This is a genomic window from Enterobacter sp. BRE11, from assembly GCF_031844285.1.
In the GTDB taxonomy this organism is placed as follows: Bacteria; Pseudomonadota; Gammaproteobacteria; order Enterobacterales; family Enterobacteriaceae; genus Pantoea.
Genome location: NZ_JAUZUX010000017.1, coordinates 56,739 through 114,409 on the forward strand (window position 1 = coordinate 56,739; position 57,671 = coordinate 114,409).

General features: G+C 55.8%; 47 protein-coding genes (2 of these 47 cut by a window edge). 10 read left to right on the forward strand and 37 right to left on the reverse strand.

Features of this window, described 5'->3' with window-relative positions; genetic code table 11:
- From silP to silC, 6 genes are all read right to left on the reverse strand, one after another.
- On the reverse strand, positions 1–1,413 hold the 5' portion of the coding sequence (silP, locus tag Q9R34_RS17525) for an Ag(+)-translocating P-type ATPase SilP (RefSeq protein WP_485895351.1). The gene continues 1,059 nt to the left of window position 1, outside the view; the window shows 1,413 of its 2,472 coding nt (coding positions 1–1,413); it begins with the start codon at positions 1,411–1,413; its stop codon lies beyond the left edge, outside the window.
- Between the two features lie 97 nt (positions 1,414–1,510).
- Entirely contained in the window at positions 1,511–1,951 is a 441-nt protein-coding gene (locus Q9R34_RS17530) for a DUF411 domain-containing protein (RefSeq protein ID WP_002436620.1), read from the reverse strand.
- Between the two features lie 86 nt (positions 1,952–2,037).
- On the reverse strand, positions 2,038–5,184 hold the full coding sequence (gene silA / locus Q9R34_RS17535) for a Cu(+)/Ag(+) efflux RND transporter permease subunit SilA (protein WP_485895353.1): 3,147 nt from the start codon (positions 5,182–5,184) through the stop codon (positions 2,038–2,040).
- A gap of 10 nt (positions 5,185–5,194) precedes the next feature.
- The gene (gene silB, locus Q9R34_RS17540) at positions 5,195–6,487 is read right to left on the reverse strand and encodes a Cu(+)/Ag(+) efflux RND transporter periplasmic adaptor subunit SilB (protein ID WP_485895355.1); all 1,293 of its coding nucleotides are present in this window, start codon (positions 6,485–6,487) and stop codon (positions 5,195–5,197) included.
- A gap of 113 nt (positions 6,488–6,600) precedes the next feature.
- Complete coding sequence (cusF, locus tag Q9R34_RS17545) at positions 6,601–6,954, reverse strand: cation efflux system protein CusF (protein ID WP_001246153.1); 354 nt, start codon at positions 6,952–6,954, stop codon at positions 6,601–6,603.
- Positions 6,955–6,982: 28 nt separating this feature from the next.
- Positions 6,983–8,368, reverse strand: coding sequence for a Cu(+)/Ag(+) efflux RND transporter outer membrane channel SilC (gene silC / locus Q9R34_RS17550; protein WP_485895361.1), 1,386 nt, complete (start codon positions 8,366–8,368; stop codon positions 6,983–6,985).
- 189 nt (positions 8,369–8,557) lie between these two features.
- On the opposite strand from silC, the gene silR reads away from it, so the two are divergent.
- From silR to copM, 4 genes are all read left to right on the forward strand, one after another.
- On the forward strand, positions 8,558–9,238 hold the full coding sequence (gene silR / locus Q9R34_RS17555) for a copper/silver response regulator transcription factor SilR (RefSeq protein WP_033755785.1): 681 nt from the start codon (positions 8,558–8,560) through the stop codon (positions 9,236–9,238).
- Positions 9,231–10,706: a copper/silver sensor histidine kinase SilS gene (silS, locus tag Q9R34_RS17560; protein WP_485895363.1), complete on the forward strand. Its 1,476-nt coding sequence runs from the start codon at positions 9,231–9,233 to the stop codon at positions 10,704–10,706. The genes silR and silS overlap by 8 nt, the downstream gene beginning before the upstream one ends.
- Before the next feature lie 245 nt (positions 10,707–10,951).
- Positions 10,952–11,383 (forward strand): silver-binding protein SilE, encoded by a 432-nt coding sequence (silE, locus tag Q9R34_RS17565; RefSeq protein ID WP_033755783.1) that lies wholly within the window; start codon positions 10,952–10,954, stop codon positions 11,381–11,383.
- Between the two features lie 145 nt (positions 11,384–11,528).
- Positions 11,529–11,879 (forward strand): CopM family metallochaperone, encoded by a 351-nt coding sequence (copM, locus tag Q9R34_RS17570; protein WP_007871800.1) that lies wholly within the window; start codon positions 11,529–11,531, stop codon positions 11,877–11,879.
- 407 nt (positions 11,880–12,286) lie between these two features.
- Here the strand turns inward: copM and Q9R34_RS17575 are convergent, their stop codons facing one another.
- Positions 12,287–13,195, reverse strand: a complete 909-nt coding sequence (locus tag Q9R34_RS17575) for an HNH endonuclease (RefSeq protein WP_007374408.1) — start codon at positions 13,193–13,195, stop codon at positions 12,287–12,289.
- An 882-nt stretch (positions 13,196–14,077) separates the two neighbouring features.
- On the opposite strand from Q9R34_RS17575, the gene Q9R34_RS17580 reads away from it, so the two are divergent.
- Both Q9R34_RS17580 and Q9R34_RS17585 read left to right on the forward strand, forming a co-directional pair.
- A complete protein-coding gene (locus Q9R34_RS17580; protein ID WP_485895366.1) occupies positions 14,078–15,037 on the forward strand; it encodes a FitA-like ribbon-helix-helix domain-containing protein in 960 nt (319 codons plus the stop codon).
- Positions 15,034–15,819: a site-specific integrase gene (locus tag Q9R34_RS17585; protein WP_485895368.1), complete on the forward strand. Its 786-nt coding sequence runs from the start codon at positions 15,034–15,036 to the stop codon at positions 15,817–15,819. Before Q9R34_RS17580 ends, Q9R34_RS17585 begins: the two co-directional genes overlap by 4 nt.
- Positions 15,820–16,030: 211 nt before the next feature.
- Here Q9R34_RS17585 and Q9R34_RS17590 read toward each other — a convergent pair whose 3' ends face one another.
- The 24 genes from Q9R34_RS17590 to Q9R34_RS17705 all read right to left on the reverse strand — a co-directional run bounded on the left by Q9R34_RS17590 (position 16,031) and on the right by Q9R34_RS17705 (position 43,322).
- Positions 16,031–16,543: a hypothetical protein gene (locus Q9R34_RS17590; RefSeq protein ID WP_485895370.1), complete on the reverse strand. Its 513-nt coding sequence runs from the start codon at positions 16,541–16,543 to the stop codon at positions 16,031–16,033.
- A gap of 5 nt (positions 16,544–16,548) precedes the next feature.
- Positions 16,549–21,666, reverse strand: a complete 5,118-nt coding sequence (gene traI / locus Q9R34_RS17595) for a conjugative transfer relaxase/helicase TraI (RefSeq protein ID WP_485895372.1) — start codon at positions 21,664–21,666, stop codon at positions 16,549–16,551.
- 8 nt (positions 21,667–21,674) lie between these two features.
- Positions 21,675–23,834, reverse strand: coding sequence for a type IV conjugative transfer system coupling protein TraD (traD, locus tag Q9R34_RS17600; protein WP_485895374.1), 2,160 nt, complete (start codon positions 23,832–23,834; stop codon positions 21,675–21,677).
- Between the two features lie 173 nt (positions 23,835–24,007).
- Entirely contained in the window at positions 24,008–24,919 is a 912-nt protein-coding gene (locus Q9R34_RS17605) for a DUF6012 family protein (protein WP_485895376.1), read from the reverse strand.
- A 60-nt stretch (positions 24,920–24,979) separates the two neighbouring features.
- On the reverse strand, positions 24,980–25,513 hold the full coding sequence (locus Q9R34_RS17610) for a hypothetical protein (RefSeq protein ID WP_485895378.1): 534 nt from the start codon (positions 25,511–25,513) through the stop codon (positions 24,980–24,982).
- A 9-nt stretch (positions 25,514–25,522) separates the two neighbouring features.
- Positions 25,523–28,390, reverse strand: coding sequence for a conjugal transfer mating-pair stabilization protein TraG (traG, locus tag Q9R34_RS17615; protein ID WP_485895380.1), 2,868 nt, complete (start codon positions 28,388–28,390; stop codon positions 25,523–25,525).
- Between the two features lie 2 nt (positions 28,391–28,392).
- On the reverse strand, positions 28,393–29,757 hold the full coding sequence (locus Q9R34_RS17620; protein ID WP_485895437.1) for a conjugal transfer protein TraH: 1,365 nt from the start codon (positions 29,755–29,757) through the stop codon (positions 28,393–28,395).
- Positions 29,757–30,329 carry a type-F conjugative transfer system pilin assembly thiol-disulfide isomerase TrbB gene (gene trbB / locus Q9R34_RS17625; RefSeq protein ID WP_485895382.1) on the reverse strand — a complete coding sequence of 191 codons (573 nt, stop codon included), beginning with the start codon at positions 30,327–30,329 and terminating at the stop codon, positions 29,757–29,759. Before trbB ends, Q9R34_RS17620 begins: the two co-directional genes overlap by 1 nt.
- Before the next feature lie 2 nt (positions 30,330–30,331).
- A complete protein-coding gene (traF, locus tag Q9R34_RS17630; protein ID WP_485895384.1) occupies positions 30,332–31,108 on the reverse strand; it encodes a type-F conjugative transfer system pilin assembly protein TraF in 777 nt (258 codons plus the stop codon).
- 2 nt (positions 31,109–31,110) lie between these two features.
- On the reverse strand, positions 31,111–32,955 hold the full coding sequence (locus tag Q9R34_RS17635; RefSeq protein ID WP_485895386.1) for a conjugal transfer protein TraN: 1,845 nt from the start codon (positions 32,953–32,955) through the stop codon (positions 31,111–31,113).
- A gap of 53 nt (positions 32,956–33,008) precedes the next feature.
- Positions 33,009–33,449, reverse strand: coding sequence for a type-F conjugative transfer system pilin assembly protein TrbC (trbC, locus tag Q9R34_RS17640; RefSeq protein ID WP_485895388.1), 441 nt, complete (start codon positions 33,447–33,449; stop codon positions 33,009–33,011).
- A 10-nt stretch (positions 33,450–33,459) separates the two neighbouring features.
- Positions 33,460–34,464 carry a conjugal transfer pilus assembly protein TraU gene (gene traU, locus Q9R34_RS17645; protein WP_485895390.1) on the reverse strand — a complete coding sequence of 335 codons (1,005 nt, stop codon included), beginning with the start codon at positions 34,462–34,464 and terminating at the stop codon, positions 33,460–33,462.
- 1 nt (position 34,465) lies between these two features.
- Positions 34,466–35,284 (reverse strand): DsbA family protein, encoded by an 819-nt coding sequence (locus Q9R34_RS17650; protein WP_485895392.1) that lies wholly within the window; start codon positions 35,282–35,284, stop codon positions 34,466–34,468.
- An 11-nt stretch (positions 35,285–35,295) separates the two neighbouring features.
- Positions 35,296–35,946, reverse strand: coding sequence for a type-F conjugative transfer system protein TraW (gene traW, locus Q9R34_RS17655; RefSeq protein WP_485895394.1), 651 nt, complete (start codon positions 35,944–35,946; stop codon positions 35,296–35,298).
- Between the two features lie 32 nt (positions 35,947–35,978).
- Entirely contained in the window at positions 35,979–36,335 is a 357-nt protein-coding gene (locus Q9R34_RS17660) for a TrbI F-type domain-containing protein (RefSeq protein ID WP_485895396.1), read from the reverse strand.
- Complete coding sequence (gene traC / locus Q9R34_RS17665; protein WP_485895398.1) at positions 36,332–38,938, reverse strand: type IV secretion system protein TraC; 2,607 nt, start codon at positions 38,936–38,938, stop codon at positions 36,332–36,334. Before traC ends, Q9R34_RS17660 begins: the two co-directional genes overlap by 4 nt.
- Before the next feature lie 7 nt (positions 38,939–38,945).
- Positions 38,946–39,497 (reverse strand): type IV conjugative transfer system lipoprotein TraV, encoded by a 552-nt coding sequence (gene traV / locus Q9R34_RS17670; protein ID WP_485895400.1) that lies wholly within the window; start codon positions 39,495–39,497, stop codon positions 38,946–38,948.
- A complete protein-coding gene (locus Q9R34_RS17675; RefSeq protein WP_271153569.1) occupies positions 39,490–39,654 on the reverse strand; it encodes a hypothetical protein in 165 nt (54 codons plus the stop codon). The genes traV and Q9R34_RS17675 overlap by 8 nt, the downstream gene beginning before the upstream one ends.
- On the reverse strand, positions 39,647–40,003 hold the full coding sequence (locus Q9R34_RS17680; RefSeq protein ID WP_203025693.1) for a hypothetical protein: 357 nt from the start codon (positions 40,001–40,003) through the stop codon (positions 39,647–39,649). The genes Q9R34_RS17675 and Q9R34_RS17680 overlap by 8 nt, the downstream gene beginning before the upstream one ends.
- Positions 40,000–41,388 carry a TrbI/VirB10 family protein gene (locus Q9R34_RS17685; protein WP_485895403.1) on the reverse strand — a complete coding sequence of 463 codons (1,389 nt, stop codon included), beginning with the start codon at positions 41,386–41,388 and terminating at the stop codon, positions 40,000–40,002. Before Q9R34_RS17685 ends, Q9R34_RS17680 begins: the two co-directional genes overlap by 4 nt.
- Positions 41,378–42,103 carry a TraK domain-containing protein gene (locus Q9R34_RS17690; protein ID WP_485895405.1) on the reverse strand — a complete coding sequence of 242 codons (726 nt, stop codon included), beginning with the start codon at positions 42,101–42,103 and terminating at the stop codon, positions 41,378–41,380. The genes Q9R34_RS17685 and Q9R34_RS17690 overlap by 11 nt, the downstream gene beginning before the upstream one ends.
- Positions 42,096–42,668 carry a TraE/TraK family type IV conjugative transfer system protein gene (locus tag Q9R34_RS17695; RefSeq protein WP_039390119.1) on the reverse strand — a complete coding sequence of 191 codons (573 nt, stop codon included), beginning with the start codon at positions 42,666–42,668 and terminating at the stop codon, positions 42,096–42,098. Before Q9R34_RS17695 ends, Q9R34_RS17690 begins: the two co-directional genes overlap by 8 nt.
- Positions 42,669–42,686: 18 nt before the next feature.
- Positions 42,687–42,983, reverse strand: coding sequence for a type IV conjugative transfer system protein TraL (gene traL / locus Q9R34_RS17700; protein ID WP_039390120.1), 297 nt, complete (start codon positions 42,981–42,983; stop codon positions 42,687–42,689).
- Positions 42,984–42,992: 9 nt separating this feature from the next.
- Entirely contained in the window at positions 42,993–43,322 is a 330-nt protein-coding gene (locus Q9R34_RS17705) for a type IV conjugative transfer system pilin TraA (protein WP_039390122.1), read from the reverse strand.
- Positions 43,323–43,605: 283 nt separating this feature from the next.
- Here Q9R34_RS17705 and Q9R34_RS17710 point away from each other — a divergent pair, with 283 nt between their 5' ends.
- Positions 43,606–44,931, forward strand: a complete 1,326-nt coding sequence (locus tag Q9R34_RS17710; RefSeq protein WP_485895408.1) for a hypothetical protein — start codon at positions 43,606–43,608, stop codon at positions 44,929–44,931.
- Positions 44,932–44,980: 49 nt separating this feature from the next.
- Here Q9R34_RS17710 and Q9R34_RS17715 read toward each other — a convergent pair whose 3' ends face one another.
- On the reverse strand, positions 44,981–45,382 hold the full coding sequence (locus tag Q9R34_RS17715; protein WP_485895410.1) for a relaxosome protein TraM: 402 nt from the start codon (positions 45,380–45,382) through the stop codon (positions 44,981–44,983).
- 394 nt (positions 45,383–45,776) lie between these two features.
- Between Q9R34_RS17715 and Q9R34_RS17720 the strand changes: the two genes are divergently transcribed.
- Complete coding sequence (locus Q9R34_RS17720; protein ID WP_485895412.1) at positions 45,777–46,277, forward strand: lytic transglycosylase domain-containing protein; 501 nt, start codon at positions 45,777–45,779, stop codon at positions 46,275–46,277.
- A gap of 256 nt (positions 46,278–46,533) precedes the next feature.
- Here Q9R34_RS17720 and Q9R34_RS17725 read toward each other — a convergent pair whose 3' ends face one another.
- The 5 genes from Q9R34_RS17725 to Q9R34_RS17745 form a co-directional block, all read right to left on the reverse strand.
- Entirely contained in the window at positions 46,534–47,388 is an 855-nt protein-coding gene (locus Q9R34_RS17725) for an LPD29 domain-containing protein (protein WP_485895414.1), read from the reverse strand.
- A 64-nt stretch (positions 47,389–47,452) separates the two neighbouring features.
- On the reverse strand, positions 47,453–48,049 hold the full coding sequence (locus Q9R34_RS17730; protein ID WP_485895416.1) for a hypothetical protein: 597 nt from the start codon (positions 48,047–48,049) through the stop codon (positions 47,453–47,455).
- A 689-nt stretch (positions 48,050–48,738) separates the two neighbouring features.
- Positions 48,739–50,010: a hypothetical protein gene (locus Q9R34_RS17735; protein WP_485895418.1), complete on the reverse strand. Its 1,272-nt coding sequence runs from the start codon at positions 50,008–50,010 to the stop codon at positions 48,739–48,741.
- A gap of 678 nt (positions 50,011–50,688) precedes the next feature.
- Positions 50,689–51,054, reverse strand: coding sequence for a hypothetical protein (locus Q9R34_RS17740; protein WP_485895420.1), 366 nt, complete (start codon positions 51,052–51,054; stop codon positions 50,689–50,691).
- A 105-nt stretch (positions 51,055–51,159) separates the two neighbouring features.
- Positions 51,160–52,860: a DUF4942 domain-containing protein gene (locus tag Q9R34_RS17745; protein ID WP_485895422.1), complete on the reverse strand. Its 1,701-nt coding sequence runs from the start codon at positions 52,858–52,860 to the stop codon at positions 51,160–51,162.
- A 705-nt stretch (positions 52,861–53,565) separates the two neighbouring features.
- Between Q9R34_RS17745 and Q9R34_RS17750 the strand changes: the two genes are divergently transcribed.
- Both Q9R34_RS17750 and Q9R34_RS17755 read left to right on the forward strand, forming a co-directional pair.
- On the forward strand, positions 53,566–56,253 hold the full coding sequence (locus tag Q9R34_RS17750) for a DNA methyltransferase (protein ID WP_485895424.1): 2,688 nt from the start codon (positions 53,566–53,568) through the stop codon (positions 56,251–56,253).
- Positions 56,253–57,671: the 5' portion of a DEAD/DEAH box helicase gene (locus tag Q9R34_RS17755; RefSeq protein WP_485895426.1), read on the forward strand. The gene runs 633 nt beyond the window's last position; only the first 1,419 of its 2,052 coding nucleotides appear in the window; the start codon lies at positions 56,253–56,255; the stop codon falls past the right edge of the window. Before Q9R34_RS17750 ends, Q9R34_RS17755 begins: the two co-directional genes overlap by 1 nt.

Genomic DNA, 57,671 nt, shown 5'->3' on the forward strand with positions numbered 1-57,671 from the left:
CCCCAGCGCGCAGGGACAGGCAATAATCAGGACCGACACAGCCGCAATGAGACCGTGCGCCATCCTGGGCTCGGGCCCCCAGACAGACCAGATCATGAAAGCAACAACCGCGATAAGTATCACCAGAGGAACAAACCAGCCTGAAACGCTGTCAGCCATTCTCTGGATGGGGGCCCGCGAACGCTGTGCATCAGCGACCATCTGAACAATTCGTGAGAGCATCGTTTCATCACCGACTTTCTCTGCACGGATGATAAGACTACCTGTCTGATTAATGGTCCCCCCGATGACAGGGTCACCCTCCGTTTTGGTAACAGGCATAGATTCCCCGGTCACCATCGATTCATCAACGGTTGTTTTGCCTTCGACCACGATACCGTCGACCGGAATACTCTCTCCAGGTCTGATGCGGAGCTTATCGCCAGGCAGGACATCTTCCGCATTAATATCCGTTTCATGACCGTCTTGATCCAGCCGCCTGGCGGTTTTGGGGGCAAGGTTAAGAAGCGCAGTAATGGCACCTGAGGTTTGTTCCCTTGCCCGCAATTCAAGGACCTGTCCCAGCAGAACAAGCACCGTAATAACAGCTGCGGCTTCAAAATAAATGGCCACCAGGCCATCCATGTTTCTGAACGATGCAGGAAACCAGGAGGGGAAGACGGTTGCAATGACGCTGTAAACCCAGGCTACGCCGGTCCCCATTGCAACAAGGGTAAACATATTCAGGGAGCGGTTACGTAACGACATTCCGGCCCGGGCGAAGAATGGCCAGCCACACCACAAAACGACAGGAGAGGCCAGAAGTAACTGCAGCCATGTGTTGTACTGTGGCGGTACTGTATTCCTCAAAGCGGGAAACAGATGAGAACCCATTTCGAGTATCAGAACCGGAAACGCCAGCAACAACCCCAGCCAGAAGCGTCTTGTCATGTCGCGAAGTTCATCACTCGTCCCCGTGGATGCCGTAGCTACGAGCGGCTCCAGTGCCATTCCACAGACAGGACAGCTTCCGGGACCACTACGGCGTATCTCCGGATGCATCGGACATGTCCACACACCTTCAGAAATCTCTTTCTCCGCCTGGCGGTGAGACTGTTTTATCTCATCAGGGCTGACTTCATGGTGGTCGTGGTGATGGTGATGTTCACTGGCATCTTCGGTAAAATAATGATCGGGATGGGCTTTAAATTTGCTCTCACAGCTGGCGGAGCAGAAATAAAGCTGATGGTCCTGGTATCGAATGCTGCTGTGCGCCTTGTCAGGCAGGATGACCATCCCGCACACGGAATCTCTCACCTTATGCAATGCGTGACTCTCGTCCGGGGATGATGTCTGCTCAGAAGCAGTCTGGTTGTTATGTTCCACTGCATTGTCATTTTTCACAGTAACTCTCCTTATGCATATCTGAAGCATTTTCTGTCTTCAGGATATGTCATGGATGCGATTACCACGAATGCCGCCGGCATAAGAGTGCCTGCTGCCGGCGTCCCGTTATCAGCCGTTCCGCTGACTATTCGATTCGCTGGAAGACTTTTTTACTGCCCTCCGGTGAGAATGCGATAACATCGTAAGCCTCTTTTCGGGCCCCCATCTCCATTCCCGGACTTCCTGCTGGCATACCGGGGGTGGCGAGACCGTATATACCCGAACCAGACTGCATGGCCTTATGTATCGTTGCCGCAGGCACATGGCCTTCAATGATCAAATTACCTACAACCGCGGTATGACAACTTCGTAGTCCAGCAGGAACAGCATGCTTTTCTTTCAGGGCTGACAGCGCCTGATCATTCATGACGTGAGTTCGCACTTCGAACCCGTCTTTTTCCATCGCTTTGCCCCACAGGGAACAACAGCCACAGTTTTCAGATTTGTACATATCAATGACTTTTTCACTCGCCATTGCAGGCAGTGACAGGCCGAGAGCCAGGGCCATTAGAACCACTTTTTTCATACTCACCTCTGTATATTATCGATATAAACCCTGACGTCAGGGTGAATCAGTGCAGAAGGACGCCTACTGGGGGCGCCCTTTCAGGGTTATGACACGCTTTTTTTATGTCTGCGCAGCCAGATTAATTTGTAGGCGGCAGGAATAATGAACAGGGACAGCAGCGGAGCCGTGATCATCCCACCAATCATTGGCGCAGCAATACGGCTCATGACTTCTGAACCTGCGCCGGTTCCCCAGAGTATTGGCAGCAGACCCGCAATGATCACCGCCACGGTCATGACTTTCGGCCGGACACGCAGTACGGCACCATGATAGAGGGCTTCATCAAGACCTTCCGGTGTGAACGTCTCTTTACGGGACAATTCCGGGTGCGCTTCAATGGCATGACGCAGATACATCAGCATGACCACGCCAAACTCTGCTGCCACCCCGGCCAGGGCGATAAACCCGGTTCCGGTCGCCACTGACATATGGAAGCCCTGCCAGTACAGGAACCATATTCCGCCAACCAGGGCGAACGGCAGGCTCATCAGGATCAGCAGGGCTTCGTCAACCCGGCGGAATGCCAGATACAACAGGATGAAAATGATCATCACCGTCATCGGCACCATCAGCTTCAGTTTCTTGTTGGCATGCTCAAGCAGTTCAAACTGTCCGGAGAATGCCACACTGGTTCCCGGTCTCAGTTTCACTTTCTCGCTGATGGCCGTCTTAATGTCGTTAACCACCGACACCATGTCCCTGCCGCGGGCATCAACATAAATCCAGCTGGCTGGCCGGGCATTTTCGGTTTTCAGCATGGTTGGTCCAGAAACGACGTTAATATCCGCGACATCGCCCAGCGTGATCTGCTGCTTCATCGGGGTCAGGATCGGCATCTGTTTCAGCGCCTGCGGACTGTTCCGGTAATCCTGCGGGTAGCGAATGTTAATAGGGTACCGGGCCACCCCTTCAACCGTCTCACCCACCATAGCACCTCCGATTGCTGAAGAGACGAACAGCTGGACATCACCTACCGTCATCCCGTAGCGGGAGGCTTTCTCCCGGTTGATATCGATATCGATGTAGCGCCCGCCCTCAAGTCGCTCAGCCAGGACAGACACCACGCCAGGCACGGTTTTGGCTACCGCCTCGATACTCTGCGCCGTCGCGTCGATATCGGACAGAACAGTCCCGGACACTTTGATACCTATCGGGCTTTTGATCCCGGTTGAGAGCATATCAATACGGTTACGGATAGGCGGCACCCAGAGGTTTGCCAGACCCGGTAAACGGACTGTCCTGTCGAGTTCATCAATAATCTTGTCAATTGTCATGCCGGGACGCCACTGATCCTCAGGTTTGAGCTGGATCGTGGTTTCCACCATTTCGAGCGGCGCGGAATCCGTTGCGGTCTCTGCTTTACCGGTCTTGCCAAATACAGAAGCCACTTCAGGAACGCTTTTGATTAACTTGTCTGTTGTCTGCAGGAGCGCTGCAGCTTCTGCCGGAGAGACGCCAGGCAAGGTCGACGGCATATACAGCAGATCGCCCTCGTTAATCTTCGGCAGAAATTCACCGCCCACCTGACTCAGTGGCCAGATAACCGTGAAAATGGACAAGGCCGCAACCAGCAGGGTTGTTTTTGGCCAGTGGAGGACCCGCAGCAGCAAAGGATGATACGCTTTGATCAGCACCCGGTTCAGGGGGTTACTTGTCTCGGCAGGAATTTTCCCCCGGATCCAGAATCCCATCAGAATAGGAATGACGATGATGGCCAGTGCGGCCGCTCCCGCCATGGAGTACGTTTTCGTGAATGCCAGCGGGCCAAACAGACGACCTTCCTGCCCTTCCAGGGTAAAGATAGGAATAAAGGACAGGGTGATGATCAGCAGGCTAATGAACAACGCGGGTCCCACTTCCACGGAGGCGTCGGTAATCACCTTCCAGCGGGTGGCGTTGTCAATCTGCTCACCCGGATGCTGATGATCCCACTCCTCAAGCCGTTTGTGCGCATTTTCAATCATCACAATGGCGGCATCCACCATCGCACCGACGGCAATCGCTATCCCTCCCAGCGACATGATATTGGCGTTCAGTCCCTGGAAGTGCATGACGATAAAGGCGATACACAGGCCAAGCGGCAGAGAGATAATCGCCACCAGGGCAGAACGTACGTGCCACAGGAACAGAGCACAGACGATGGCCACCACGATAAACTCTTCCAGAAGTTTGGAACTGAGGTTATCAATCGCCCGGTCGATTAACTGGCTGCGATCGTAGGTGGTCACGATTTCAACGCCTTCCGGCAGGCTGGCCTTCAGCGTCTCCAGTTTATCCCTCACTGCCGTGATAACGTCGCGCGCATTTTTACCCGACCGCAGGATCACCACGCCGCCAGCGACTTCTCCCTGGCCGTTCAGCTCGGTAATACCACGCCTCATTTCGGGCCCGGTCTGCACGCGGGCAACATCCCGCAGATAAACCGGCACGCCGTTCTCACCTGTTTTCAGGACGATGTTATTAAAATCATCAATGCTCTGAAGATAACCGCTGGCACGGACCATATACTCCGCTTCGGCCATTTCAACGGATGAGCCACCGGCCTCCTGGTTAGACGATTCAAGTGCCTGTTTCACTTCGGGCAGGCTGATACCGTACTGGGACAGTTTTACCGGATTGACCTGAATCTGGTACTGTTTCACCACGCCGCCAACCGAAGCGACCTCAGCCACGTTCGGGATGGTTTTCAGCTCAAATTTCAGGAACCAGTCCTGCAGAGAGCGCAGTTCTGAAAGGTCGTGTTTTCCGTTGCGATCGACAAGGGCATATTCAAATATCCAGCCCACTCCCGTGGCGTCCGGGCCGATTTCAGAGCTCACACCCGCAGGCAGTTTGCCCTGAACCTGATTCAGGTATTCCAGCACGCGCGAACGGGCCCAGTACAGATCGGTGCCGTCTTCAAAAATGACATACACATACGAATCACCGAACTGTGAAAAGCCACGCACGGTTTTTGCGCCAGGTACGGACAGCATGGTGGTGGTAAGCGGATAGGTGACCTGGTTTTCTACAATCTGCGGGGCCTGTCCGGGATAGCTGGTTTTAATAATGACCTGCACATCTGACAGGTCAGGCAGCGCATCGACCGGCGTGTTAATTATCGTCCATGTGCCCCAGATGCTGAGAAACAGTGCGCCCATCATGACCAGGAAACGGTTGGCGACAGAGCGCCGGATAATCCATTCAATCATCGTCGTCTCCTCAGTGCCCTGAATGCATATTTACAGGCTGCTCAGACATTGCTGGCATACTGTTTTCTGTTTTTTCAGGGTGGCGCATACGTTCCAGCGCGCCCGTAATATTGGCTTCGGAGTCAATGAGGAACAGGCCACTGACCACCACGGTATCGCCTTCATTCAGGCCGGAGCCAATGCCGGACTGTTGCTGTGATTCATGCAGAACGTGGATCTGTTTCGGCACAAACTTGCCTTCATCATCAACAGTAATCACGCGCTGTTCTTTGCCGGTATCGATAACGGCCTGGCTTGGTATCAGCAGCATCTCCTGGCTCTTGGTATTCAGTTTCAGATAGGCATTCATGCCCGGCTTGAGAAACTCATCCTTATTAGAAACCTGGAGACGGACCTGAAGCGTACGGGTTGTCTGATCCACGCTGGGAAGAATGTTCCATTTTTCGACATGGAATGTTTTATCCGGATAAGCCGGTACCGAAATTTCAAACTGCGACGTATCTTTCAGCAGATATGTGATAGATTCTGGCACTGCAGCGCTGATCCAGACCGGGTCCATCCCCTGAATCTGAGCCACTACTTTATCTTTCGAAATATTCATTCCGGTGCGCAGGTCAAACGCAGTAATGACACCATCAATAGGTGCTTTAATGGTAAAACGGGTCTGGATTGTGCGGGTTGAACGCAGCCTTTGAATATCCTCTTCCGGCATACCAGCTAGACGAAGTCGCTCCAGAACCCCTTTTATCTGGGTTGACGTACCGCCTGTACCGGATAACAGCAGGAACTCACTTTGTGCCTCAACCCATTCAGGAATGGTGATATCGATAAGCGGAGTGCCTTTCTTCACATGATCGCCAATCGTCAGGGGATACACTTTTTCGACAAAACCGTCAGAGCGCGCCTGCACAATGACAAACTGATACTCGTTGTAACTGACATTAGCCGGGATTGTCTGAGAATAATTCAGCATTCCTCGCGTGACTTTTTGCGTTTTTAATCCCAGATTCTGAACCTGCGTTGGATCGATACGGATCCCGCCACTGCTTTTATCGCCGCTTTCATCAGCATATTTTGGCACCAGGTCCATATCCATAAAGGGAGATTTTCCGGGTTTATCAAATTTGGTATCCGGTTTCATCGGGTCATACCAGAAAAGTACCTTTCGCTCCGGTGCCTTTTGTTCGGTTTGTACTGTTTTTTGTGATGAGTTTACATACTGCCAGGCAGTAACCGATATCAGCCCTCCTGCTATGAGGCTGCTGATAATTATTGCAGCATATTTTATCTTTAAAGAAGCCATACAATTTCTCGCTGAAAAATCAAAACACCTGGCATATGCGCCCGATCATTCATTCACAGTAATCCCTTAATGAATGTTCAGGCGCACTGGATGTATTCGCTCCGGACTGATAATCAGGATTGCGTAACGTTAATGCTTTTGAGTAAGGAGATATTGCCCTGCTGAATAAACGAGAAATCGACATGGTTGCCGGTTTTCAGGGCATTGATAGCGTCGTCTGCATTAACAAAAGTGAAGCGCATGGTCATTGCAGGCCAGCCCACAGCAGGGATTGCTTCGTGCGAAATGGTAATCTTTTTACTATTCATATCAATGTCTTTAACGACACCGGTGCCCTTGATAACCTGCTGTACCGAAGCATCACTGGCAGCATTCATATCGCCATGCTGATGTGTTTCAGCATGAAGACCGGCAGAAAACATGACAGAGAAGGCACCAAATAAAACGGCTTTAAGTGAATTACGCATTTTTAATTTCCTGATTAATTAAATAAATTTACTCTACCCAACCGCCACCCAGCGCGGTAAACAGATTAATTTCGTTAACCTGTCGGGAATAGGTAAGATCGAGAATGGTTTGCTGCGTAGCGAAGAGGGAACGTTCTGCATCCAGCACTTCGATGTAACTGACAGCACCACTTGCATATAATCCTCTGGCACGCTGGAGAGTTATCTGAAGTGAATCAAGATAACGCTGCTGTGACTCAAGTTGCTGGCTAAGGCTGTCGCGCAGCGCAAGCGTGTCGGAAACATCCTTAAAGGCTGACTGAATTTTTTGTTCGTAATTAACCACCGATTGTTGCTGGCGAATTTCAGCCAGCTTCAGATTGGCTTTATTCCTGCCAGCATTAAAAATAGGAATTTCAATTTTAGGGATAAAATTCCACATTCCACTTCCTGACGTAAACAGGCTTGACAGCTCCGTACTGCTTGCGGAAAGACCACTGGTCAGGGTAATGGAGGGGAAAAAGGCCGCTCGCGCTGCGCCAATATTGGCATTAGCCGCTTTCAGCTGATATTCCGCTTCCATAATATCCGGTCGCTGCAGCAAAATTTGTGAAGATAGATTTGGTGGCAATTTTACTGGTGCGATCTCCCCGCCTTTCATCCCTTTTTCTGACGGAAGTGCGCGGTACGTTCCCAGCACCAGTTGCAGGGCATTGTTTGCCTGAGCCAGATCGCCTTCTCGTTTGGCTATTTCGGCGCGGGTACTTTCGATTTGTCCTCTCGCCTGTTCAAGTGCCAGAACGTTCGTACTCCCGGTCACGAGCTGTTGCTCAACGAAAGCATAGGACTGTTCATAATTTTTCAGCGTTTCCCGCGCAATACGGAGTTGTTCGTACGCCAGTTGCTGGCTGAAATAGCTCTGTGAAACGTTGGAGACCAGCAGGATGTGTACGGCCCGACGGGCTTCTTCGCTGGCAAAGTAGTTCTGGCGGTCAGCATCACTCATGTTCTTAAGTTTGCCGAAAAAATCGAGCTCATAACTGAGCTCCAGTCTCGCGTCGTACTCCTGTGTGGTCGGCTTGTCACCTTTCAGACCACCGCTGTATGTTATCCCGGATGAGGCATTCAGCTGGGGATAACGATCTGCATCCGTGACGTTGAACTGGGCTCGGGCCTCTTCAACCTTCAGGGTAGCCATTCTCAAATCACGGTTATTAGTCAGAGCTTCACCGATCAACCGGGTAACCTGGGGATCGACAAAAAAGTTACGCCAGCCCGTATCCCGATAGCCATTTACCGCTGGCGTCAGGCTGTTATGGGACAGTGAAAACTGCTGGGGTACCGGTGCTGCGGGCCGCTGATATTCAGGCGCAAGCGACACGCAGCCTGCCAGGATGAATATCGTGCTAATGCTGAGTAATTTTAATTTGAACATAACGCTTCTCGTCCAGGCAGACCTGGTAAATGGTTCAAATGAAGTCCAGAGTATTGATAGGGGTACTTTACCTAACGCTCTCTGTTTGCCGAGTGACAGGATAATGACAATGTTGTCATTTTTGCTGTAATCCGTTGATAACGATCGTGGGCGCAATAGAATGACATTAGCAGCCAGCCGGGGAGCAAGATGAAAATATTGATCGTCGAAGACGAAATTAAAACAGGTGAATATCTCAGCAAAGGGCTTACAGAGACAGGGTTCGTAGTGGATCACGCTGATAATGGTCTTACCGGATATCATCTCGCCATGACAGCCGAGTATGATTTAGTCATTCTGGATATCATGCTACCTGATGTGAACGGCTGGGATATCATCCGCATGCTGCGCACTGCCGGAAAGGGTATGCCGGTCTTACTGCTGACAGCCCTCGGCACGATCGAACATAGGGTCAAAGGACTGGAACTGGGTGCGGACGATTATCTGGTTAAACCCTTTGCGTTTGCCGAACTGCTCGCCCGGGTGAGAACCCTTCTGAGGCGGGGAAACACGATGATCACGGAAAGCCAGTTTAAGGTGGCTGACCTCTCGATTGATCTCGTATCCAGAAAAGTCAGTCGCGCCGGAAACCGCATTGTGCTCACCAGTAAAGAGTTCAGCCTGCTGGAATTCTTCATTCGCCATCAGGGAGAGGTTCTTCCCCGCTCCCTGATTGCCTCTCAGGTCTGGGACATGAATTTTGACAGCGACACTAATGCGATCGATGTCGCAGTAAAGCGACTCCGCGCTAAAATAGACAACGATTACGAGACAAAGCTGATCCAGACAGTCCGGGGCGTGGGCTACATGCTGGAGGTCCCGGATGCATAGCAAACCTTCCAGACGCCCTTTCTCACTCGCTCTGCGGCTGACCTTTTTTATCAGCCTGTCCACGATACTGGCTTTTATCGCCTTCACCTGGTTTATGCTGCATTCTGTTGAAAATCATTTTGCCGAGCAGGATGTCAACGATCTTCAACAAATCAGCACCACACTGAACCGTATACTGCAGTCCCCGGTGGATCCGGATGATAAAAAAATAAGCAAAATAAAGGAATCAATTGCCAGCTACCGCAACGTTGCCCTTTTGCTCCTCAATCCCAGGGGTGAAGTGCTCTTTAGCTCAGCTCAGGGGGCGGCACTACGCCCGGCAGTGAATTCAGCAGATTTTAGCGAGCACAGCCGCGCACGGGATGTCTTTCTCTGGACGGTGGAGGATCCTGCGGGACCGATGGATACCGGGTCCGAAATGAAGATGGAAACATACAGGATTATCGCCTCCTCTGGTCAGGCGATATTTCAGGGCAAACAGCAGAACTATGTCATGCTGACTGGCCTATCCATTAATTTCCATCTCCATTACCTCGATGCGCTGAAAAAGAACCTGATTGCGATTGCCGTCGTGATAAGCCTGTTGATTGTTCTGATCATTCGAATCGCTGTCCGTCAGGGGCACCTGCCCCTTCGTAATGTCAGCAATGCCATTAAAAACATCACCTCCGAGAATCTTGATGCGCGACTGGAACCGACACGCGTTCCCATTGAGCTGGAGCAACTGGTTATCTCGTTCAATCATATGATTGGAAAGATTGAGGATGTCTTTACCCGCCAGGCCAATTTCTCTGCCGATATCGCGCATGAGATCAGAACGCCCATCACCAATCTGGTGACGCAGACTGAAATCGCACTGAGTCAGGATCGAACACAGAGGGAACTTGAGGATGTCCTCTATTCCAGTCTTGAAGAGTATAACCGGATGACCAAAATGGTCAGCGATATGCTGTTCCTGGCACAGGCAGATAATAATCAGCTGATACCTGACAGGGTCATGTTTGACCTCAGAGCGGAAGTCATGAAAGTCTTCGAGTTTTTCGAAGCCTGGGCCGAAGAACGCAATATCACGCTCAAATTTAACGGGATGCCCTGCCTGGTTGAGGGAGATCCACAAATGTTCAGAAGGGCGATCAATAATCTGTTATCCAATGCCCTGCGTTATACCCCGGAGGGACAGGCAATCACCGTCTCAATAAGAGAGCAGGAGAGCTTTTTTGACCTTGTGATTGAAAATCCGGGGAAACCAATCCCTGAAGAGCATTTATCAAGGCTGTTTGACCGTTTTTATCGGGTAGATCCGTCCAGACAACGAAAAGGAGAAGGCAGCGGCATCGGCCTTGCGATTGTGAAGTCCATCGTGGAAGCACATCACGGAAGAGTGCAGGTGGAATCGGACGTACGTTCAACTCGTTTTATCCTATCCGTGCCCAGACTGGAGAAAATGATTCCGGAAACCCAGTACTGAGAATAAAGATTTAAATGACAAAGATGTCATTAGCCTGTCATGCAGCAAACAGAAGCCATTCGATATAATTAGTGCAACTTATCAGGAAGGCATTATTACTTCATCCATACACGGCATCAGCACAAGCCAGGAGTTGTATTAAAGCCTCATCCCGGCGGAATAAGGTCTGTAGAGTTGTCAGTTGTACTACTGAGGACACAGATCGAAATTCACGGACATCACTAATTCAGAAATGGAGAGTTACCATGAAAAATATCGTCTTAGCATCAGTGTTAGGTTTGAGCTTAATTTCTACGGCCTGGGCCACTGAAACTGTAAATATCCATGAGCGTGTCAATAATGCTCAGGCTCCGGCCCATCAGATGCAGTCTTCTTCAACTCCAGCCGCCATCCAGGGGGCAGCTCCACGGATGGCCGGTATGGATCAGCATGAACAGGCTATTATTGTTCATGAAACCATGAACAATGGTTCAACAGATGCACATAAAAAAATGGCGGAAAGTCATCAGAAGATGATGGGAACTGGCACCGTTAACGCTTCCCGTCCGGCGACTTCGTTTGCGGCGATGAATGAACATGAAAGAGCAGCTGTTGCCCATGAATTTACGAATAACGGTCAGTCCGGCCCCCATCAGGCTATGGCTGATGCACACCGCCGCATGATCAATGCGGGCTGATGACAACTGAAGTTTCCGTGCGGTTACCCTTTCCTTGATAGATTGTCCCTTATACGGATATGTTGTTATTTTTTGCCCCCTTCAGGGGGCTTTTTTGTCTGACTCAGCTAAACTTATCCGGTAACCATCTGAAAGGGTTTATTATATGAAAATCACAAATTCGCTTTTTGTTATACTGATGTTATCCCTGCCAGCGATTTCCGCAGAACATTCAGAAATGAAAATGTCAGATATATCCTCATCGGCATCGTCACAGGAATATATGTCCGGCATGAAAGGTATGCATGACAAAATGATGGCCGCTGTAAAAGAGTCCGATCCCGACAAGGCTTTTGCGAAAGGCATGGTAGCACACCATGAAGGGGCAATAGCAATGGCTGAGACCGAGCTAAAATACGGAAAAGATCCGGAAATGAGAAAGCTCGCGCAGGACATCATTAAAGCTCAAAAAGGTGAAATTGAGCAGATGAATAAATGGCTTGGTAATCAAAAATAATGATTGCGGAAATAATATATTGCGCGTACAGTCAGAGTGTTCCCGGGCACGGGAACCTGTTAATCGTTAATTAATCAAAACCCGATTCATTTCGGGTTTTTCCTTTTACCCCCCCCAACGCATGCACTGCACCGAGTGAAATTCACCTGAGCCAATTCTGCTTGCTTATTATTTCGATGGGAATTGCTGATTTTAATTAAGTCTATGTTTTAAAGGTGTTTCTCATGCCTGGGTTTGGCAGGGGTTCGTCCTGTTCTCTGGTCATGCGCAATGGCAATTCGCAGTCAGGGCTCAAGACTACTTTTACCTCTTTTTTAACAGAAAGTTTCTGGACCCGATACTTGCCGGAAACATCATCTGCTGTTCATCCCGACCAATAAAACGAAGGTATCACTCTCGTTTGAATCTCACTTACTTTCCATTTTGTAATAAAGAATCAAGTTTTCCAGTGATATATCAATACCAACTTTTTTTAATAACCTTTTTCGCGCAGTGTATATTTCTTTCAGCATATCTTCATAACCCTGACCAAGGTGAATTTGTTTATGGCAATTGCAACACAGAGATATGATATTTTCTTCAACATCAAGAGATGTGTCAAAAGCATCTTGCCTGGACATAGGTACAATGTGATGAGGTTCTGTGTAATTTAAGGATGAATTTCGCCTTCTGAATGTTGGGTGGTCACTATCGACTTCACATCTGTAACCTGCTTTATTCAGCGCATTTTGGGATACGCCTTTACTCCTGGGATACGAGAGGCCATTTTTTACTTCTATTGCATTTTTCTTTGGTTTGGCTTCCCCTGTATATTCAAACGTCTGAACGTTGTCAAAGATATTACTTTTCTCTATGGCATTGATCAACTCATCGTCAGAGTAATACTCACTGCTGGCCATTTCTGTTGTACCAAAAAAATCCAGTTCGTTAATTGCCTGAACAAGTTCCTCACGAATTGTCCATAAGTTTCTTTTGGGTTTTCCGCCGATTTCTTTACTCTTCATTACGGTAATGAATTTTGTACCGGATGCGATATTTCCGACACCTTTAACCTCGAATCTACCAAGTTCTTTTTGAACTCTGCCACCCAGTCCGTTTATGACTCCATTAGCACTCATGCTGTGCAGGTCGTACTTCTTACCAATATCGAAGCATGTGCAGGAATGATTTGGCTCAATAAACCATTTTTTTAACGCTGCAATACTTTTTGTGTCAAAAACTTTATCATTTGTTAATAAAGTTTTCCATTCTTCCACACTGATATCAATGTCACAGACATACTCTCCATCAATCACTTCGCATATTTTTTTAATCACATTCATTCCCCTGTTATACAGATAGTCATAATGAAAATATAAAGCTCGCTAACCGGTATGGTTGCGTAAGGACCGTAGTCTCTCAGAGACCGTGCTTTCTTTTTTTTCAGGCCTGGACACTAAAGGGTCTGTTGCACCCCGAAAAAATTTGTTGCGGGGATTGCTCATTGAGATGAGCCTCTGCTCGATCATACCAGATCAGCAGGCTGCCCCCAATGCTATGGCTTCTTAGTTTGGCCATTATCCGGCCTTCCTCACGACCAATAAAATAGAGACATTACCCGTGACGCTGCCACCGTCTCAGCCCGGAACGATCAGTGAGCGCTTCTGATGACCTTCGGTTTTTTTAACGAAGCGGGTGGGATACGGTTTGTTGCTGAAATCTTAATAATAACCAACAACTGATGCTAATTTCGCACTTTTAACATATATGAATATAAATGTTATGAATAATTGCATTTACAGGAAATATCATGCGTTTTGTCATCCGGGATCCGAAAAAAGGCAGAACCGGATCCTTTGACCTGGACGGCGGTTTTCTGCGCAGGTAACTACATATAGTGGTTCGGTCAGCTGCAAAGCATACAAGATATGGGGTAAAGGCGGCTGCGGGACCCGGCGCTGCCGGGCTTTTCCCCGCCCCGCCGCCGTGCTACGCTTCCGGAAAACCCTGCATTGAGGAAAAAGTCGGATGTGCGCGCAACGGGCACCCGGTAATTTCCCATGGTAAATATTATCATGGTTATCATCACGCCATAACTACCATGCATTCCAATTGACTCAAAAAGAGTACATATGTGATTATGAATGCCTTATATGGCGCAGGAGCTTTTTTTAATGAGCTTGTTGCCAGCTGCATCCTTCAGGAATAAAGGTTGAGTCATGGCAAAAATTCAGGCCCGGAATGTGGATGATGCGCTCTACCAGCGTATCGAGCAGTCAGCAATGAAAAATGAGCGCTCGGTTGAAGGGGAAATCCGGACTGCCTTGCGGGAATATTATCAGCCAACTGATAACGAAGGACCTGCTCTCACAGAACGGGAACAATGGCAGCTTGAAACCGGGCAGCGGCTGAAGTGGTTGTTTGACCGGCTGATGGCTGACAACTATTTCCGGGAATATGCAGGCGCCAGACCATTGGATACGTTTGATCTGGTCCGGTTAGGCAGGCAGCTGGATACTTCGCCTGGACTTCTGATGGATATAATGGAAGGGCGACAGGAACTGACGTTTGAGCTTGCAGACCGGATTGCTCATAACTTTGATGCCTCTGCTGACTGGTTACTCGGAGAAAGGGGCCAGCCCTTTCCGTTTGTTGATATTGGATCTAAGGGGTATGGGGAGTTTTTCTTTCCTGCCAGCAGTAAAAGCGATTACACGTTTGAGTTTCTGAGAGTAGACGGTGGTATGCACGATGGCACTCTGATCATATTACGTCAGGATGTGCAGACAAAACGGATCACGTCCGGTGTCATCACTGAATTTTATCTGCGCAGCGGCATGAGGAGCGGCGGATACGGGAATTTAAAAAGATTCCTTCTTCTTCTCAAAACAGAAGGTGCCCGGCTGTCTATTAACACCTATGACTGGACGCCTGAGCACCCCAATTTTGGATTCTCGACGGTCTTTGGTCAGCATCATCATGTCTATTTTCAGGACTCGCCTCGCCGTTCGTCCGCCCGCTGGTTGCAGCAGATTTTTAACGGTGAAGATCCGGACGGCTGGTTCAGCAATGGCTGGACGCCCATATTAAAGGAAATCGGGGAAACGCCCTTTGGCGTCTCCGTAAGGACAGCGAGCAATAACATGGCAGAAGCTGAAAAAGGGGTACAGTCGGTATGAACCTGCCAGTCCTGCCAGGTTTTGTCAGTACCTCAGCGCCCAGCCAGCTGCCGGTTGCCATCGATTACCCGTCCGCGCTGGCTCTGCGCCAGATGGCCGCGCTGGTTGACGACCTGCCAAAGTACCTGCTGGCACCGGAGGTCAGCGCTCTGCTCCATTTCATGCCCGACCTGCGGCGCAAAATGCTGTTTACTACGTTGTGGAACACCGGCGCGCGCATCAGCGAGGCGCTGGCGCTGACCCGGGGAGACTTTCTGCTGCGCCAGCAGTACCCGTTCGTGCAGCTGGCCACGCTCAAGCAACGCGAGGAAAAGGCGGAGCGTCGGGCCGGTCGTCTGCCCGCTGGCTCCGTGCCGCATCGCCTGGTGCCGCTGTCAGACGCGCAGTACGTGACGCAGCTGGAGATGATGATCGCTACCCTGCGCATCCCCCTGGAGCGCAGGAGTGAGAAGACTGGCCGGACGGAAAAAGTGCGTCTGTGGGACATCACCGATCGCACCGCCCGCACCTGGCTGAACGAAGCGGTAGAGGCAGCGGCGTCAGAGGGCGTGACATTTTCCGTTCCGGTGACGCTGCACACCTTCCGGCACAGCTACGCCATGCACATGCTTTACGCTGGCACGCCGCTCAAGGCGCTGCAGAGCCTGCTCGGGCACAAGAGCGCCAAGTCTACGGAGATTTACACGCGGGTGTTTGCGCTGGACGTGGCCGCCCGGCACCGGGTGCAATTTCAGATGCCGGGTAATGACGCTGTAGCCATGCTCAAAATGAGTCAGGGCTGACTGGGGATAAACATAACGATCCCGCTAACAGCTTCAGGCAACGGTAGTTGCCTTGTCGCCTTACAGAATACGCATGCATATAAAAGAAGAGTGAGAAAATCGTCCATGTTCCAGACTGCATCCGGTCAGCAATCCGGGGTCGTGAGCGTGCGGGATTTTTAATCCCGTACGCGAGGGACCGGCCAACCGCAGGGCGGCAGGCCGTTTCTTTTCAGTCAGGCTTACCCGTGACCAGTACGTTCAGCAGACCTAAATCCGAGTACGCGTAGCGCAGCAGCTGCAGCCCGGCAAAAAATACCGCCGTGTTCAGGAAGGGCAGCAGCCACAGACTCATATTGTGCATGGCCATACCGGCCAGCGGCGGCATAATAAGCGCGCTGACGCCCGTGGCCACAAACACGGACGTAAGGTTGCGCCCACGCCCAAAGCGTCCCTTTTCACGCGTGACCAGCTGCGGATGCAGCAGCAGGGTCACCGGCATCATGCCCGGGCGGGTCTTCATCTTCCAGATACGCGCCGTTTCAGCTTCCGTCAGGTTATGTGCTGCAGAGAAATTCTCAATGAAGCCGTCCACCACGTTCTGCACGGTTTCACTGCAGCAGCTCTCACCGCCGCCCTTACTCCAGCGGCGAAGCAGCGCACCTTCGGCCCGGAACTCGGGCAGCCAGGCCATCAGCATCATCAGGCAAACGGCCACGGTGGCCGCAATCAGCAGTAATGTCATAGGGTCTACTCCAGGGTTTTTTGAGGTTTATGGCCAAACTCAGGTTCGGGTTCGCTGCGCTCGTGGCGCATCACGCTCACTTCGTCGTTCATCATGGCGCGGTCATCCCGCTCCGGGGTCAGGACGTAGTCGCGATAATCAAATGCCTCCTCCTGCAGCTCTTCCAGCTCGGTGGCTAGGGCGGCCTCGCGTTCGCTCTCCCGTTCGTCCGGTGTGCTCCGCGCCTCTTCGGGCGCAACAGGCTCCGGCTCTTTCTCCTCCTGCCCCAGCGCGGACTTAACGGCTTTCTCTAGCGCCTCGGCTTCGCGGCGGTCCAGCTCCTCTCCACCCGACGTCGCTGCTGCCGACGCACCTCTGGCATCCGGACGTTCACTGTGATCAGCAGCGAGCACGACAGGGCTTTCCGGGTTGTCCTTCATCAGCTGCAGCGCCTCCGCGACATCCGCGGCTTCCAGCACCTTTCCGGGCTTTTCCCCTCGCTGCAGCACGATACGACTGCCGTCCGCTGCCCCTTCATAGTGGGCGGCTGAAAAGTCTACCTCTCCGCTGGAAGGCGACACAGGAACGTGCCAGTTCCCGCGCTGACGGCCGTGCTCGTTGAGAACCGGCCACAGCATTTCCGGCGTCTTCCCGGCCATAAAGCGCGCGTCCGCCGTGAGGTCCTGATCGACCCGGTCCGCCAGGCGCGTGCCGGATACCGGCAGGCTTTTGTCCCACGCCTGTATCTCCCGGTCAGCCCGCACGTCCTCCGCCCGCATCAGCACGTCGTGTACCGTCTGGCGCCGCCCGCTTTTACTTTCCACCTTCGCCGCCCAGCCAGACAGGTTGTCGAAGTAGGTCTGAACGTGCTCCTTTGACCTTGAAAGCTCGACGTAGGTACTGTCCATCGCCGCCATCCGGCCTCTGGCGCCCTCTTCGCCAAACAGGCCGATAAGGTACTTCACGGACGCGCCCTGCGAGCTGTAGGTGGTGACGGCGTAGCCGTAGTCCATGTGGCGGTCGGCGTAGCGCGCGGCGGGATCGAAAGACAGCTGCCGGTCGCCGGTATCGAGCAGAATTTTTCCCTCCTCCGTAATGCCTGACACCACGGCCATGTCGCTCGCGCGCACGTTGCGGTCGCGGTCCGTTGCCGTCAGGCGGATTTTCTCACCCGGGCTGATGTCCCGCGTCACCTCCTTAAATACCGCCACGTCCTCCTTGCGCATTTCGGCAGGCCTGATCCAGCGGTCCGGCGCGCCATCAAGCCCGGCCATGCGCACCACGCCGCTCTCCGTGTCGGTTTCGCTCACCCGGAAATACTGCTCGCCCCGGCGCACCACGTTGCCCTCCTGCGCCTCCCAGAACCTCTGTCGGCCCAGATCGGCGTTGCTGTTGTTGATTCGTACCAGCAGTGGCACCGTGACGCTGTCACCCAGCGCCCCCTGCGCCTGCAGCCGGTTATGCACGGCGCTGTTGATGGCCTCGCGGTCGGCGTTCAGCTCCGTCACGATAAGCGTGTTGTCGCGCGCCTCCGGCGTCCGGCCGGCGTAGTCGTCGGCAATCATTCCGGTCAGGTCGGGTTTTTCGGCCTCCTCACCTGCGGGCCCTGCCGCCTGCGCCAGCTTGCTGCCATCCATTGCGCTGCTCTCCGGAACGTATGCGTCCGGCTGGCGCGGCACGCTCTGCGGGCTGGTCTCCGCTGTGATGCGCACCGCCTCTCGCACGTTGCCGGCGATAACCGCCTCCACGGCGGGCCTGAGCGCGGGGATCTGACGCACGATTTCCTTCATCACCGCGACGTCGGCGGCGCTGCGCTCCAGAGCCAGTGCAAACGGCGCGCCGGACTCCAGCGACTTCAGCTGGTCCTGGTCCCCGCTCAGCACAGCGCGGCCGCCGCCTTCAGCTATGACGTTCATCAGGGAGGCCAGCTGGGCGTTGCCGTTCATGGAGGACTCATCGATAACGAACACGGTATTGCGAAAGTCGCGCGCCTGTCCGGCGGCCTGCCACTGGCTGCTTTCGCTGAGGAAGCTCGCGATAGTCTGCGCAGGAATACCCGCCCCGGACAGCTCGCTGACGGCGCGGTGCGTGGGCGCAAGGCCGCGAATGTCCGGAGCGTTGTCTGCGGCGGCGAGCGCCGCCGCCGCCGTGCGAAACTGCGTGGTTTTCCCCACGCCGGCATAGCCCTGAATGGCGGTAAAGCGATCGCGGGTGGTCAGGATGAGGTTGCCCGCCTCGCGCTGGCCGTCCGTGAGCCCGGCGGCCTTCTCACCGCTCAGGCCGCCTGCCAGCAGCGGCTTCACGCTGTTTTTGCCTTCGGCAACGTGACGCAGGATGGACACCTCGTTCTCAAAGTTCTCGCGGGAGATGTACTTCCCGGCGGCGCCCTGCTCCTCGCTGAGTTCAAAAATCTCCCCGCGCTGCACCAGGCGTGACAGCTCCTCCTGCGCGCGCTCGGGCGTGATGCTGCGGTCGGCGTTCATCACCCCGGCCAGCGCCCGGACGCCCGTGAACGTCACGTCGGTGCCGGTGGCTTTCTCGATGGCCAGCCGCATCGCGCGCTCCGGCTGCGACATCTTCCGGGACTCCAGCTCCCGCAGGGCGTCCGTCAGCTCGCTTTCCCCGGCGAGCGATTTGATGCCCTGCGTCACGCTGACCACCGGGCGGTTTTCCTCCAGGCGGCGGCCGATGGTGGCCTCGTCCAGCGGGGTGAAGGCAATCACGTCCGAGCCGCTGCGGCGCAGCATGTTGACGGTCGCGTCGTTCACCTCCTTGCCCGCCAGCACCGCCACCACGCTCCCCTCCGTGCGGCGCTTGGCGCCAAAAGACTCGGCGTAGGCGTAGTCTGCGTAGAGCGGCGCGTTGCGGTCGAGCCTGACACGCTCGCCCTTCGCGTTCTCCATCGTGATGGTGTCCTTAAAGAGCCAGCGCCCTTCCTTTACGCCGGTAACGGTCAGTCGCTCCCCGCTGACGGCCCGGCTGCCGAGATCGGCCGTGGCGCGCAGCTGCTCACCCTCGCGCAGCTCCAGCTTTTTCTCCCGGTAAAGCCGGTAGTGGCTGTCGATGCTGCTGATGCTCACGCCCTGCGTCTGCCCCTTTTCGTCTTTCAGGGTCAGCAGGTTATGCCGCTCGCTGACGCCGGCGATGGTGAACACCGACTTCTGGCCCTGCCCCTCATGATGCTCCAGCACCATGCCCGCGCGGTAGACGCTGCGGTCGTTGCGGTTGCTGGCGTCCAGCCACACCGGTACCCGCACCGTGGCCTCGCCCAGCACCCGGCCGAGCTGCCCCTCGTCGGCGAGGATTTCCCGGGTCCGGGTCGTGAGCTGGTCGCGCGTGCGCGCATTGCCCGCCTGCAGCGACACCTGCCGGCCCTGCGCTTTTTCCTGCGCGTAGTAGCGCGCCGCCACGCTGAGCCGGTCCTCCACCGTGTCCTTCTGCACCATCGTCACGCGCACGTTTTCGGTCTTCGGCGAGGCGGTGAACTGTTTCACACCCGCCGCGCTCAGCACCTCCGACGCAAAACCTGCCGTGCGTCGGGCATGGGTATCGGTCACCAGCGCGGTGCCGTCGTGCTGCGCCGCCGTCTTCAGCACATCGTGCAGCCCGGATGTGTTGAATCGCTCGGCCTCCGCGACCAGCACCAGCGGGCGCGCCGGCAGCTCAGCGCTTTTCATCTCCTCCGCCGTCATAAGCTGAACGCCGGGCTTATCCCCGAAGGTCGCCAGCTGACGTTTACGCGCGGCGCCGTCGGCCGCCACCACGACCAGCGGACGCTGGCTCTCGCTGGCCATCGTCATAATGCTGCGGTTCAGGTCGCTGATGAACTGCGTGCCGCCGCGCACGTCAATCAGCGACACCGCGCGATCGGCATCGGCCACCTGTGCCAGCACGCCACGCTCGCCCGCAGGCGCCGTAAGCCCACCGCGCTTTTCCGCCAGCCCGGCGGCCAGCTGTGACAGACGCGCCTCGTCGCGGACGTGGGCGGCGGTGGTGAACAGCGTCTGGTTCTTGTCCACGGCGATCAGCTGGCCGTGGCCGATGGCGCTGTCAATGGCGCTCCGGGCCTGCCCGTAGACGCCCGGGGCGACCGGGACGTGATTAAGCACGCTGGTCATCACGTCGTCATAGGTGACACGCACGCTTTTAGACGACAGCCGCTCAATGGCATCCCGCACCGCGCCCTCCAGCGCCGGCGGCGTGGCGGTCTTTTTTTCCTGCCCGGCGTTTTCGGCTTCACGCTGCTGCTGGCGCTCTGCCAGCTCTTCCCTGAACGTCTGCACGTCAAAGCCGGTATCTTTCAGGACCGTCTGCCAGTGCTCGCGCAGGGTCTCCGGGTCTTCAAAGTGCTTGGCCTGCCGGGAGTCCAGCGCAGCCATGCTTTTCTGCTTCGCCGTCGCGTCTTCACCGACCAAATCGAGAATGTCCTGGCGACGCGAGGAAAAAGGCTTAACCGGCACGCCGGTGATGTCCCATTCCCCGCGCGGCCCGGTGTCCTCGGTCTGGTAGCCCGCGGGCTCAATAATGGATCGATAGTGGCCACGATAGAGCGCGCCAATGCTGACCTGCTCGTTCCAGACCACGTCGGTAAAGCCCTGCTTCCCGTTAATGTCGGTGGACAGGGTTTTCCAGCCGTTTTGCGAGAGCGTGGCGTTGGCCACCACCGCGTGGGTGTGCATTGCCGGGTCCAGATTGCGGCTGGTATCGTGCATAAAGGTCGCGATCACCAGGTTGCCGGTCTTCTCCATCTCGGTGATGCCGTCGGTCATGGTGCGCGTGGTGGCGAGCTTCTCCACCTCGTCCAGCGTGCGGCGCACCGCCTCCTTGTGCGCGTCCACCAGGAAGGTGTCGCCGGTCACGAGGGCGAGCACCGAGGCGCTCTTGGGCGCGGAGAAAGTCAGGTCATAGCCCGGACGGTGTTTGTTGACTCCGCCCTCCATGCGGCGCATGTCGGTGCCGTCCGGCAGCTGGCCTTCCAGCACCGCCACAAAGGTATCGCGGTTAACCGGCCCCTCAAGGCCCAGATTTTCCGCGCCGGTGCCGTACCACTCCGTGGACTGTTCGCCGAGAAAGTAATAGTTATCTTCGTTGGTGTAGTAGGCGCCGGCCTTACCGGCGCTTTTAACTGCAGAGACAGACAGCATGATTCACCTCAGTTGCGGTCCAGACCAAAATCCGCGCTGTTATGTTTAACCACGTCCATCACCTGCAGGCGCTGCTCTGCCTCCTGTTGTGGGGCCGGCGCAGGCGCTGTGGTTTCCGGGGAAGATGAGGGTGCCGATTCGGCTGCAGGAGGCGGCAGCGCCACAACGCGCCCGCCTGCTTCGGCAGCCGCTGCCTGAGCCGCTGGAGACGACGCCGTAGCGTTTTCAGCAGGAGCCGCTGTGCTCTGCGTACCGGCAGCGGTCCCGGTGTTGCCCACACTCTGTTCACCTGCCGGAGTTGCCGCTTCAGTCGTGTCACCGAACAGCCGCCCGACAATCTGGCCGGCCTGGTTGTCGGCGGTTTCGCCCGCAAGTGTCGCCTCGATGTCCGGGTCTAACGCGTCTTCCACGTCACGCGGAATGCGCCCTTCGGCGATTTCGCGGTAGGGCTTCCAGGGCAGCTTCATGCGCACCACCGGCCACTCGCCGGGCAGGGTGATGTAGCACTCCAGGTCGTTAAGGCTCTGCACGTCGGAATAGCTGACCAGGAATTCGTTGACCTCGTCTTTGGAGAACTGCACGCCGTCGCGGATGATGTCGATGCCGTAGCTGTACTGGTCTTTAAATTTCTTGTGACGCTGTTCGCCGATTTCCTTCTGCACCCAGTCCGCAATCGAGCCGCTGGGCGCGCGGTAAAAGACGCGGGTGTTCAGCAGGTCCCAGATGGACTTGGCCGCGTTGGTGCCGTAGGTTTCTTCCAGCTGCGGGAAGTTCTGCAGCCCGGCGACGGTGCAGCCGCCGAACTTACGGCCCTCTGCGCAGAACTCCGGCAGAATGGGCAGCTTGTGCAGGGACGGCAGCTCGTCCAGGAAAATCCAGATGCGACGGTTGCGGTCGGCCCTGAGCCCGAGGATGCCGGACATGGTCATATAGAGCCACGCGCTCAGCAGGGGCTTCAGGGCGTTGTGGTTCTGACCGTCGCTGGAGATGAATATCCACGGGTTATCGCCGCTCGCGTCCTCGGTGTGCAGCCAGTCGCGGATGTTAAACGGGCGGCGGCCGTCCTGATCGAGCCCCTGCAGGTAGCGCAGCGAGCGGACGTAGGTGGTCAGAATGGTGCGGATGGTCATCGCGGTCTTCTCGATGCTGCCGTCCACCAGGTTCGCCGCGTCCGTGCCCTCCAGAAACGCGCGCAGGTCTGCCAGGCTGATGGACATCAGCTTTTTCAGCAGCTCGCCGATGCTGCGGTCCTTTTCGCGGGCCATGCGCCGCGCGGTGGCCACAAACAGCGAGCGGGCCGACAGCACCCAGAACGGATCGCTGCTGCCGCTGCTGTCCGGGAGCAGGGAAGTCGCGAAGTTCTCAAAGTCCCCTATGGTCTTGCACTCTTCCCACAGGTCCCACGGGGCACAGCGCGCATCAAAGGGGTTAAGGATGAGGTCTTTATCCTGCCGGTAAAAAGTCGGGATAAAGTTATTGCCTTTGTCGTATACGATGACGCGATCGCCGCGCTCGCGCAGCTGGCGCAGCAGGTCGTTCAGCGCGGTACTCTTGCCCGACCCGACGGTGCCGTGAAAGCCGAAGTTCTGCATCTCTGAGTCTTTCAGAATGTGCAGTCCGCAGATGCTGAGCGGGGACATCACGCCGGCCTTTTTGAGCAGGCGGTTCACAATGGCAGGGCTCGTCGCCAGAATGCGGCCGCCGGTGAGTTCACTCTCGCGCTGCTTCGCACCCTTGCTGCCCAGAAACCAGGTAATGGCCATAATGGCGGCGACAAAACTGAAGGCTGAAATCCCCCAGCCGTAAAACGCAGTGTCCTTGACGTGCTGGCCCATCAGCACAAAGTACGGGTCATTCATCACCTGCAGCGCGGTGTGCTTGAACGCCACCACTTCACCGTTGGGTCGTTCGAAGTGAAAGGTCCAGCCGGCCTGCGAAGGCTTACCGGAAAGCTTCGCGAGCGGCATAATCAGCCACTTGATCAACCAGTAGGCGCTGCCGTGAATGAACTCCTGCAGCGTAAGGCGCAGCAGCATCCAGCTGAAAAATACCAGTGCAGAAAACAGCACGACCCAGTAGGAGGCGATATTCATGATCTGCACAAACATGCCGATCATGTATTTCATCACCTGACCGCCCTGGGTAAAGTCGCGGGCGTTGAGGCTCATGGAAAGTCCTTTATGTGGAAACAGAGACAGGCGCGCAGAGCTGCGGGCAGGCGAAATCCAGGCAGGTTGCTGCGCGGGGTTTAGTTACGGTGCGAACGTGCCCGGATGGGCTGACGTGATGTTCCGCCTCCTCCGCCAGACGCAGGGTGCGTCAGGCCGTGCGGCGGGCGGTCTCAGCTCACTGAAACGCGAAACAGGGGCTGATTAATCTGGTATTCAACAAACTGCTTGTCAGCGTCGCTCAGCGCCTGGAAGTGCGCGGAGAAGCGGCGGACGCTGTTCATCAGGTTGGTGGTATTGGTGAAAAACACCGGGCAGACCGCGCGAACCTCCTGCAGCACGGGCTGGATTATCGCGGTGAACGCATCGCGCTTTCCCTCTTCCGTCAGGTCGCTTTCGATAAGCTCCTCATGCTCCGTCACCGGGCAGACGGTCACGCCCGGGTAGGCATAAAGCACGCGCAGCGTGTCCGCATATTCCCGCACCCTGCAGTCAAACGCGTCTTCCAGCGCCGGCAGCCGGTCATTACTGCGAACGGGCGTCAGCAGGCGTTCGGGCTCAACGGTGGCGGCGGTGAAGTATTCCGTCTGCTGACGGATAATCCCGGCTGCGTCCGCAAGGCGCCAGATTGCCGGCTCGCGCTCAGACGGCCTGTCACCGGCGCAGACGCTCAGGCGGGGCTGGCACGCCGCCGGGATCCAGTTTTTAGTCAGGTCCGGCGCTTTATCCCGGAAGGGGGTATTAAAAACGCCGCTCCAGAGATGAATCACATCGGTAGCCGCATCGTCGGCACCCACGATGTGCATGTGTACCCGGTGCGTGGAAACTTCACCCTGCACGGCCCAGCGCGTAATGACGGTAATGTCCGTGACGTTTTTATCCGTATTCAGCAGAATGCCGTACACGGCCTTGCGCCCTTTTTTACGGCAGACGTAATGCAGCCGTTTATTGGGCGCAGGAAAGCGGACGGTTATATCCTTTTCATTCTGCAGATGCAGGCCTAACTCAGGAATTTCCACGTCGATTAAGTTAACAGAGACATCGGAGTAATTAAGAAAAAAAGAAGGGGTTAGATGAATTAACATTTATACCTCGAAAGGGAAATCGCAACCCAATTAAAGATTGCGAAGTTTTAGAATTGAACTCTATTTTTTAAAGCTTTGATTTAATGCTGATGCCACCCCTAACATACCAGAGATCTGGTATCGTGATATGTCAACATTAAAAAGTAACAACCCTATCAAGCTAATAATAAAATTCCCTATTACAAGCGCTCCTAAGTTCATTTCAGTAACCAGTGAAACACCCCCCAAAAGAACCAGAGAAACAAGCCACACCATGCCATAAGCGCGAACTTTACGTTTAAGTACCTTAACCAGCTTTAGCTCATTGACTTTTGGGTCATTCACAACACTGAATATGAACTCATAGCCAAAAATAAAACCAATTATAAAAATCCAATTAACAACCCCAAAAGCTAAAGCGCAAAACCATGCTAACTTATCAGATCCTTCAGGCATTAAAAAATAAGAAAAAAAAGAAAACAGAAAATACACTAACAAGTGCAATCCCATTCTTTTTAAGGGTGAGAAGAATGAAGGGACCTCTTTTTTAGACAACCCAAACTGCAAGGCTATCACTTCTGAATCATTTTTTATTTCATCATAAGTCATTCTCATAATTCCACCTTATTCCTTTTCTTTTCTTTCTTTATCAAGCTCACGTTCTAAATCTTTATAATTCTTTGAATTGAACATGTTTGTTGAAACCTCTTTTTGATGAGCATCTGCAGCTTGTTTATGGCGTGAATACTCATCTGAACTCACCGTATATTCACCCTTGCGTGATGCCATTGCACTTCCAGTTTCGCTCTGTCCTTTATATAGCTCTTGCTGAGCGGCGCTTGCTCTATTGTTGACCACACCCTGCTGGGCTTCAACTTCTCCGTTAACATCGGTACGAATGTTGTTCCTGGCAACACCTGCATCAATGCTCTGATTAGCGCTGTTATATGCGCCGCCGAACTGAGCACCTGCAGTGTTTGCCGGAGCACCCATCCCCTCAGCGGTACTTCCTGAGTTACGCGCGTAGTCTCCGTCAATCCGTCCCTGAAGCTTCTCAGCGAAGAACTCCTGAACCAGACCATCGCGCTGTTTCTGGACATTTTCATCTGAGGTATTGGTGAGAATGGTTTCGGCATTGCCCGGGGATCGCTGCATTGCCCACTGCACAAACTGCTGTGTATAGTTGTCACGCGCGCTCGCGCTGAGCGTTTCAGTCTCGGAGGCCATCTTCTGCATCTCATGCGTGTGCGCCTGGCTGGCCGTGTACTGCGCATATTTGCTGTCAGAGGTCGTGATGCCGGAAGAGATCTGGTTCATCAGGCCGGACGCGTTATTATCAACGTGCTGACCATTGTAGGTCGTGCTGTAGTTACGCAGCACATCCATGCCTTGGCTGAAGTCCTGCGATTCGCGCGCAGAAATCGTTTGTGAGTTGTCATTGCCGCTCTGACCGCCTTCTGTTGTTTGAGAGGTTGAGCCTGAGCGTCCCGTAGCCTCAAGACCGCCATGTACATCAACTTTACCTGAGATGCCCGTGGCATATGAGCCCACCTTACCCCACAGCGACTTATTACTGTCAAAACTGGCTTGGCCGCGCGTCCCCCTAGAGAGTGCCAGATCGCGTGATTTATTCTCCAGCTCGGAATACGCCTCATTCAGGCTGATATGGTTGCGGGTTGCATAGTCCTGCGCCACGTTCTGCATTTTGTTCACGCGCTCTGCGTCGGTAATGCTCATGCCGGTTGAGGCCGACAGGGTTTTCGAATCGCTGTTGCCAAACTGCTCATGGAACTGTTTGAGCTGCGAGCCGGTTTCCTGCACTGAGTGGTTGTAGCCCTGCGCCGCCATTTCGGTCTGCGCCATGCTGTCGCGCACCGAGCGCTGCGCGGCACTCGCCAGGTTGCGGTCAAGGTGCAGATCCACCGGCAGGCGGCTGGTTGCCCCGGAGGCGTCATACACCGTTTGCCCGTCCTGCGTCACGGTCCGCATGGCACTGTTGCCCAGCTGCACAGAGGTGTTGCCCTCACGATAAGCGCGGTTCAGGTCCGTTTTGTGCCCGTTGATGTTGTCCAGCTGCACGTTACCCACGCTCATGTTACCCGATGCCACCGCACCGGAGTCCGCCGCCGAGGCGCTGCTGAGCGCGCTGCCGAGGCTGGAGCTGAGGCTGGCAAAGCCCTGACCCAGCCCGGTGAACAGGCGAAACGCCAGGAACGGGATGGAGAGCATCAGCCAGCCGGCAATGCCCGCCGTGGTGGTGCTGGTTTCCATCAGGCGGTTCACGTTGGAAAGCGTCGGGCCCGTCGCGTGAAAGCTGTTCTGCGTGCTGTAGTTCACCGCAAAGTTAAAGATGGCGAACATCACCGGCCACAGCATCAGGCTGCCCATAAAGTTCAGGTAGCTTTTGATCACCGACCAGGCAATTTCCCGCACGTACAGCGCCAGCACCATTACCGGGAAGATGCAGATGCAGAACAGCAGCAGCACCGTGTGCAGCTGTGGCAGCACCTCCGTCGCAATGGCGTAGCTGACCGCGTGCGACAGGCGCAGCTTCATCAGCGACTGCTCGGACGCGATGTCCACCATTGAGGCGGTGTCGTTCATGCCCTTCACGTAGCTGTTCAGCCCGCGACGCAGGCCTGCGATAGCGATGTTCTGCATCATGATGGCCTGTGCCGACTTGCTGCTGCCGAGGAAGTATTCATAGGACCCCGCCAGCTGCTCGGCGTAGACCGTCTGCGGCGCGTTGTTGCCCGGCAGCATGCGGGCCGCGTGAGCCATGAACGTGCTGCCGGTGTTGTTGCTCTCCGCCGACAGCAGGTTTTTCAGACGCGGCGCCGCGTCCCGACACTGCATATACGTGGTGCCGGTCGCGTCCCGCCAGTAGATGGCGCGCAGCGGGCTCGGGTTGCTGAAAATCTGCGCCTGCACGTCTTCAGACTCCATGACGTCCTGCATGCTGTACTTGTGGTTCAGCATGATGTCCGGCACTACGCAGTTCTTTGTGTATTCCCCCATGTTGTAGGCCAGCACCGGGTTGCGGCTGTCGATGGTGAAGCTGTCCTGCAGCAGCTTGCTCGCGAACAGCATGCCGGTTTTGGTGTAGGACCGCTCGTCGGGGAAGTGGAAGATGTCTTCGTAGGTTGTCGTGAGCGTGTAGCCCACGCCGGTCGCCAGATAGAGCGGCATGGCCAGCCCTACCGGCACGTTATCCACCCGCCCGATGGTGTCCGGGGCGGTCAGATCGTTGACCACCACCGTGACCTTCGGCGTCAGCAGCAGGGCGGTAACCAGTACAAACGTCAGCCCCCAGCCGAACATCGCCGTCATATTGTGCGTGCGCAGGTAAGTCATCACGCAGAAAGCGATGCCCAGCATCTCCGCCACCCAGATCGTACTTTTCCAGCCGCCGTTTTCCATTACCGTGGCGACCGCATTGAGGCCCATTGTGATCATGCCGCCGGAGCTGACTACCCAGATATCAAGCGCCATGCTTACCCCCCGAACTGATAGTTCGACAGCACGCTGTCGGACACGGATGAAGAGAGCTGCTGGCGCGTTTCGGACAGGCTGCGGTCATATTCTGCCAGCCCGTTCTGCTGCACCTGGATTCGCGCGACGCGCTGGCTCAGCTCGTTGCGCACCTGACGCAGGTTCTCGCGAAAGTGCTTGTTCTCTTCCTCGGTATCGAGCGTGCCCGCCGCCCCGCTCGCGGCCACGTCGATCAGGCCGTTGATGTATGACATCACCATATCGGCCGCGATGTACTCCGCGAGGCTGCTGACCACGCTCTGATCCATGCCCACCGATGCGGAGTCGATGGTGTAGCGCAGGATGCGCACGCGGGTGCTGCTGATAAGCGCCTTTTCGTTGTCGTTAAGCGCCGTGTCGGTGCGGCTTTTGTCGAAGATGTCATTGAGCATGTCGCGCACCCGGCCGGTCATGCCTTCGTCTTCCGACAGAGTCAGCTCCGCGATAGTCGGCGACAGGCAGGTAGTGTTGTCGTTGCAGCGGTAGATTTTCTCGGTTCCGCCGTTCAGGAGCGTGTTGAACATCGACTCGCTGCCCCCGCGCGGCTGCAGGAACGTCGGGTTGCCGTTCGCGTCGTAAATGACCGTGCCGACCATCGACATGATGAACTCCTTTAGCGCGCGATCGTTGCTGAAAAACTGATTGAGCTTCGTGAACGTGTCCCACGTCAGGTTACGGTTGCGCGGGATGCGCTTTTTCTCTTCCTCGGTCGCCTTGTCGAACACGCTGTTCGTCTCCCCGCCCACACCGCAGCCCTGACGGGATGCCGCCCAGTCAGAGAATACGTCGTGTTTAGTGCCGAGGTCCTGACAGATTTGCGAGCTGGCCGCCTGGGTCTTTGGCCACAGGCCGCCGACGATAGACTGCGCGGCCTGGCAGGTGGAGATGTTCATGTTGTTGGTGTCTGCCGCGAGCTTCTGCAGGTAGTCCTTCACGGCTTTACACTGCGGGCAGATGGTTTCAAGCCCGAGATCAAAGGCGTAGCCGGCGGCGTTGCTGAGGATCTGCTTGCCCATGATTTTGATGCTGTCGCTGTTGATGAAGCTGAACGAGCCCAGATAGGCGTCGATGCCGCCACAGCCCGACTTGATGTCCGGGAGCGTCACCGAAATCAGCTGGATGTTGCGCACCGGCGTGCGGATAAACAGGTTGCCGCCGGTCAGGTAGCCCGCCGACTGTCCCTGCCAGGCGGCCGCCTGGGTGTAGTTACCGCCACCGCCGCCCATGTCGTTAAAGAACTTGTTGATGTCGTTCTGCACGTCCGCGCTTGCGGCAGCAGAAAACAACAGACCAGTTGCGACACCGGCACTTAACGCAAATTTATTCATCACAGCACCCCCAGCCGCACGGCCAGTGCAAAAGACTCGTCCAGGCGCTGCTTCAGCGCCTCCTCACTCATTTCCCCCTGCGACAGCGGGATCGTCACCAGCGACTGCGTGTTGATAATGAAGTCGGTGGGCGTCGCCTGCGGCAGCTCTGCGAAGAAGTCCTTCAGGATGCCGTCATTCACCGGCATAACCTTCGGGAACACTGCGTCACCCTTGCCATCGAAGCTGTAGACAAACACCCCGATGCCGGTCTGCCCGGACACCGACTTCAGGGTCGGGTTGAAGCGGTGGCAGTACGGGCAGTCGGAGCGGACAAAGTGCACGATCTGCCAGTGGCCCACGTCCACGCGGCGCCCGTCGCTCAGGTGATACCAGATCGGCTTTGCCACCGACGTCTGCGGTCGTGCAGCAGGCGTATCTGAGGTGGCGCTTTTCTCTGGCTGGCTATCCGGCTGTGCGGACGCGTCCGCCCCCTCTTTCGCCTGCTCCAGGCGGGCAATGTCGTCAATCGTGCTGGCCGTGGCCAGCACCGGCGTGAGCATCAGCAGTACGGCAAAGAGTCTTGAAATCATGATTAATCCTCGGGCTGGAAGTCGGTAACGATGTTGAGCATGCGGCGCGCCAGGTCGTCCTGGGTGATGAACCCGTAGGCCAGCGGCTGGTATTTCTTCGTGCGCGGCTCGACCAGGTAGATGGCCGGGAAGTGTTCTATCTTCATCTTTTCCGCCTGACCGGCGTTCTGCCGGGTGTCCGGCAGGTCAGGACTCGCGCGTCCGTCCACGGTCACGGGGATAACGGTCAGCCCGTACTGCTCGCTGAACTCCTTCACCACCCCGCCGAGCCGGTTATCCAGCGGCTCGTTGCCGCGATAGAAGAAGAACACCCCGTAGCGCTGATTGACGTAGCGGATAGCCGCCTGCTGCTTCTGGCGCTGCTCGGTGTACTGGATGTTTGCGGTGCCGTTGTAGAACGGGTGCTTCAGGCTGTAGTCCAGCTCCGGGTTGTCCAGCAGCACCTTTTCCCAGCGCGAAGCGAACATGCTGGCCTGATTGACCATCCAGTCCTGCACCATTTTGTAGCGCCGGATGTTCTCGGTAGAGGGGTGCAGCATCGCCTCGTTCATCAGGTTGTCGCGAAACGCCTGCAGGCGCTTCATCTTCTGCGTGGGCGTCTCCTGCGGCGCAGCGGGCGGCGGTGCCTGCTGCTGTTCTTCCTCGTCCTTTTTTACCGGCTCGTTGTACCAGTACCAGCCGACCGCCGGGTCGTAGTTGTAGCCGTCGGGCTTTTTTTCCTCTGCCGCGTGCAGCGGCGATACCGCCAGCAGCAGCGCGAGGCCGATGAGTTTTCTCACGCTTAGTCTCCTGATTTGAGGCTGTTCTGGATGTCGGAGGTGATGCGCTGGTTCAGCGCATCCTGGTCCGGCAGTTTGATGTTGCTGTTCAGGTCGTCGTAGAAGTCGCTGAAGTCGATGTGATCGAACTTTATGCCCTGCAGCTCAGCGACCTTTATTCCCCTGCAGTCCGGGCTTTCACCGGAGCCGAAGCTGATGCCCAGCTGATCGCGGCGCCCCTGCTCCTGCACGATGCGGGCAAGCTTGCTGTCAAACACGCAGTAGCCCTCTTTCTGCTGCAGGCAGACCCCGAGCACCTTTTTCGAACAGTACGAACCGACCTTCACGACCAGCTTTTTCTCCTTGCCGGTGCCGATCTCCTTCTCCTCGGTGTTGCAGTGCGCGAGCCCCGCGCTCTGCCCCCAGCCCCCGCTTTTGCAGCAGTTGCTGAAGCCTGCCGCGCTTTTGCGGCAGGCCATCGCCTTGCCCGTAAACGCCGTCACTGAGTTCGGGTCCATGCCCGCGAAGTCCTTGCCCGCCGCCGCGAGCGCGGCCAGCTGCGACACGGCGGCTTCAAAGTTCTGGTTCTGGCCCGCCTGCATCGCCGAGCAGCTGCCGTCCGAGCAGTAGAACTCCGAGCCGCAGACGTAGCCGGTACTTTTCACAGTGTGCGCACACTGGTAAGTCAGCTTGCTGTAGACGCAGAGGTTGCCGATTTTCTGGGTGCAAATGCGGGTGCCTTCGCTGCAGTTCGGATCGTCGATATAGGCCTGACAGGTGTTGGTGTCGTCTTCGAACACGTTCCACTGCGTGGTGTAGCCCCAGCAGTCGCTGTAGAGGCTGTAGGCCTGCCCGCCCACGGTCACCGAACGGGTGCCGCCCGGGTCGCTGCAGACCTCGCTCAGCTTCACCGCGTCGCCCATGTCCGCCGGGCAGCTGTTGGTCCATTCGATGCCCGCCGTGACCGTGTCGCGTACCGCCTGCATGGGAAGCGTGATGCGCAGAACCATCGTGCCGTTAGCGAGAGAATTCATGGTGCCGTCGCGGCCGGACTCATAGTGGCCGTCGGTGTTATAGCGAAACAGCACGCTGATAACCTGCCCCTGCGTGACCTTCTGAGCCGGAATGCTCAGGGTGCCGGAATAGTTGATTTTGGTTCGAATCGTCTGCCCGAAGGCCTGGATGGAGTAATCCAGGCGGTCTCCGTGGTAGCCCGGCGCTTTCGGGTAAAGGAACTCCCAAGTGCCGCTGCTGATGGTGCCGTCTTCCGGCACGACAAAGTCATACTGCACCCACCAGTTATCCAGCTTTCTGCCGGTAACGTCGCGGGCGTTGAGCACCAGCTGCGTGCCGTACTCCTCGTACGATCCGGTCGTCACGATGGTGGCCTTACGCGTGCAGGACTGTGAAAGCGGGGTGGCCATTTCACAGCTGTGCGTGGTCCAGGTGGTTTTGTTCAGCTCCTGCGCCACGCACTGGCTGCCGTTCACACCGGTGATGGCGTTGGCGTTTTCCCGGATTTCGTCGCTGTACTTCATCATGTCAGAGTCGTAGCTGAGCTTGTCCGCCGGGTTATTCACGTAGGATTCGCGCGCGGTCTGGCCTAAATCAGACTCGCTCAGCTCCGTCTGCCCCTTCACGTCAATGTTCGATGACGTCTGGGTCGGGCCGCTGTAGTAGCCGCGCTGCGGCGCGTCTGAGCTGTAGTTGTCGAAGTAGCCGTTCGGATCGGCGCTGGTCGTGCCGTCAGCGGATTTGCCGGCGTTAATGCCTTCCTGGTTGGAAGCGTCCATCGACGCCGCCAGGACGCTGGCTGACAGGCAGGTCAGCAGCAGCCCCTGCAGCAGGGAGCGAGTGGCTTTATTCATGAGAGTTTCCGGAAAGGGTTAAGAAAGCCCGCCGCAGCGGGCAGCGGGACCGCTCAGGGCCTGTTACGGCAGTCGCCGCGCGTCTCGATCATGCTCAGCGCCTGATTCAGCGCGACGTTGCCGTACACGATGTCGAAGTGGTCGCCGCACTTCTTCACCAGCGCCGGCACCTGCTTCACGCCGTAGCGGTCAAAGCGCACCGGATCTATCTGCACGCCGCGCACCTTATAGGTGCTGACCATGTACATCATGTACTTCGCGGTCTGCTCCATGCTGTCGCCAGCCAGCCCCCGGAAGTAGACCGGAATGTCCCGGGCTTCGGCCGCCTTCATCAGGATGGCCATCTCCTTTTCGGGTACAGAGGCGGACAGGAAATAGGCCGTCTCGTTTTCCGTGCTGCCGACCTGCGTGCCCTGCGGCGCGTCTTCAGCCTGCGCGGCCAGCGCCACTGTCAGGCCAGCTGCAAGCCACAGCGTGTTGCGTGTTTTCCTCATAAGTCCTCGCTTAAAGCACGACGCAGTTGCGCTTTTTCCAGATGAGATAGCCGTAGTTCTTTTTGCTGTTCGGCATTTCCTTGCCGGTCTGCCACAGCATCACGTTGCGCCCGAAGGGATGACACGACGCCACGTCCGGGATGGTGTTCACCATCTGATAGCGGTAGCGGCTTTTTGGCATGATCGCGGACGGGTACTCGTAGCAGACAGCGGTGTTCTGCGGCACGGTGTCCAGGATGAGCCCCTCGCGGTGCAGCTTGAAGTCCATCCGTTCGGAGAGCAGCGCCCCGCTGTTGAGCCCACTCGACTCGTTCACGATGTTGCCGGTAAACGGGTACATCGAGCCGTGTGAGCCCGCGCACCAGAACAGCGCATCAATCGGCTTGCTCACGCCTGCCGCCACCGCGTCCGCTGCGCAGGCCATCTGCGCCACCGGGTTCGCAAACAGCATCACCTCCGGATTCAGGAACAGCGCCAGGTTGTCGTTCTGCCAGGTCGGGTCCAGCTCTGACAGGTAGCCGATGTCGTACTCCCCGCCCTGCATGCACATTTCGGAAGTGATAATGTTGAGCCAGGAGATCAGCGGGTATTTGTACCAGTGGACGTGATAGAAGGTGCCCGGGTGCTCATTCGCCGTTTTCGTGCCGGTGCCGGTGCCGGTGTTCGGGATGTTGATGTTGAAGCCGCCCATGTTCACCATGCAGCCGGGCGAGCGCGTCACGTCAGTCATCGCAAACGGCTCCCAGAAGCCAATCGCGATGCCCGGGCGCTCAAAAATGGGCGGCGGCGCCGGGCAGAACTGAATGGGCGATGACGGGTTTTCGGTATCCGGCAGCGATCCGGCTGACACCTGCACGCTGCCAATGCTCATCGGGAACAGGCACTCCCAGCACACGTCGGTGATGGGGTTAACCCAGCGCCCCTCGCAGGTCAGGGACGTCTTGCCGTTGTCAGCGGCAAACGCCGGCTGGCAGACCCACACCGCGAGCGCCAGTAAAACCGTGCGCCAGGCCATGTCAGCCTCCTTTCTTCACGCCGCCGCGCGCTTTTTCCACCGCCGCCTGCAGCGCCTGCAGGTCAGTCGCCCCCGGGATCACGCTGACGTTCTCAGCGGTGGCGCCCGTCACCGGCATGACGAAGAAGGCGGGCGTGCCCTGAATGCCGAGGCTGCGGGCCAGCTGATTGTTTTTCTCCAGCGCCGCGCCCGTCGCCTCGACCTCTTCTTTCGGCGTCGTGGTCACGCCCGCCTTCACCGCCGCCTGGCGGATGTCTTCATCCAGCAGCTTCCCTTCGTTGTGGCCGGTCGCGTAGAGCGCGGCGTGGTAGCGGTGGTACGCCTCTGCGCCGCCTTTCCTGTACACAGACAGGCCAACTTTCGCCGCCTGTACCGATGCGGGCCAGCGGCTGCCGAAAATCGGCCACTCTTTATAGATGAAGCGCACGTTCGGGTTCTGGCTGATGAACTGCTCCACGGTCGGGGCGACCTTCGCGCAGTAGATGCACTGGTAGTCAAAGAACTGGATGACCGCGACGTCGCCCTTTGGGTGCAGCACCGGTGAGGTCGGATCGTTCAGCAGCCCGTCCTGCTCCTTCAGCGCCGCGCCGGCGGCGGAGGCCATCTGTTTTTCCTGCGACTGCGCCTGCAGCTTCTGGCTCATCTCAATCAGGATTTCCGGGTGGGCGCGCAGGTAATCTGCTGCAATCTCGCCGATCTGCGCCTTCTGCGTATCGCTGAACGCGCCCGCAGCGCCAGCTGTTGCGGCTCCGGTCGTGTCTGCGGTGGCATAGCCGGTCAGGCTCAGCGTCAGGGCGGCGGCGAGGATGTGCTTTTTCATGTCTGGCTCCGTTATCGGTCGGGAAGACCGAATTCAGTAATAAGGAAGAGTTTCTTACCGGGCGCCTGCTTTACTTCCGCAGGCACCTGCGTGATGCCGAACTTTTTCGTGATGTTGCCGGTCTGGTCGAAGTAGACCCGGCTGCCGAGGGCCTCTGCGCTGTCGCGCACGTTGCCGTTAACCAGAATGACGCGGGAGGTCGTGGTGTGCGGCACCTGCTGCTTCATCCAGGCAATCTGCCGGTCGTCGTCGGCGTCGATGAAGTAAAGCGTCTCGTCAAACACCGGGATGACGTCAAACGGGTTCACCACCTGGCCTTTGTGCGCAAACACCACGCCGTTCTGGTCGGCAATGTCGCGCTGCACCGTGAACGACGGATCAAACAGGCGGCTGTGCGTCTCGCGCGCGGTAGTGAGTCCCGCCACCGGCGGCGGGCGCATCGCCTCGTCCCCGGCCTTTTTCTGCATGTCCCGCTCGATGTCGGCCTGCGACCGGCCGGCAAAGTGCTCTTTCAGGTTGTCTTTCAGGACCGCGATCAGGTTGCGCTCGCGGATGTCCCAGGTATCGCCGTACGTGCCCAGCTCAGTCGCGCCCGCCTGCAGGCTGAGCATGGCGAGCAGCGCGCCGGCGACTGCACGCGCCAGCGGAGTTGCATGTATCATCGGGAGGCTCCCGTTGGGGTGATCGGACAGGGTTACTGCGGCGGGTTACCGGCCTTCATCAGCCCGGCGAGGCGCGCCTGAATCTCCGGGGTAGCGTCCGGCAGGCCGGTGACCACGGCAGGGCTCACCAGAATGGCCGCACCGTGTTCACTGGCGTATTCCGCCGTAGCGGTGGTGACGCTGCGGTCAAAGCGGGTCAGCAGCGCCTTACGCTGGTCGTCAGTCAGGTCAAGCTTCGCGGTCTGGCGGATAAGCGCGTTGGTCGTGCCCTTCATGTCGAAGGTGACAAGCTCAGGCGGCTTCAGCCAGAGGAACCAGGCGGCCGCGCATGCGGCCACGCTCAGCGCAACTGACAGGCCGCAGCCCGCCACAAGGTGTTTGGTATTCAAAGTTGCATCTCCCGCAGCATGTGGATGATGTCGCGCTTGTGCGCGTCGTTGTCGGCCATCTCAAACAGGATGTCCTTGATGTCAGCGCCCTCGCGCAGGCGCTTCTCGCGGTAGGTAAAATCTTCGCCTTTGGAAGAGAACAGCCCGTCGCTCAGCGGATCGAGAATGAGGCGGTGGAAGCTGGAAAACTCGCCCACGCTCAGCAGGAACGAGCTGTAGCGCGCCTTTTTCGCCGGCGGGAACTTCCTGATCATCTCCCACTCCAGCTCGTTGAACGCGTGCGGCTCCTCCTTCTGGAAGGTGGTGAACGACTTGGCGTCCTGCATACAGGTGAACTTGAACGAGCTGTTGTCGTAGGCCGCAAGCGCCGCCGTGGACAGGTTTTTATCGCGTATCGCCTGGGTCACCGTGCCGTAGGAGCCGTTGTGGCGTCGGGCGGTGCGGTAGCCCTCCTCGATGAAGTCTTTAATCTTGGTGCTCGATCCGCCCAGCAGCTTCCAGCCCTCGTCGATGATGTTCATCTTCCGCATGCTGCGGGGTGTGGTGTACATCATGTTCTCGTTCCAGATCATGATGCTGAACAGCACCGCCGACAGCAGGTCCTGCTGCTTGCGCAGGTCGCCCAGCTCGGTGACCACGAACTGCAGGTCAGGCTTCAGGGTCGGCTCAGACGAGTTAAAGAACCGGCCGTAAATCCCTTTTGTGCTGTACTTGCCGAGCAGGGTGGTGATTTCATCAATGCGCCCGCCAATCTGCGAGGAGTACTCGCGGGTGATGGCAGCCTGTCGTTTCGTCAGGTAGTCAATGACGTGGTCAATACGCATGTCCTGCTGATAGGTCGGCCACGATTCGGTGATGGCTTCCAGGATCATGGACTCGTGCACCTCATCAAGCAGGCCGTTGGGGCTCGCCAGAATGCACAGTTGATCGCGGATGCGCTCGGCGGCGAGCGTAATGTCCGTGACGTTCGCAAACGGGTTGAAGCGCAGGGAATCACCGTTGATGTAGGTGCCACCGAGGCTGCTGCAGGCCGCCTTGTAGGAATCCCCGATGTCCTGCACCGCCACCGTCCCGCCCTTGTCCAGCACCGATCGCGCAATGGAGTTCGCCAGCACCGACTTGCCCGCGCCGGAGGTGCCGGACATAAACCAGTTGAAGTTGGTGTTCGGCAGGCTCTCGTCAAACACGTCGATAAAGGCGACCTGATTGCGGTAGCTCGGGATAAGAATGCCCGAGGCGCACAGCTTGTTGTCGCCGATGACCGGCATCAGGTTCACCGCGTGAAACGACTCCGATCGCTGAATGCCGCCGGTTTTGCGGCAGTCGTCGCGCAGCTTCTTGTTCACCATCGCAAACGGCAGCGTGGCCAGCAGGTTGCGCAGCTGCATAAAGTCGGCGCGCACGAAGCGCAGCCCCTGGGCGGCGAAGGCGTTGCGCGTCTTTTCGGTGTAGCGGGACGTCAGGTCGTCGTCGTCCGGGCAGAACAGCGTAATGCCGTAGAAGTAGCTCGTGAGCGACGTCTGATTGGACAGCAGCCGCGCGCGGGCGTCTTTCCATTCGGCGTGCTGGCGCGTCGTTGACGGAATGTACTTGGCGTAACTGGTGTTCACGCGCGAGTCCAGCGACAGGAAGCGGCTGTTGGCCTCGCCCTGGCTTTTCATCTGCTCCTCGGTGGTCAGCACCATCGTGCAGATAAACGGGCAGGGAATGCCGTTGGTCGGGGACATCAGGTCCTGAATAATGTTGCCGTTCTGCCACAGGAAGTGCTCCTGCGGGTTGCGGTCGAGGTTCAGGTTTACCATGCGCGCCGCAAACGGCTGGTTCTTCGCGTCGCTGCCCTCAATGCGAATGTGCGAGGGCTTCACCCGCCAGGAGGTGGTGCGGTCCACGAACTGCGTGCTGAGGTCGGCCGCCGGATCGTATTCGCTGTCGTAGCGCTCAAGCCGCGCCGGGTCGTGGTTAAAGAACTCGCGCAGTACGCTGCTGAACTCGCTGACGCCGATGGCAGTGGACCACAGGTCGGCGGCGTTAAGCGCGTTCAGCAGGTTCCGGCGCACGTCGCGCACGCGGATCATGTCGGTTTCGCTCAGGTGCTTCACCGGCATGGCCCAGATAAAGAACAGACGGTAGTCACGCAGGGTCAGCGGATGGTCAAGGCCGTTGCTGTAGGTGTAGCGCGCCCCGTTCAGGAAGAAACGCGCGGTGACGTCGTTACACTCGTCTGCCCGGTGCCCCTTCCAGGCGAAGTTTTTAAGCCCCTGTTCCACCTGCTCTTTCACCGCCCGGGAAGAAACCAGCATCACCTGCAGCGGAACATCGCGCGGCGCCACGTCGCGCAGCAGATACTCCAGGCTCTCGGCCAGCTTCTCGTTGGCGCCAATCAGCGGCTGCGATTCCACCACGAAGCCCACCGACTCCTTGTTCACCCAGATCTGGCTTTCGGTGTCGTAATCCTTGTAGGGCAGCAGGTCGCGGATGTGCGGGTAGTCCATGTCCTGCAGCTTCTGGCGCGTCTCGTTCGTGGTGTCCCGCTCGCCCAGAATGCCCGCCACCGTTTCCACCACGTTAAGCGGGTCAAAGCGGAAGCCTTTCAGAAATTTCATGCAGACCTCACATCAGAATGCCGCTCCAGTCGCCGTGACTGGAGACGCTGTAGATGACCTCGCCCATGTGGACGTTGTTATCGGGGGAGACGTACGGCGCAATCCAGATGCGCGCCACGCCGTCAGGGCGGCGGAACGCGGCGGCCGGCTCCGGGAAGCAGTGCGCCGCGCTGCAGTACGCGGTCTGCCGGGCGTCAGTGCGCAGCACGCCGTTCTCCCGCGTTAACGGGCGGACCCCGCCGGATGACGCCACGCGCACCGGAATGCCGTCATTCAGGCCGCTGCGCCCCGCCTGCGCCTCCGTCTGCGGGTCCAGGCGGATGGTGCCGGTATCAATCAGGCGGTAGTCGTCCAGGCGAATGCCCGCGCCGGTGAAGCCGTTCGGCGCGTTAGTCGCTGGCGCGTTGCCGCTGCTCCCGGCGGACATATCGTCGGCCTGCGACATCCAGACCCCGGAGTCCTTAGCCGGCTTGTCGAACTCAAAGTCGCTGTTCATGCCCGCGCAGCCGCTCAGCATGACGGCCAGCGCGCTGATGATAAAAGAGTGAGCTTTAGTCATGGTGCTCTCCGTCTGCGTGTTGGTTAAGAAGGTCTTTCATAAGGGTCATGGTCAGCGCGGTTTTTCCCGCGCCGGTTTCGCCCGTTATCAGGAAGTGACCAGCAACAGACTGATCATCCGCAGGCTGGGTATGGCTTACATCTGTCGGGTTATTCATGGTGTTCTCCGCCGGCGCTACCGGATGACAGCGCGTCGATTTCCGTAAAGTCGATAAAGAGGTCGCCGTTTTTGCCGCTGGTCCCGAGCCGGGAGAGCATGCTCATGGCAAAGGCGTCGCCGGGGGCGACCTCCAGCAGTCGCCGCAGCGTTTCCCCGAACAGGGCGACGTAGCCGTCGTCCGGGATGAGGCCGGGCTTGCAGTAGAGCTTCTTTACGCCAAACCCCAGCGCCTGCAGGCCCGGGATGCGCGCATCGGCCTCACGCCCGAAGCAGTTCACCGTCCGTTCGGTAAAAACCATCCAGCCGCAGTGCTCTGCGTGACGAAGCCGGATTTTTTCAGCCGTCATTGCGCCACGCCCTGCGGGGTCGTACCCTTCGCCTGTTCGCCACGGGTCGGGGTCACGAAGTCGTTCATGTTGAGGCGGGTGGCGTCACCGAGCTTGCCCACGAGATCCGGCGGCAGGCCGCTGTTGCCCTGCTCCCGCGTCTGCGTGTCCTGCTGCTGCCCGCCCGAGCGCTGCTGCTCTTTCGCAAGCTTCGCGGCTTCTTCATCCTCAATGAACTTCGCGCGGAAGCCTTCGATAAACACCACCTCCACGCGGTTCGCCGCCCCGATCGGGATGATCGGGTGATACTGCTCGGCGCGCTCGATGTAGTAGTCGGCCAGCTTGTCCGCCGCCTTGCCCACGCCGCCGCCGATGGCACCGCGCGCCACGTCTCCGCCGCTGACCGTGCTGGTTGCCCCGATACCGGTGACCGTCTGGCCAACCTGCGAGGCGCTCTGACCGAGACCACCCAGCGCCCCGGCGGTAAACGCCAGCCCCAGGATTTTGCCGTTGCGCATCACCGGCACGCCTTTAATGCCGTTCTTGCCGTAAAAGGCGACGTGCCCTTTCACCGCCTGATCGATGTGCTTGCCGTCGATGATGCAGGACAGGCGCTGCAGCTGAACGATGGCCCGCTCGCTGGAGATGTCGCCGTAGGCTGCGGCCGTCACGAAGCAGTTATCAAACCGGTCGAATTTGTTGTTACCCGGCAGGTGCGCTTTTCCCTTGAGCTTGAACTGCATCGGCACCAGGTTGTTCTCCCCGCGCACCGAGGCGTTGGCGTCGGCCCCCTCGATCACGATGGCGTCGGAGAACGTACCGGTCGGCACCCAGAACGAGGTGTCTTTCGCTTTCGGCTCAAACTGCGAGTAGTCAAACGTCTGGTTATCGATTTGGCCCGTCTGCACCGGCGCGGGCGCAAAGGAGTATTCCGTGCGCGGCGGCGTGTAGCCCGCGCCCTGCTGAGTCCCCTGTTGCGTGCCCTGCTGTGCCTGCTGTCCGGCAGGAGGCGTCTTTTGCTGGTTCTGCTGATTTTTCAGCTGATCCATCAGGTCGCTGACGTTCTGCTGCAGCGACTTGTTGTTGTTCATCACATCCGACATCTGGTCTTTGAGCGACCTGAAGTCTTTCTGCATGGAGGCCAGCTGCTCGCGCGCTTCCTTCTCGCGGTTCTGCGCGCTCACCAGCAGCGAGCCCTGCCCGGAACCGTCAAAGGCGTTGACCACGCCCCCGCCGGTCAGGTCCGGCTCGGCGGTGGCCCGGTCAGGTTTACTTTCGTGGCCGCCGCTCTTTCCGGCTGCGCCCCGGTTCGCGAGGTACAGGCCGCCGATGATGACGGCAGCGGCGGCGAGGATGATGCCAAACAGCCGGCGCTGTTTGCTGCGGACCAGGCTGTTAAGGTTCATCCGGGCCTCCTTTCGTGCGGAACACCGTCACGACGGAGACTTTTGCGCCCGGCTCCAGCACGTCGAGCTGCGGATGAAACGCCACCGCCATTACGCCCGGGCTCCAGAAGTAGCGCTCGCTCAGGCGGATACGCTGCGACGAGAGGCTGGTGATGTCCGTGCGCACGATGCGCACCCGGTCACCCTGCCAGGCCGTCACCGGGCGCAGCGCAAACGCGCTTTTCACCGACTCGCTCACCGGCACGTCGGTGTTTTTACTCATCACGTAGCCTGCCGGCTTGCGGTTGGTGATGAACCTGCCCACCAGGCCGCTGATAAGCGCGCTGTAGGTGTCCTGCTTCTGCTCGTACTCCCGCGCCTCCTCCGTACCCTTCACCTCCCGGTTGTCCACCGTCAGGCTCAGGCCCGCGCGCCTGCCCGGCGTCGCCTGCACCGAGAAGGCAAAGCCGGACGCGGTCTGCACGAACATGGTGAACGGCTTGTCGGTCAGAGTGGAAAACACAACCGCGCCTTCCGGCGTCGGGGATTTGGCGCTCAGTACGCCCTGCGCCGCCTGCACGCTGAGGATGCGGTCATCGTTCACGCGCAGGTAGTTCGGGTTGGTGTTACTCACCGCCGCGCTGACGCGGGCGCCGGGGTTAAGCGTCAGCTGTTCGGCGCGGGCGCCAAACGCAGTCAGCAGCGCCACGGCGCTGATTAGCAGGGATTTACGCATCAGGAACCTCCAGGAAAGCGCTCCAGCAGAGCCGGTTATTACGGGTGTCGGTGCGCAGGCGGTAATGCTTCTTCACCGGCTTGCCGTCGTGCAGCCCGTAGCTCAGCTGCAGGTCGCCGGTCACGTCCACGATGCCCTTGTCCGGCCAGACGCTGACGTCTCTGGGGTAGAACACCGACCCGCCGCTGTTGCCTTTAACGCGCGAGGCTTCGTCAGCCAGCACGCCTTTAAGTGATTTCTCCGCGCCGTCGCAGGCGCCCGCCAGCAGCATTTCGTGGCTGGCCTCTGCGTTTTTGTCGGAGATGTTAAGACGCAGGTTCAGCCACGCCAGCGCCATCAGGCGCAGGTAGCGGGCGTCGCCGCGCTCGCCGGTGAAGCTGAACGGCGTGTCCGCGCCGTAGGGAACGATGATGGTCTGTTTGTTATTAAGGAGCTGATTCATCAGCGCCCGGTTATCGCCGTAGATGCGCCAGCAGAGAAGGAGCGCAAGGATCGTGATAACGAGCAGCACCAGAATAGCCACGGCCATATTGCGGTTTCCCGCCGAACGCAGCTTTAATTCCATGTTGTCTCCGGAGGGGGGTCAGGCGACCCAGTGCCGTTTGTAGCTGTCAGGCAGGATGCTGATAAAGAAGCGCATCACTGAGGTGGGCAGGCACCAGTACGCAAGGTTGAGAAGATACTGAGAACCGCGGCCTTTCTTGAGGTGACGTATTCCAACCACGGCGGCTAAAAGCGTGGGGCCAAAAATCCACATGTTGAGGAAAACTGCCAGCAGTGCCAGTGGCACATACAGGCAGAACTCATCAGGTGGCAGCCCCACGAACCGCTTCTGCTCGGAAAACGTAGCCGCATAGGTATACCGGTCACGTTTATCCATAAGCAGACGTTAAGCCGGGATAACGTTGAAGGCGACGTTCACGAAAACCAGCAGCGCGGCGATGCTGCCGAACAGCGCGAGGTTTTTGGTCTTGATGTAGGTGAAGGCGATGAAGGCAATCTCAATCACATAGAGGATATATACCACGGCTGAGTTGCCGCCGAACGTATCCGTAACATCAGTTTTCGCCCCTGCGAAGTAGTCCTGGGCGTGGGCTGGCATCACGGAAACAGCCAGGATCGCCAGTGCTGAGAGCAGCGCAGACTTGTTCAGTTTCTTCCACGCTACCGCCCCTGCCTTGCGGCAGTAGTTTAAAGACGAAGAGAGAGAGCCCTTCATAGGTTTTTTCCTCAGTTAGGGATATAATGATCAGTCGGTTGAACTATCGTTTGTTTCTGCCTGTATGGCCTTAAGTCAAATTTCTGGCTTACCGGTTACTCCTCCTTTACAAATCTGTGGGATTGCTACAGATACTTACGGTTTCTTAACCGGCTGACGTTTTTTTACGCTTCCGGATCGCACACTTCAATTTAAGTTATTGATCTTACTGATCAATTTCACTTATTGTTAAGGTGAGAAATTTCGCTTAAGCTCCTAACCGGTTGAATGAGAATGAAAAATCATGCGTGAAACTGCCGATTTGGTTGTGCTTGTCGCCGATCCGGCGGGCTTTGCGGCTGAGTTTTTTAGGACAAAGCATGAGGCGGCCTTAACTGAACTGCTGAATGACGCCCTTCTGCACTACATGCGTGACCCGGGCTGGTACGAGGTCACCTTCAGAGAAAACCGCTTTTATGCCTGCCAGCTGGTCACCATTCCGCTGCTCGCCTTTATCAAAAACCGCGTCCCGGCCAGACAGCTGCAGGCGGCGGCCGAACGGTCACTGATACAGTTAAGACAATATTCAGATGCAGCCGACCCGGCCGCATGGATAATGGTTAATGCGGATTTGGTAGCTCCTCTTCCCCGTCCCGGCGTAAACCTGTGGCAGGCCCGTAAATTAAAGAACTGCCTTGATAAGGCAGTATTCATCAATCCGGGCGAGACAATTACACCTGAATATAAGCCTGCGCCGCCCGGCGTAAAACCTGCATCTGTACCAAAGAAAAAAAACGCATCGAAAAAGCCTGCTGCAATAAAGTACGGACCCGACGCGGATAAAATAATGGAGCGCGTCATGCTCGGCTGGCGCGTTAAAGATATATGCGAAGAACAGGGGTGCTCTGAATCCTACGTCTATAAGCTGATAAAACAGCGCAAGGGACACTCAGCAATGGATTATCGCTGGAAGCAGTGGGAGCTTATTTCTGGCATGTACCACGCAGAGCCGAAGATGACGCTGGAAGAAATTGAAAAAGCCTGCGGTGTATCACGCGCGGCCATCTATCAGGCCGTCAAAAAAATAGCTGAACGGGACGGAAAAGAAGTTACCCCCCGAGAAAGAGAAAGAAAGCTGACGCCCGATGACGTAGAGGCGATAAAGAAAAAATTAAGCGATGGCGTACTCAGGAAGCATATCCTTGCCGAATACGACATCACTACAGAAACATTGATAAAATACGTCGGCACAAGCGACGACTACAGACCTGTTCCGGAAGAATTAAAAGAATATGCGGTTCGCCTGCGCATTCAGGGAAAAACACTGCAACAGACGGCAGATATTCTCGACGTGACTATATCAACCGTAAAGGATGCGTGGCGTGAAAAGAAAGACTCACCCGACATTCAGGAAAAACGCGTCAAGTACGATAATCGAAACGTACTGTCTAAACGCGACCGCGATCAGGCAGTCAATGCCGTTCTACGGGACGGAATTACCCGTAAGCAGATTTACACGCAGTATGGGATTAACGCGCTTACGCTGCGCCGCTATATCCGTGAAGCGCAGAAGAGAGAGCTGGAAGCACTTCGGGAGAAAGAGGCCGATTCAGACAGTAAGGAAGAATGATTAACCGATGTGCCTGATGCACCAGTGGGATGCATCAGGCCCTGAATAATTATTTAAAGTATTCCTGCAATTTTCCTGCAACACGCTCATTGACGGCCTTCACCCACTCCGGGTCCAGAACCATTTCATTTTTGATGACCTTTCCGGGATCAACTGTTTCTTTTTGAATGCCAAAGATAGCGTCAGTGATAAAGCCACTGACGAGCACATTCTTAGCGATAAACTCCAACTTCTGGTCAAGGGTCTTTTCAGAAGCATCTTTGTTTATTTTATTTTCATAAACGCGAAGGCCGAGCTTGAACATTTCTATCACAAACGCAGATCGGTTAGCAGTATCACGAGACTCACCGTCTTCCAGCTTTTTTTCGACGTGTGCATCAATCTTTTCCAGCAGTGAAAAAGGGATTGTAAGATTGACCCTGTTACGCTTAGCTGAATTTTCATCATTCATATTTTTTCTCTCTTTCATCTTAATTCACGCGGAGGGAGTTCACATCGGACCAGTCAGGACGCAAGGTTTCGGGCATGACTTCTTTGGTAACCATCAGGTAACAACCGGCCTAAATATGCGTAACCATGTGGAAACCAATGGCTTATTTAGCATTTTAACTCACTGATAATATTGAAACAAACCATTAAGTAACCTTTAAAAAACCTTCCGGATTCCACGAGGTTACCAGATGGTAAGTGTGTTACTGTTTAAATATCCCACAATATTTAACTAAGGTTATGATTTAAATAGTTTTATCAGCAAAAATAAATTTGCGAGTGGTGTGTAAAAACCTGACTCTTATGATATTATTGAGCCTGACATCTCCTCCGAACTTTTCAAATCAGGAGCCGCAATGCGTTTATTCACTCACGCTGCAGCCCTGCTGGCGACAGGCATTTTCTCCGCCAGCGTGAATGCGGACTGTTTTATTAAAGCCGGCGAATGGTATTCCATCGATCCGGACTATCTGCGCGCTATCGCCTGGCAGGAGTCCCGCTATAACCCGGGGGCTATTAATACTAACCTGACAAAAGACGGTAAACCCGGCAGCAGTGATTACGGCCTCATGCAGATTAATTCGGAAACGATGCGGCGGCTGAAGAAGGAGTACCCTGGCCTCAGTAAAGAAAAGCTGCTCAGCGATCCGTGCCTGAACATTTATATCGGAGCGATGCTGCTGCGCCGTAATTTCAATCAGTACGGCACAACGTGGCTGGCGGTGGGAATGTACAACGCGGGAATGAAAAACAAGCCTGTCACCGTAACGAACCGCTATAACTATGCGATGCTGATTGATAAACATTACAAGGCCATCAAGTCAGGTAAAATTCCGCGTAAGGCGTTTAACGGCTGAACGGATTTTCATTCAGCTAAAGCGCGCACCTCATCTTACTTTTTCTGTGCCAGTTATCTTTAACTGCTGCACCGCACTTTGCGCACAGAATTACCCGGTGCCGGTTCAATACCGGTAACGGGTAACATGAAGAGTGCGGCGATTTATTATGCGCTGCATATTTACAACCGGCGCCGCCATAAAGTTATCCGTAACCGGTTCAATGCCGGGTACGGATAAAAGGCGATAAAAAAGGAGCCTCGCGGCCCCTTTAGGATCATGCAGTAGTAACTGCCATTGTTTTATTTATTTCGCTCTGTAGGCCTTGACCGTGGCCAAAGTAATCTGGCCGTATACGATACAGATCGCCAGAGTTGTAACGAGCTACTGTTACCTCTTCATCACCAATCAAATGGTCATATTTAACTTTTAGAATCCCGATAGCCTGTTGTTTCATCTCGTCCGAATAATCGCGAAAAACAAAAACGTAGCCCACTCCACCATAAATTTCATTGAAAGGCGAAGAACAGAAAACAGAGATATCCTGCATGCCGTCGAAATAACTGTCACGGTATTTTGCTGTTATCTCTTTAACCTGCTCTTCCGTCGGTCCATCTGTCCATTTCACGCGAACGCTGTCATAACTCCCTTTGCGCACCGAAAATTTTGCGCCCGGGAATTTAGCTTTTAACTCCTTGCGGATGTTGGATGTAACCTGCACCACGCCGTTTTTATCCTGTGAGAGCAACGCATATTCCGGAGCCGTTTTCAGGCGTTCACGTTCAGCTGCATAAAGGCGTTCGGCTTCCTCTTTTTCCTGATGCTTGCGGCGCTCTTCACACTCTGCGTGTTTCACAATGCGCGCCGTATCCTCTCCTTTTTTTATTTCCGGGAATATGCTCCACTGTTTTCTGTGCAGGATACTTTCCGGCAGCCCGCGAGATATTCCGCCGCTCTCAAACGCAATATCAAAGGTGGCATTACCGCCATAAGATACGCAGCCTGAAAGCGACCCGACTGATGCCGGTTTCTGCTCGCCGTGAACGGCGAACACGACGCCCCGCCCGCGATTGTAAAGAACTGTGCTGACAACCTGACCGATAACCACTGTCTGCGCATTGTGCATTTTCATTTCAGTTTTCCTTAAATCAGTTGAGACGAAAAAGCGGCCCGCCCTTCCAGGCCGCGCAACGTTTTCAGAACGGGATCTCGTTCAGGGTGGTATCACCGGCACCGGCAGTTACCTGATTTTTTGGCACCGGATTCAGGGCGTTTTCCAGTGTGATGATCCCGCGCGCGACGTCGCTTGCCTTGTAGAGGTCCAGCCCTGCCGCCATCGCCGCGTCAAAGTTATCGAGAAACTTCTGTACCTCCTCCCTCCGCACCTCTGCGGCCCGGCGCATATACTCCCGGCGCACTTCCTGCCATGAATCCGAGCGGTAAAAAATCTGGCCTCGGCTGGCAACGAGGTAACGCCCCTCGGCGTTTTCGCCCAGGTCATATAGCGCCGTCATGCTCCCGCCCGAACTCGCCAGTCGCGGCAGCGAGGTATGTCCTGCCGCCAGGAGTGCCACGACATCCGCTTCATCAAGCAGCAGCGCGTCCACACCATAGCTGCCGTTTCGTGCCGGGTAGTGCTTCCCCTCTGACGGCGTGACGTTTTTGCCGTCTGCGTTTGTGGTGTGCCAGCGCGTGCGCAGATCGTTTGCGCTTACGCAGATTTTCGGGCCGTTACCCCATGTTTTGGGAGATTCTGGCGTGGCGGTGTTGACGTTGACGTTATGTGTGTTCATGGCAGTGCTCCTGTGCGTGTGAGGTTTCATGTTTCGGTCGATCCAGTCGCGGCAAAGGGCAAAGGAGCAATGGCAGGCAGCAGACACAAGGGCGCCGCAGGCGTGCACTTCACCCTTGTGTCTGATGAATGACGGTGCTACGACAAGCCCTCCGCGCCTGGAATGACCGGAACAGCCTCACCTGACGGGGAAGCGGGCATGAACACACCCCGGACGGCGTTTCGCCGGTCCGGTCCTCAGCGGCCACGTCTTTATGTGGCCAGTGAACGCGCCGGCGCCAGCCGGCTGCAGGGGTTGACCTGGCCGTTCGCCATCAGACCCTAGCCGTCAGGCCCGGAACGCTACGCGGTCCGGCGGAGCTTACCGGCACAGCCGGTTAGCGCAGTGGGGCTGACGACCCGGCAACGCCGGGGAGCCGGAGGGGGCCATCAGGCTGTTTATGCCGTTGACCTTTATGGACAGGAAACCGGAGAAGCAGCTGCATCACAGCAGGACGGAGAGCAGCAGGAAGCAGAGAGAGAAGACCGTGAGACAGCATCCCGGAGAGAGAAAGCGCAGGCGAAGGGAGAGAGACGGTGCGTCAGCACCGTCTTTTTCCGGCCCGCAGGGCCGCCCGCTTTTCTGGCGCGCTCAAAGCGGGCAGGATTTCTCCCGCCCCACTCTGTAGCCTGCCGGTATGAATTGCGATGTCAGCAGTCGTGATAATATTCAGTCAGGCGTGATTTAAGTGCGCCCCGTACGCCTGACCAGATTTCCTCCCCGTTTTCCCCGAACAGCTCCAGCACCATTTCTTTTGTCAGCAGCCAGGCAGCGATCACCGCAGCGGGAATTTTCGGACGTGGCGTTGACCAGTCAGTGACGGCGCGGCTTACGTGATCGGCAATACTCAGCGCAAGCCCGTGTATCAGCTCGTAACGCTCATTCTTTGATGCCGGGCAGCTGCGATCGCTCAGGCTGACCAGAAACGTCATGTCGTTCGCCATGAATTTGGAAAGCCCGCGAGTGTTCAGCCTGTCGCCCCACGTTTTACGCGCCGGACGGACAAAAGCTGCCAGCGCGTCCATCACGTCAGGATGTCCCTGCCAGGCGCTATCGACTACGCCCGCCTGCGTTGCCTCCGCCTTCGCCCGCAGCTGCTTCGCCGTTGAAAAGTTATCCCAGCTGCTTTCAAGCGCCGCTTCGCGCAACAGCGCGTCTCTTTCTGCGGCGAGACGGCTGATTTCTTCCTGACAGGTGACGTGTGCATTCCATTCAAGGCTTACTGCATTTGCCGTCAGCACCTTACGATTTTTTTCATCGCTGATGATGATTGTGCGTGGCGAAAAGCTTACCGGTCCCATATCCCGGCCAAAATCGCTGTCCCAGTAGCTTTCTCCCGGCTCACGCGGTTCCCACTCATCCTCAAGCCATGCTGCTGCGGCAATCTGCATAGCTTCCGCCACCGTCCAGGCGCGCCCCAGATGAATGTTCCCTTCCCGCCAGTATGTGCCATAGACCGGATCATCCTCTGGATATTCCATCTGCCCATATGCAATGACGTTAAACGGCTTCAGACTCTCCAGAATTTCCGCCAGGCACTGCGCTTTCTTTTCTGACGCTGCTGCCTGGTACTCCTGCAACGTGGGTAGCGCGTCAGGAGATACAGACGGGTCAATATCAGTGATGAGAGCATCTACCGCATGCACTATTTCGTAGACTGCCGGTGAGTTTATGGCGCCCATTGCTTCCAGCCGCTTGATCCGGTCATGTGCGATCACTGGGATGCACATGGCTTCATGTAAATCCTCATCCCCGATGTCCAGACAATCCAGGGCAATGTCAGCCATCATGTCGCCTTCAAGCTGTGCCAGCTCAGCAAGCGCAGCTGTTTTACGCGTGAAGTAAACAGATTCAGGGGTTTTAACCCATGTTTTGGGAGATTCTGGCGTGGCGGTGTTGACGTTGATGTTATGTGTGTTCATGGCAGTTCTCCTGTGCGTGTGAGGTTTCATGTTTCGGTCGATCCAGTCGCGGCAAAGGGCAAAGGAGCAACGGCAGGCAGCAGACACAAGGGCGCCGCAGGCGTGCACTTCACCCTTGTGTCTGATGAATGACGGTGCTACGACAAGCCCTCCGCGCCTGGAATGACCGGAATAGCCTCACCTGACGGGGAAGCGGGCATGAACACACCCCGGACGGCGTTTCGCCGGTCCGGTCCTCAGCGGCCACGTCTTTATGTGGCCAGTGAACGCGCCGGCGCCAGCCGGCTGCAGGGGTTGACCTGGCCGTTCGCCATCAGACCCTAGCCGTCAGGCCCGGAACGCCTCGCGGTCCGGCGGAGCTTACCGGCACAGCCGGTTAGCGCAGTGGGGCTGACGACCCGGCAACGCCGGGGAGCCGGAGGGGGCCATCAGGCTGTTTATGCCGTTGACTTTCAGGAACATGAAGCCGGAGAAGCAGCTGCAGCACAGCAGCAGAACAAATAGCAGCAGGAAGCAGAGAGAGAAGACCATGAGACAGCGTCCCGGAGAGAGAAAGCGCAGGCGAAGGGAGAGAGCCGGTGCGTCAGCACCGGTTTTCCCCGGCCCGCAGGGCCGCCCGCTTTTAAAGCCGCGGCTGAAGCAGCTGCAGGGCCATTGCCAGCCCCGCGCTTAGTGCTTTTAACATTCGTCCAGCTCAGCCTGATAATGCATTTCCGCAGAACTGACCAGCGACGCAAATGTTACGTTTTCGTCCGTTATGCCCTCCTGTTCACACAGGTGCATCAGGTTAGCTATCAGATCCTGCACGGCTGTTAACGCCTCATCTCCGCGACCGTCCAGCCCGGTGCGTCTGGCAAAGACCCACAGCGCCTCGGCGGCCACCGTTGCCCGGTCCGTATTGCCCCAGATAAGCGCCGGTCGCTCAGTTCCCGCAGCCGTTGCGGCAATCTCTTCGATAACGTCCATTCGCACCGGCTCATGCGTCCCGGTTAATTCCGGATTTACTGTCTGATTATCCAGTGTTAAGGTTTGCGCTGTAGACACATTGATCTCCTGTTCTGTGGTCAGTGTTTCTCTGATGCCCCGGCTTCGTCGCAGATACCAGGGGCGGAATCTGGCAGGGTTAACACCCTGCCTTTTTTCTGTCTGTTATTCTGGCTTGTACGCCATGAGTCGCACCACGCGTACCCCCGTCCCTGCAAACATGCCTTCCATAGGTTCAGACCAGCTGCAGTCCCAGCCCGGCAGCACGCTTTTTTTATCCATTCCCGCTGGCAGTATCGCCCCCAGGCGGCCGCCCTCTTTTACCAGCGCAGCGGCTGCATTCAGATGCGCCACGGCACGGCCTTCGCTGTAGGGTGGATTCATCACCACGACGTCAAAGCGCTGGCGGGTTTCCTGCGCCCACTGCAGAAAGTCGCCTTCAATTACGGTGTGCCCTTTAGCTTCCAGTACGCGGCAGTGCAGCGGTGAGATTTCCACGCAGGTGGTCGATGTTTTTGGCATCTGGTCGGCGAGTCCGCCCATACCCGCGCTTGGCTCCAGGCAGGTTTCTCCCTCCTGAATGTTCACTTCGTCAAGCAGCTGCGTAGCAAGCGCCTGGGTTGTCGGGTAAAACTGGTGCGTTTTCTGATCCGGTAGTGCGCCGCTCAGCTGAATATCCTGAATTGCCGCGGTCGGGTCGTAGTCGAACTCAAACCAGGTAAACGCGTTTCTGGCCATCTTCACTCCGCCGATGCTCATCAGCACCTTTTCAGCCTCGGCGCGCACGCCTTTATCGAAGTTCATCAGGTTCTTAAAGCGGCGGTTATTCGGGTTGGTGGTAACCGGCTGCCGTGGCTCTTCCCAGCGGTTACGCTGCTGCGGTTCGGTGCGCTCGATCTCCAGCTCGCTGAGTTCACTCAGCACGCTGAACGGCAGCAGGTTCGACGCCAGGTTAAAGGTCTTCGACTTTGTGCGCGGCTTCTGCCGGTGCTCCGCCGGGATCGCCGCCGGATACAGAAACGCCAGAATGTCATTGAGACGCCAGGCCATATCGGGATGGATTTCAAGATGTGCTGTACCTTTCAGAAAGGCTTTCACGCGCAGCGCGCCCCCGTCGAGGGTCAGCCATTCTCCGGCACGCTTGCGGGCGATCTGCAGAATTTTGTCTGTGGTGCGGTAGCTGGTGGCATCACGGCCCATGAATTTCGCGATTACCTGGCGCAGGTCATCAATGTAGCCGGTGCGATCGTAGTTGTTGCCGCCCCACTCGTCGTACACTCGCGCCATAATCATGCGCTTACCAAATCCCTCCGGGCGGTTGGTGACGTGCTCCCCGGACAGGTTGCGAAAAATGCCGTCTATGCGCTCTGCAAAAAACTTCTCACGCGAGAACAGCAGTTCAGACAACGTGGCGCGGACTGTTTTCTCCTCAAAGTCCGGTGCGGCCATTTCGCGGATCTGCTCATTCCACTCGTTGCGCCGGTCGTTGGGCATGTACTGGTAAACGTCCGTCAGGTCTAGCGCCTCCTGCCAGAATGCTGAATTCAGGGACGCGACCGCGCCCGACACGCTGAACATCTCGCTTACGGAGCGTCCGTAATAGCCCCGGCGGCTGCTCAGATTGCCGCTGATAAAGTGCGCCACCGCAGGCGCGTTTTCACCGCTGGTCACCATGCTGGCGATGGTTTCAATTTTCGCCCGGGTATGCTGATAACGTCCCAGCAGGGAATCAATCAGATCCGACTCTACCGGCGCAAAGAAGCTATCGCCCAGCAGTTCCCCCGCTCCGTCATGATCGCCCTGGTAGTGAAAAAGAGATGATTCTTTAGATTCTGAAGCCGTGGTGTTGACGTTCTGCTGTGACATGTTGTGTCTCCCGTGTGGTTGCATGTGATGTTTCTCCGAGTTCCGTCGCCGTGGGGGCAGAACAGGCGACCGGGCATCAGGCTGAACGCAGGGGGAAACGGCAAAGCCGCAGCCCGAAGGGACCGGGTGCCGCCGTTTAGCGCGCGACCCTTGCGTGAAGACGCCCGGGTGCCAGGTTTTTGCACGGCGAAGGGACCCGGGAAACGAAACAGAATGCGGGAGATGAACAGGGCACGGCCCCGGAACGGCACGCCACGGTGCCGGGCCGGTCCTCAGCGGCCACGTCCTTTTGTGGCCAGTGAACGCGCGGGCGCAAGCCCGCTGCTGGGGTTGACCTTGCCGTTCGCCATCAGACCCTAGCCGAAAGGCCCGGAACGCATCGCGGTCCGGCGGAGCTTACCGGCTTTGCCGGTTAGCGCAGTGGGGCTCGACGACCCGGCAGCGCCGGGGAGCCGAAGGGGGCCATCAGGTTTTTGATACTAACGTCCGCTTTGTGCCAAAAGCGGAAGTAGGCATGTAATGACGAATTCAGGATTCTCCGTAGAACTGCTTATGTAGGACATCTGTAGGATCAAAACGTTATGTGGATAAAACCGAGTTTTAGTATAGAGAGTTTGTTTTTTTAAGCGTAATCTCATTGCTCAAACCGGTATTGAATGTACCTCTCAATTCATAATTAATAAGAATGTCCCAAGGAGTAGTGACATGGCCATCACCCATGCCCGAATCATTGAATCTATGGAACAGGCATGTTCTAACGTTAAACCATCAGAATTTATCTTTGCTTTCCTTGACGCTTATGGCTTTTCAAAAAGTACGATTTCCCGCCTTCGCAGGAGTGACGATACAAGAAACGTGGCAACCGGTAATGACATTGCTGTTAAGAAAAAAATTTATTTCTCTGCTGTTGCAACTGGGGAAGACGTTGAAGTTGTTGCTTCGAAGCTGAAAGCTTCGGATGCGGTGGCCAAGAACGATATTCGCTTTGTGATTGCTACCGACTTCACTCGCGTCGTTGCTTTCGACCTTACAGCTGAAGAGCGCCTTGATGTTTCTATGACCGAGCTGCATAAGGCTTATGCTTTCTTTCTACCTTTAGCCGGTTACGAAAAAGCTGTCATGCATAGCGAGCACCCAGCTGACGTTAAAGCGTCAGAAAAAATGGGTGAATTGTTCGATCTTATCCGCGAGCGTAATGACCTCTCAAAGCCAGCAGACATTCATGCACTCAACGTGTTCTTAACTCGCCTTCTGTTCTGTTTTTACGCAGATGACACTGGCATTTTTGAACGCAACCAGCTGGCTAATGCTATTCAGTCATACACGAAAGAAGATGGCTCAGATGTAGACCAGTTCTTTACTGAGCTCTTTGCCGTATTGAACCTGAAATCGAATGAACCTAAACGTCAAAGCCTGCCTAATCATTTCCAGGCGTTTCCATACGTCAACGGTGGTTTGTTCAAGGCTGATGAGTTAATTCCAGAGTTTGGCCGCAAAGCGCGCCGCATCCTGATTGACTGCGGTTCAATGAACTGGTCTGAAATCAACCCAGACATTTTTGGTTCGATGTTCCAAGCTGTAATTGACGAAAACCAGCGTGGAAATCTTGGACAGCATTACACATCCGTTTCGAACATCATGAGGGTTATTCAGCCGCTTTTTCTAGACAAGCTGTATGCTGAGCTTGAGAAGGCGCGTAAGAGCGAACGTAAGTTGACCGAGCTGCATGTCCGTATCCAGAAGATCAAAATTTTCGACCCTGCATGTGGTTCAGGTAACTTTCTCATCATCGCTTACAGGGAATTACGTAAGCTGGAGATGGAAATCGTGCGCGCCATGCGTGAATTAGACCCGCAATCAATTCATCTGCCTAATCTTTCTCTTTCCAACCTATATGGCATTGAGATTGACGATTTTGCATGCGAAATCGCCCGTCTTTCACTCTGGCTGACTGAGCACCAACTGAATAGTCAATGGGAAAAAGAATTTGGTTATGCACCACCAGCATTGCCATTGCGTGATAGCGGCAAGATCCATCATGAAAATAGTCTCCAAGTTGATTGGCAAATAGTTTGCAATAAAAGTGCTGACGATGAAGTTTATTTAATTGGAAACCCTCCATTCTTAGGAACGACTGGAAGATCCGAAGCTCAAAAATCTGATATGCTAGAAACATTTAAAGGCTTCAAAGCTCTTGGTTATCTTGATTATGTTGCATCATGGTTTTGGAAGGGTGCCCAATATATCAAGAATTCGAAAGCAGAAATGGCTTTAGTTTCTACAAATTCGATTTGTCAAGGCGAACAGGTTTCTACGCTCTGGGAGCCAATATTCACAGCTGGCCTTAATATTCATTTTGCATATCCAACATTCTCTTGGGCAAATAATGCTAGAGATAAAGCAGCTGTCCATGTCATTATTATTGGCCTATCTTCGACTGCAAAATCTCGTCGATTGTTTCAAAATGTTGATGGGGAGTGGCATAGTAAAATAGTAACTAACATAAGCCCTTATCTTGTTGAAGGTGGCAATGTAGTTATTAAGCCTATACCTAAACCTTTTTTCAAAGAAATCCCACCATTGCTATTTGGTAACAAACCAACCGATGGGGGAAATTTGTTCCTTGATCGTAATGAGATGGAAGCACTGATCAAAGCTGAACCAAAATCTAAGAGGTGGATTAAAAAAGCCCTTGGCGCTGCTGAGTTTCTCAATGGAAAAGAACGCTGGACTCTTTGGCTGCGAGATGCCACAAAGGAAGATCTAAATGAAATACCTGAAATTACAAGAAGAATCAATCTTATCCGCGATCTTCGCATTAAGGCTGGGCATGCTGCGGCATTAAAAATGGCTGAGAAACCCCATTTATATATGCAGATTAGTCAGCCTAAGTCAGGTAACTATATCTTAATTCCTGCTGTGTCATCTGAAAGACGAAACTATATCCCAATGGGATTCTTTGACACGGATACCATTGCTACAAATGCCAATTATATTATTCCCGGCGGTTCACTTTATGAATTCGGCATTCTTATGTCGTTAATGCACAATGATTGGATGCGTCTTGTAGCCGGCAGACTGAAAAGTGATTATCGCTATTCTTCGTCGGTTGTTTATAACACATTCCCTTGGCCAATAGTTGATTATGAACAAACTAAGAACATCGAATCTCTTGCCGAGGAAGTTTTGATGGTTCGTGAAGATTACCCTGGAAAAAATTTGGCCGAACTTTATGATCCAGAAAAAATGCCAGAAACCTTGCGCAAGGCCCATAAGGCTTTGGATCGTGCAGTAGATAAATTATATCGAGACAAACCTTTCCTAGATGCTGCTGAGCGGCAGTCGCATCTGATTACATGTTATGGAAACCTCATTACTGAAGGGTCAAAATAATGACGGACTTATTGACAGTTAATTATAAGCAGACCGGCAAAAGCTCTAATCTGAACAGCATGGGCATGCGTGAGATGCAGGCTCGTGCCTTTGAGGCTCGCAATGCACAATACCTTCTGTTGAAAGCACCACCAGCATCAGGTAAATCCCGCGCGCTGATGTTCCTGGGACTGGATAAGCTCCATAACCAGGGAGTGAAAAAGGTCATCGTGGCTGTGCCTGAGATGAGCATTGGCGGCTCGTTCAGAGACACTGACCTGAAAAGCGGCGGTTTCTTTGCTAACTGGACCGTGTTGCCGAGCAATAACCTGTGTATTCCAGGCAGCGAAAGCCAAAAGGTTTCAGCGTTCGTCAACTTCATGCATGACCCATCAGCCCAAACGCTGGTCTGTACCCATGCCACATTGCGCTTTGCCTTCCAGCAGCTTTCGCCATCTGATTTTGATGGCATGTTGCTGGCCATCGACGAATTCCACCATGCATCAGCCGGTGAAGAAAACCGTTTAGGCGCGATGATTGATAGTCTTATGGCCGAATCCACCGCTCACATCGTGGCAATGACTGGATCGTACTTCCGTGGTGATGCTGTCCCTATCCTGCTGCCCGAGGATGAAGAGAAGTTCACTCAGGTGACGTATTCGTACTATGAGCAGCTGAACGGCTATCAATACCTGAAATCCCTAGGCATTGGATACCACTTCTACACGGGACGCTATTTTGACGCGATCCACGAAGTGCTCGATACCTCAAAGAAAACGATCATCCACATCCCTAATGTGAATTCGATCGAGTCCACAAAGGATAAGTATTCAGAAGTCGATTACATCCTGGACGCTATCGGGAAGGTCCTTTCTAAGGATATGCAGACCGGCATCATCACCGTTCAGGATAAGACTGGCCGACTGCTTAAGGTTGCTGACCTGGTTGATGATAATCCGTTGCGCCTTGAGGTTCAGAACTACCTTCGTAATGTGAAGCATCGCGATGATATGGACATCATCATTGCCCTGGGCATGGCGAAAGAAGGGTTCGACTGGCCTTGGTGTGAGCACGTTCTGACTATCGGCTATCGCTCTTCGCTTACGGAAATCATTCAGATCATTGGCCGCGCCACTCGCGACTCTGAAGGCAAATCGCATGCGCAGTTCACCAACCTGATTGCCCAGCCAGACGCTGAAGACGATGACGTTAAGGTCTCTGTGAACAACATGCTTAAAGCGATCACCGTTTCACTGTTGATGGAGCAAGTGCTGGCACCTTCCATCACCTTTAAGCCTCGCTCACGCATGATGCCTGATGAACAGGCCGCGCCTGGTACGGTTGTTATCGATGACATCAGCTCGCCGGTATCAGACAAAGTAATTAAGGCTCTGGAGAACATGGACAACATTAAAGCCGCGATTCTTCAAAAGCCGGAA

Bases quoted from the DNA above. Each gene is read 5' to 3' on its own strand.
- Q9R34_RS17735 (WP_485895418.1), bottom strand. From the start codon at position 50,010: ATGAACACACATAACATCAACGTCAACACCGCCACGCCAGAATCTCCC.
- Q9R34_RS17750 (WP_485895424.1), top strand. From the start codon at position 53,566: ATGGCCATCACCCATGCCCGAATCATTGAATCTATGGAACAGGCATGT.
- silR (WP_033755785.1), top strand. From the start codon at position 8,558: ATGAAAATATTGATCGTCGAAGACGAAATTAAAACAGGTGAATATCTC.
- traW (WP_485895394.1), bottom strand. From the start codon at position 35,946: ATGATACATGCAACTCCGCTGGCGCGTGCAGTCGCCGGCGCGCTGCTC.
- Q9R34_RS17710 (WP_485895408.1), top strand. From the start codon at position 43,606: ATGCGTGAAACTGCCGATTTGGTTGTGCTTGTCGCCGATCCGGCGGGC.
- Q9R34_RS17695 (WP_039390119.1), bottom strand. From the start codon at position 42,668: ATGGAATTAAAGCTGCGTTCGGCGGGAAACCGCAATATGGCCGTGGCT.
- cusF (WP_001246153.1), bottom strand. From the start codon at position 6,954: ATGCGTAATTCACTTAAAGCCGTTTTATTTGGTGCCTTCTCTGTCATG.
- traD (WP_485895374.1), bottom strand. From the start codon at position 23,834: ATGAGCCTCAACGCCCGCGACTTTACCCAGGGCGGTCAGGTGATGAAA.
- copM (WP_007871800.1), top strand. From the start codon at position 11,529: ATGAAAATCACAAATTCGCTTTTTGTTATACTGATGTTATCCCTGCCA.
- Q9R34_RS17620 (WP_485895437.1), bottom strand. From the start codon at position 29,757: ATGAATAAATTTGCGTTAAGTGCCGGTGTCGCAACTGGTCTGTTGTTT.
- Q9R34_RS17705 (WP_039390122.1), bottom strand. From the start codon at position 43,322: ATGAAGGGCTCTCTCTCTTCGTCTTTAAACTACTGCCGCAAGGCAGGG.
- Q9R34_RS17650 (WP_485895392.1), bottom strand. From the start codon at position 35,284: ATGAAAAAGCACATCCTCGCCGCCGCCCTGACGCTGAGCCTGACCGGC.
- Q9R34_RS17585 (WP_485895368.1), top strand. From the start codon at position 15,034: ATGAACCTGCCAGTCCTGCCAGGTTTTGTCAGTACCTCAGCGCCCAGC.
- Q9R34_RS17590 (WP_485895370.1), bottom strand. From the start codon at position 16,543: ATGACATTACTGCTGATTGCGGCCACCGTGGCCGTTTGCCTGATGATG.
- traV (WP_485895400.1), bottom strand. From the start codon at position 39,497: ATGACTAAAGCTCACTCTTTTATCATCAGCGCGCTGGCCGTCATGCTG.
- traG (WP_485895380.1), bottom strand. From the start codon at position 28,390: ATGGCGCTTGATATCTGGGTAGTCAGCTCCGGCGGCATGATCACAATG.
- Q9R34_RS17635 (WP_485895386.1), bottom strand. From the start codon at position 32,955: ATGAATAAAGCCACTCGCTCCCTGCTGCAGGGGCTGCTGCTGACCTGC.
- silS (WP_485895363.1), top strand. From the start codon at position 9,231: ATGCATAGCAAACCTTCCAGACGCCCTTTCTCACTCGCTCTGCGGCTG.
- Q9R34_RS17605 (WP_485895376.1), bottom strand. From the start codon at position 24,919: ATGTTAATTCATCTAACCCCTTCTTTTTTTCTTAATTACTCCGATGTC.
- silE (WP_033755783.1), top strand. From the start codon at position 10,952: ATGAAAAATATCGTCTTAGCATCAGTGTTAGGTTTGAGCTTAATTTCT.
- Q9R34_RS17680 (WP_203025693.1), bottom strand. From the start codon at position 40,003: ATGACGGCTGAAAAAATCCGGCTTCGTCACGCAGAGCACTGCGGCTGG.
- traC (WP_485895398.1), bottom strand. From the start codon at position 38,938: ATGAAATTTCTGAAAGGCTTCCGCTTTGACCCGCTTAACGTGGTGGAA.
- Q9R34_RS17730 (WP_485895416.1), bottom strand. From the start codon at position 48,049: ATGAACACACATAACGTCAACGTCAACACCGCCACGCCAGAATCTCCC.
- silA (WP_485895353.1), bottom strand. From the start codon at position 5,184: ATGATTGAATGGATTATCCGGCGCTCTGTCGCCAACCGTTTCCTGGTC.
- Q9R34_RS17610 (WP_485895378.1), bottom strand. From the start codon at position 25,513: ATGAGAATGACTTATGATGAAATAAAAAATGATTCAGAAGTGATAGCC.
- Q9R34_RS17685 (WP_485895403.1), bottom strand. From the start codon at position 41,388: ATGAACCTTAACAGCCTGGTCCGCAGCAAACAGCGCCGGCTGTTTGGC.
- trbC (WP_485895388.1), bottom strand. From the start codon at position 33,449: ATGAGGAAAACACGCAACACGCTGTGGCTTGCAGCTGGCCTGACAGTG.
- trbB (WP_485895382.1), bottom strand. From the start codon at position 30,329: ATGATTTCAAGACTCTTTGCCGTACTGCTGATGCTCACGCCGGTGCTG.
- Q9R34_RS17745 (WP_485895422.1), bottom strand. From the start codon at position 52,860: ATGTCACAGCAGAACGTCAACACCACGGCTTCAGAATCTAAAGAATCA.
- Q9R34_RS17725 (WP_485895414.1), bottom strand. From the start codon at position 47,388: ATGAAAATGCACAATGCGCAGACAGTGGTTATCGGTCAGGTTGTCAGC.
- traI (WP_485895372.1), bottom strand. From the start codon at position 21,666: ATGCTGTCTGTCTCTGCAGTTAAAAGCGCCGGTAAGGCCGGCGCCTAC.
- Q9R34_RS17675 (WP_271153569.1), bottom strand. From the start codon at position 39,654: ATGAATAACCCGACAGATGTAAGCCATACCCAGCCTGCGGATGATCAG.
- Q9R34_RS17720 (WP_485895412.1), top strand. From the start codon at position 45,777: ATGCGTTTATTCACTCACGCTGCAGCCCTGCTGGCGACAGGCATTTTC.
- Q9R34_RS17690 (WP_485895405.1), bottom strand. From the start codon at position 42,103: ATGCGTAAATCCCTGCTAATCAGCGCCGTGGCGCTGCTGACTGCGTTT.
- Q9R34_RS17715 (WP_485895410.1), bottom strand. From the start codon at position 45,382: ATGAATGATGAAAATTCAGCTAAGCGTAACAGGGTCAATCTTACAATC.
- traU (WP_485895390.1), bottom strand. From the start codon at position 34,464: ATGGCCTGGCGCACGGTTTTACTGGCGCTCGCGGTGTGGGTCTGCCAG.
- Q9R34_RS17580 (WP_485895366.1), top strand. From the start codon at position 14,078: ATGGCAAAAATTCAGGCCCGGAATGTGGATGATGCGCTCTACCAGCGT.
- Q9R34_RS17530 (WP_002436620.1), bottom strand. From the start codon at position 1,951: ATGAAAAAAGTGGTTCTAATGGCCCTGGCTCTCGGCCTGTCACTGCCT.
- silC (WP_485895361.1), bottom strand. From the start codon at position 8,368: ATGTTCAAATTAAAATTACTCAGCATTAGCACGATATTCATCCTGGCA.
- silB (WP_485895355.1), bottom strand. From the start codon at position 6,487: ATGGCTTCTTTAAAGATAAAATATGCTGCAATAATTATCAGCAGCCTC.
- traL (WP_039390120.1), bottom strand. From the start codon at position 42,983: ATGGATAAACGTGACCGGTATACCTATGCGGCTACGTTTTCCGAGCAG.